This window comes from gamma proteobacterium symbiont of Lampromicra miyakona (assembly GCF_059730895.1).
This window is the reverse complement of the sequence record NZ_AP035933.1, coordinates 625184-679074: the sequence shown is the minus strand read 5'-3', so window position 1 is coordinate 679074 and position 53891 is coordinate 625184. Positions and strand designations below refer to the sequence as shown.

The window sequence follows — 53891 nt, the reverse complement described above, 5'->3', positions numbered from 1 at the left end:
GTTCGAATCCGTTGCCCGGCACCTCAGCATGACCCTTGCAGGCCGGGAGTTGCACGTCACGCCCGGCGCGATCAGCCTGCACATCAGGGAACTGGAACGGCAGCTGGGCCTGCCCCTGTTTCAGCGAAATGGACGCAAGCTGGCGCTGACGGCATCCGGTCAGGGCTATTACTACTCGATTGCTTCGGCTTTCAGCCTGATACGTGAAGCCACTGAAACGCTGGTGCAGGAGACACAAAAAAATACCATCACGCTGGCCTGCACCACCGGATTTGCGACTCACTGGTTACTGCCGCGGCTGGCTGATTTTGAACGTGCCTGTCCGAAGATCGACCTGCGCATCAGTGCCACTTCCCGCATTCAGTCTTTCGCCACGGATGGTATCGACCTGGCCGTACGGCATGGTAATGGTTTCTGTGAGGGTTGCGTGAGTGAGAAGCTGATCGACGACGACTACCTTGCAGTCTGCATTCCTGCTGTGGCGCAGCAGCTGGGGGAACCGCCGGCACTTGCCGCACTCGGTCGCGTCACGTTACTGCATGATATGCACCGGGAAGACTGGCAGCGCTGGCTCGCTGAAGCCGGCGTCGGGCACATTGATTCCGGTAAAGGGCCCTTGTATAGCGATGGCAGCGGGGCGTGGCTGGCGATGCTTGCTGGCATGGGCGTAGCGCTGATGCGCAGGCGATTTGTTCAGGCGAATCTGGCATCCGGTGAAGTGGTGGCACCGTTTCCAAATACGCTGAATACCGGACACGCGTACTGGCTTATTACGCCCCACGAAGCGCTGCTGCGTTCTGCCGTGGTAAAAGTAAGAGCCTGGCTCATGCAGCAGTCCACAGAATAGAACAGCGTCCGGCATTTCTTCATATCAACAAGACATAGTAAATTCCTGAGCAAGCCGATATAACAGGGTCAGGACATTTCACCTGCAGAGGATTTCATGGCGCTTTCACACGAATTAATGCTGATTTACACCACTTATTTTGTGGCAACGGCCAGCCCTGGTCCGAGTAATATGGCGATTATGGGAACGGCGATGAATAAAGGGCGCGGTGCCGCCTTAGCGCTTGCGGGCGGGGTAATTGGCGGCTCAATGCTGTGGGCGCTGCTGGCGGCCTGCGGGGTATTAACCGTTTTGGCGACGTTTGCCCAATTGCTGCTGGTGTTGAAAATCGGCGGCGGGTTATATCTGTTGTGGCTGTCGTACAAAGCCGGTAAATCTGCGTTAACCCGCACCGCTGCCGATAAAACCGTTATCAGCGATCACCGCGTTGCATATGGCGCGTTATTTCGGCAGGGAATTTTGATGCACGTCGGTAATCCTAAAGCCATTTTAACCTGGGTCGCAATCATGTCCGTCGCGCTCAAACCGGACGCCGCAGCCTCGACCTTACCGCTGATTATTCTCGGCTGTGCGGCAATTTGCGTCGCGGTATTTTGCGGCTATGCGCTGATATTTTCCACCGCAGCAATGAACGCGTTTTACCGTCGTATCCGCCGGGGATTAGATGCGCTATTAGCCTGCTGTTTTGCCATTGCCGGACTGAAACTGGTGTTGAGTCGTCAATAAAGCAAATTTTTAACCTCAGGTTCGCCCTCCATAGCAATAGGCCGCTCAGTTAAGTAAACCACCATGAGCAGCCTGATTGTCGCGGCGCGACGCATCGCGCCCTGCTTCAGGCCGTCACTCCGGTGTGATATCCGCGCCTAGAGTCTTGATCTCAAATGTGTTTAGATACCTGAACGTCAAAGCCTGTGAATCGTTGCCATGAATCTAAAGGAAACTATCGTCCGCGAGTTCAGTGAATTATCGCCAGAACTACAGCGAGCTGCCGAATTCTCACTGCAGAATGCCAATCAACTGGTGGTGCAATCCATGCGCACCTTTGCGCAGCAGGCCGGGGTGAAACCGGCAACGCTGCTGCGCCTGGCGAAACGGCTGGGCTATAACGGCTGGAGTGAACTCAAAGACGCATTTATTGATGACATCGGCCTGCGCAATGATACCTATGTCTCGAAAGCGGAAAAGCTGGTGGCTGCCGGCACGCAGCCGCAGCTGTATGATGCGATGTTTCAGGCCCACCAGACCAACCTGGCCTTTACGCAGGAGGAAAACCGCCAGGCAATGGAACAGGCCGTGACCTTACTCGATGCGGCTGACAATGTTTACATCTGCGGTTTCCGCGCCAGCTTTCCGATCGCCTGGTCATTATTTTATGTGTATCGGTTGTTCAATCGTCAGGTGTCACTGGTGGATGGTCTGGCGAGCAATATCGAAGTTTTCACACGTGAACTGACCGCCGCGGATTGCCTGTTGCTTACCAGCTTTGCCCCTTATTCACGCGAATCACTTGATGTACTGCGCGCAGCGCAGCAGGCGGGTGCAAAGATCATCGCCATCACCGACTCACCGGTCTCGCCGCTGGCGCAGGCCGCTGATTGCTCGCTCCGGTTTTCACTGGACAGCCCATCGTTCTTCCCGTCTGTCGTCTCTGGCATGGGCCTGGCAGAGTGCCTGCTGGCGATGCTGGTGGCCCGTCATGGACGTGATGCGGTCAGTAAAATTGAAAACGCCGAACGCTATTTAATCGATTCCGGCGCTTACGTGCATGCCGGCAAATCCTGACAGATGATTCATTTGTATCTGTCATAAGAATATTGAATGCGATTGAATCATTATTGCATTGACGTGATTCAAATGGATCCTGCAAGATACGTTTCAACAACGAAGCGTATTCAGGAGCAGGACCAGCATGAGCCGTATCATTCACCGCAGTCTGCGCAGCGTGCCCGCCGTGGCCACGCGCGCACACGGGGCCTACATTTTTGATGCACAGGGAAAGCAGTATCTTGATGCCTGCGGTGGTGCCGCCGTTTCCTGCCTGGGCCACGCCCATCCTGACGTCCTCGCAGCCATGCATCGTCAAATCGATCAACTGGCTTATGCGCATACCAGTTTCTTCACCAGCGATACCGTTGAACAGCTCGCCGAACAGTTAACGCGCACCGCACCGGGCGATCTTAACTATGCCTATTTCGTGTCGGGCGGTTCGGAGGCGGTGGAAACCGCGCTGAAACTGGCCCGGCAATACTTTGTTGAGATCGGACAGCCTGCGCGCACCCGTTTCATCGCCCGCAAACAGAGCTACCACGGCAATACGCTGGGCGCGCTGGCGGTGGGTGGCAACGAATGGCGCCGGCGTCAGTTCGCACCCCTGTTAATCGACGTGATTCGCGTTTCAGCCTGCAATGAGTATCGCGATCGCCGTGCCGATGAAACCCAGCAGCAGTATACCCAGCGGCTGTTGAGCGAGCTGGAGCAGGCGATTATCGATGCGGGCCCGGAAACGATTATTGGCTTCTGCGCGGAGACGGTGGTCGGTGCGACCAGCGGTGCCACGCCGCCGACGCCGGGCTATCTGCAGGGTGTACGTCGCCTGTGCGACAAGTATGGCATTTTGTTTATCGCCGATGAGGTGATGTGCGGAATGGGGCGTACCGGCACACTGCACGCGTTCGAACAGGATGGCGTGGTACCTGATTTGGTCACCATCGCCAAAGGACTGGGTGGCGGTTATCAACCCATCGGCGCGGTGCTGGCCAGTGAGAAGATCGTGTCTGCGCTGCAGGCTGGCAGCGGTCTGTTCCAGCATGGACACACTTATATTTGTCATGCGACAGCCGCTGCGGCGGCGTTAGCAGTACAGCAGGTGATTGAGCGCGACCATCTGCTGGAGGCGGTTCAGCAGCAGGGCGCTTATCTGCACAAGGCGCTTCGCGACGTGCTGGGGGAGTTACCGCACGTGGGTGATACGCGCGGCCGCGGCCTGTTTGCCGGTGTGGAGCTGGTGCGTGATAAAGCCACAAAAACCCCGTTCGATCCGGCGATGAAACTTCACGCAGCCATCAAGGCCAACTGTATGGCGCGCGGTTTGCTGGTCTATCCGATGGGCGGCACGCTGGACGGGCAATATGGCGACCATATTTTAATTGCCCCACCGTTTATCGTCACCCCGCAACAACTGGATTTTGTCGTGGATACGCTGAACACCGTGATACGTGAAGAGACCGGCAAATTATGATTAACCGATTACCGCCGCTGGCGGAGCAGGACTGGGATGAGCAGCAACGTCCGCTCGCGGAAGAGATTATCAACGGGCCGCGCGGTGCGCTGCTACCTCCGTTTGAGCCGCTGCTGCGCAGCCCAGGGTTAATGGCACATGCACAGCGTATGGGGGAATATCTGCGCTATCGCAGTGCGCTGGGCCAGCGGTTATCGGAACTGGCGATTTTAATGACGGCAAGGCACTGGTCACAGCCGGTAGAGTGGGCAATCCATGCGCCGATAGCGCGCGAAAAGGGGATTTCTGCTGCAGCAGTGCAGGCCATCAATGAAAAACGTCAGCCCGCGGATTTGCAGCCTGATGAGTGGGTGATTTATCAGTTTTGCCAGCAGTTACATCAGCAACAGAAAATCAGTGATGCCACCTGGCAGCAAGCCATCGAATTATGGGGCGAGAAGGGCGTGGTGGATTTGATAGGCATTAACGGCTATTACAGTTTTCTCTCGATGATCATGAACGGCGCACAGACGCCGGTACCCTTTACGCAGGATCACTTGCTTCCTGCATAAGTTGTCGCATTACTCCGGGCGTACCTGATACGCCCATTATATTAACCACCTTCTTTGACCATGTCCGCCGGGTTATTTCGCTGGATGACAATCATTGCACGCTACATTACTGACGCTGAGGGTTATTATGTCTGCATTTTTAAATAAATTAAAAGTTACACTGGCATTGGTTGCCTGTTCCGCCAGTTTTACCGCTGCGGCGCAGGAGAAATTAACCGTCGGGGTTGATACGGCTTTTGTTCCTTTTGAATTTAAGCAAGGTGATAAATACGTCGGCTTTGACATTGATTTATGGGATACCATCGCGAAGAAAATGCATATCAGCTATGAATTACACCCAATGGACTTTGGTGGCCTGATTCCGGGGCTGCAATCGCGGAATCTGGATGTCGCGATGGCAGGCATTACCATTACCGATGCGCGTAAGCAGGTGGTGGATTTCAGCAACGGTTATTATGATGCCGACTTATTAATGGCTGTCAAAAGCGATGATAACAGCATTAAGAAATTCAGCGATTTAACCGGCAAGAAAGTGGGTCTGAAACAGGGCACGGCCGCAGCCAGCTTTATGAAAAGTAAATACAAGGCAAATTATGTTGAGTTTCCTAATATCGACAACGCCTATCTGGATTTGCAGGCCGGCAACCTTGATGCGGTGGTCCATGACTCGCCCAATGTGCTGTACTACGTGAAAACGGCGGGCGATGGCAAAGTCAAAGCCAGCGGTGAAAACGACACGATTCTGCCGCAGCAGTATGGCTTTGCCATGCAGAAAAACAGCAGCCTGACACCTAAGATCAACGCCGCGCTGCAGGCCCTGCGCGCGGATGGGACTTACAGCAAAATCTACGTGAAATGGTTTGCTAAGCAGCCGAAATAATCCTGCCAGGCCGGAGCCCTCCGGCCTTATTTAGCGTTTACAGGTTAAATTATGAATTTTGACAGTAAATATATTTGGGAATCTCTGCCGCTACTGCTGCAGGGGCTGCAGCTGACCTTGATTATTTCGCTGTCAGGTCTGCTGGGCGGTTTTATTATTGGCTTACTGGCGGGAACCTGCCGTGCTCTGGGCGGAAAAATCGCCAAAACGCTGTCACTTATTTTTGTCGAGCTTATTCGCGGTACGCCCATCATGGTGCAGGTAATGTTTATCTATTTTGCACTACCGATGGTGTTGCCGATAAGAATTGATCCCGTCACCGCCGCGATCGTGACCATTGTGATTAACTCCGGTGCCTACATTGCTGAAATTACCCGGGGCGCGATCCTCTCAATCAATAAAGGCTTTAAAGAAGCGAGTCTGGCGATGGGCTTATCGCAGCGCAGTACGTTGTGGTATGTCATTATGCCTTTAGCGTTACGCCGCATGATTCCGGCTTTGGGTAACCAGTGGATTATCAGTATTAAAGATACCTCACTGTTTATTGTTATTGGCGTGGCAGAACTGACGCGTCAGGGGCAGGAGATCATTGCGGGTAATTTCCGTGCGCTGGAAGTGTGGACGGCGGTAGCCATGATTTATCTGCTGGTGACGTTATGCCTGAGCTTTTTACTGAAGCAGCTGGAAAAAAGGATCCATATTTTATGAGCATGGTTGAATTTAACGCAGTGTCGAAAAATTTCGGTGCCACGCAGGTCCTGCACAATATCAATTTAAAAATTGAGTCCGGCAAGGTGGTGGTGATTATCGGCCCTTCAGGTTCAGGCAAATCAACGCTGCTACGCTGCATCAACAAACTGGAAGAGATCTCATCCGGGACGCTGCTGGTCGCCGGAATGCACATCACCGATCCGCATGCGAATGAATGTGATATCCGCCGTGAAGCCGGCATGGTGTTTCAGCAGTTTCACCTGTTCCCGCATCTGACCGCGCTGGAAAACGTGATGTTCGGCCCGATCCGCGTGCGTCATCAAACGAAAGCCGCGGCGCGCAAGCAGGCGCTGGCGCTGCTGGAGCGCGTCGGCTTGCGCGATCGCGCCAGCCATTATCCGTCTGAACTTTCCGGGGGCCAGCAGCAGCGCGTGGCGATTGCCCGGGCACTGGCCGTCAGGCCGAAAATGATGCTGTTCGATGAGCCGACCTCCGCGCTGGATCCGGAGTTACGTCATGAAGTGTTGAAAGTGATGCGCTCGCTGGCTGAAGAGGGCATGACCATGGTGATTGTGACGCATGAGATTGGCTTTGCCCGCGATGTGGCTTCGCGGCTGATCTTTATTGATGGCGGTACCATTGCCGAAGATGGGCCACCTGATATGCTGCTGACTGCCAGCCGTAATCCGCGTCTGAAAGAATTTCTGCAACATGTATCCTGAAATGAAGTGAAATAACGCTATGAAAAAACTCGACTTCCGTGGTTCGGCTTTTGTTATTGGTCAGCAACTCGGTGACTTTGGCCGTGATGGCTGGCATAACAAACTCACGCATACCCGTCTCTGGCAAACGGTCACCGCCATGAAAGATACTCAGCAAATCCGCAATATGCGCGCGCGGGTCCAGCGCCAGTTTCCGCTGATCTGGCAGGAGCTGGAAGGGCTGGCTGAAGGATTACAGGCACCGATTGACGAGGTGTTTGCGTGGAACTGCCGGGGCGATCTGGTGCGTTCAACTTCGGATGGTTGCACCACGGTGGCGGGGAAAAGTGCCAGCGGGGAGTTGATCATTGCGCACAACGAAGATGGCTTTCCCCAGCTGCGTGACGACTGTGCGCTGGTCACCGTGACCCCCGATGACGGGCTCGCGTTCACCAGCTTCGCCTATCCGGCATCACTTTGCGGTCACACTTTTGCCGTTAATGAAAAGGGCATCGTTAACACCGTCAATAACATTCGCGCTCAACATCGTCCGGATGGCATGCCGCGCCAGATCATCGCCCGCGCGTCGCTGAACGCGACCACGCTGGATGAAGCGATCGCCATACTCAGCGCCACGCCGCGCGCCGGCGCGTTTCACCATACGCTGGGGCAGCAGGGCGATAGCCGCCTGATCAGTATTGAAGCGACAGGCTCAGGCTGTTCAGTGATCGCACTGACTGCGCCTTTCGGGCACGCTAACCATCTTATTCACCCGCAGCTTGCCGCCGTCGAACAGGTGGTCACCGCCAGTTCCGGCTCGCGCCAGCAGCGTCTGGATACATGGCTGACGACGCAAACAGCGGTAGATGGCGCGGCGGCCAGGGCGATTTTATCGGATCAGCAGGATGCAGCGTTGCCGATTTACCGGCTGTCGCCGCAGGATCCGGATGAGGAAAATACCCTCGCCACGGCTATTTTTACCCTGAGTGATGACGCGGTGACGTGGCAGATCTTCACGCGCGACCGCCAGCGCGCCGCTTTGCAATCTGCTGGTCGTCAATGAGGTGGTATTTTTAATCTCCACAGCCCATCACTGAAGCCGTACAGTGATTGCTGGCAGCGCGCTAACCTGCGCTGCCAGCAATACTGACTATGTTACTCGTGTAAACGCGCTTCTTCGGACATCAGACATCCGTCGCTGAAACTCCAGTCATCGACGGTGTTAAACTGAATAATCACCATCACATCCTGCGGATCGATATCCAGCGATTGCGAGAGTTGCTGACACAATCTGCGACACAGCTTGTGCTTCTGTTCGCGGCTGCGCGGCTTGCCCGCAGTAATCATGAACTGAACAAAATTCTCTGAACGCCCGCGACTTTTATAGTGGCGATCAAACACCCTTAGCCGCGCCGGCAGTTCTTCAAATACCTGAAAGCGGTCGCCGGGTGGAACGGCAAATTCGTCCTCCAGACTCTGTTGCAGGATGTCGGAAATCTGCGTTAATTGCGCGTCGCTGTAACCCTGACGCAGTATGATGCGGGTAAAAGGCATGAGGGTTACGCCTCTTCCAGACAGCTTAGCGCTGACACCGCCGCCGGCCAGCCGGCATAAAAGGCCAGATGGGTGAACACTTCGACGATCTCTTCTCGTGCCAGGCCATTTTGTTGCGCGAATTCGATATGCCACGCTAGCTGTTGCACTCGCCCCAGCGCCGTCAGTGCGGCCAGCGTAATCAGGCTGCGTTCGCGCGGCGTAAGCGCGTCACGTTGCCAGATGTCATCGAAAAGAACCTGCTGACTGAGTTCGGCCAGCTTTGGCGCGATGCGCGCCAGCGTTTTACTATCAAGTGTTTTTGCCATGATGTTTCTCCGTATTGACTCAGCCGCGATTGTGGCGAAACATAACCATCCTGAAAATCAAATAAAACACCGTCATTCATCCCATAAATCAGGACGATTATGCAAAAGTTAGCTCAGACGCTGGATCTGGATGCGCTACGCAGTTTTGTCACCGGCATGGAGTGTGGCAGTTTTGCGCAGGCCGCCGTGCGGCTCTGTCGATCCACTTCGGCGGTCAGCGCCCAGCTAAAAAAGCTGGAGCAGCAATGTGGCAGCAAGCTGGTGGTGAAAAGCGGGCGTCATCTGGCGTTAACCCGTGAGGGGGAAGTGATGATGGGTTATGCCCGCCGTCTGCTGGCATTGAACGACGAAGCACTGTGCACCTTCAGCGGTGCAGGGCTGCAGGGGGAAGTGCGCCTGGGCATGCAGGAAGATTTTGGCGACACCCTGATGCCCGGTATTCTGGGCGAATTTACACGCCATCATCCCGGGCTGCAGATTATCGCCCGCGTGGCACGTAATCAGGAGCTGCTTGCAGCGCTGGACAGCGATGCTCTTGATATGGCGCTGCTGTGGCAGGCACAACCGCTGCAGCGTAAAGGCGTGTTGATCGGCCAGTTCCCGCTGGAGTGGATCGCCCACCCCGACTGCGACGTCAGCGCGATGATAAGCCAGGGCGAACCGCTGCCGCTGGTGATGTTTGATAATCCCTGCCTGATGCGCTCGCGCGCCATCGACAGTCTGGACCGGGCGGGCATTGCATGGCGAATCGTGTTTGTCAGCCATAGCCTGAGCGGCATCTGGGCGGCGGTGCGGGCCGGTCTGGGGATCACCGTGCGCACGCGGGTCGGCATGCCCGCTAACCTGGTGAGCGCCGGCAATGTTTTGCCGCCGCTGGGCGCGCTGGGCGTTACGCTGGAACAAAAAAGTGGCAGCCAGACTGAACCGAATGCGCAAAACCTGCTGGCCAGACTGATGGAAAATGCGCTGCGCAGCATAGAGCCGTTACCGGGTCTGAGGCCCGCCTGAATTGCTGCGCTAATCCCTGCGACAGTTACTTCGCAATCAGCAGCGCATCGGCGATATCCAGCATGGCGCGCAGGCGATCCATGTGCCGCAGATCCTGATGATAGCCTACCCAGATATCGCGCGAAGGCGGTGGCTGCGGGGTGGCAATCCGCTGCAGTCCGGCGGTGGCATCGCCCAGCGGCTGGGGTAACACCGCCACGCCCATGCCGCGCCGGCACATCTGCGCCTGCACCGCCCGGCTGGTGCTGGTAAAAGCCCGCCGTGACTGTGGAAATTGATCGAGCAGCCAGACGACGTCCGGAAAATGCGCTTGCGCGGTATTCATCAGGATCAGCCCCACTGAGGCGGGGTCGTGTTGCAATGCGCGGGCATTTTCAGGCGTGCCGTATAACGCATAGGGCATGCTCATCAGGCGCCGCTGGACAATATCCGGCTCGGTAAAAGGCACAATGCGAAAAGCCACGTCGGCGTCGCGCCGCGACAGATTGAGCAAACGGTAGCTGGCGATAATTTCCGGCACGATAGCGGGATGGCGCTGTGTCAGCTCGCTCAGTACCGGCGCCAGCACGGCGGTGGCAAACCACTCGGCACAGGAGATGCGTAAAATACCTTCCAGCCGCGGGTGATTGCCCGCAAGCCGTCTCTCCATCGCCAGCGCAGCATTTTCCATACTTTCCGCCAGGCCCAGCACGGCGTCACCGGCATCGGTTAACACCAGGCCATCCGGCGTGCGGCGAAACAGCGCCTGATGGGCCTGCGCTTCCAGCACCTTAATGCGACGACCCACGGTCGGATGGCTGACGCCGAGCCGGCGCGCGGCCTCGCCATAGGATCCGCTGCGCATCACCGCCAGAAAGATCCGTACATCGCTCCATTCCATTGCGCTCGCCCCCGTTCAAAAATGAACGTCGAATATACAAAAATGGCAGTTCTCAAACAACTTTGCAGATATCACCATAACGGCATCATCCAGACTGAACTGATTGAGGATTGCAGAACATGAAGAAGCTTCAGGACAAAGTCGCCCTCGTGACCGGCGCATCTAAAGGCATTGGTGCGGCGATTGCCCGCCAGCTGGCCGCCGACGGCGCAAAGATCGTCGTCAACTATGCCGCCGATAAAAACGGGGCGGATAAGGTGGTCGCCGCTATTGAGGCTGCCGGTGGCACGGCGGTGGCGCTGGCAGCGGATGTCACCGATCAGCCGCAGGTTGAGGCACTCATTCAATCTACCCTCGCGCAGTTTGGCCGGCTGGACATCGTGGTGAACAATGCCGGTGTGTATCAGTTTGCGAAGATTGAAGAGAGCAGCGAAGCGCTGTATCGCAAGCAGTTTGACATCAATGTGCTCGGGCCGCTGCTGGTGACAGGCGCCGCCGTGCCACATCTGGGCAAGGGCAGCAGCATTATCAATATCAGCTCATTTGTGACGCGGGTATTTCTGGCGGAGAGCGCTATCTACAGCGGCAGCAAAGGCGCGATTGATGCCATTACCGGCGTGCTGGCGCGCGAACTCGGCCCGCGCGGCATCCGCGTCAACGCGGTCAATCCGGGGTTAATCGAAACCGAAGGCACGCACAGCACCGGCGCGATGGGATCGGAGTTTCAGCGCTGGAACGAAAGCCAGACGCCGCTTGGCCGTATTGGCCAGGTGCAGGATATTGCGCCGATTGTGGCTTATCTCGCTTCCGACGATGCCGGATGGGTGACGGGCGAGGTGATGATGGCGTCTGGCGGCATGCGTTAACGGGAGAAAAGGATGCATCAGATGATGGTGGTATGTGTCGGCGATGAAACCCATCGTTTTGACCGCGACTATTATACCCACACGCACCTGCCGCTGGCGCTGGCGTGCTGGCAGGATTATGGGCTCATTTCGGCGGAAGCGTTCTATCCCGCTTCAGACCGCAGCGGCTGGCTCTCCATCGGTGTTTACACGTTTGCCTGTCAGCAGGATGTCAACCGGGCGCTGGAGTCCGAACAAACTAAAAGGGTCATGGCCGATGTGGTGCATTTTACCGACGCCACCACGGTGATCCGCAGCCATTTTATTCCCTTCTGAACGGCAGCGACGCCGCCGCGCGCTTATGCCCTCCGTTCACCGGTTTAATAGCCTGCTTAATGAACGCATTGTGCGTTAAGCAGGCATCCCGGCAGCAACAACGGGACGCGCTGGTGCCAAATCAGGACAAACCAATCCCTGAATCTGGTACGTGGCGCTGCCTTTTGCTATTTCATGTGTGAGCTATCACCGCAGCAGCACACAGGATGCAAACATGAATTTTTACAGCAGCAGAGAATTTACGGGTTCCAAAGCCTGGGAGTCTCAGCATATTGCCAGCTTCGATAACATCAGCGTTAAACTGCACTGGACCGATCAACCCTACAAATGGCATATCAATGACGGACAAGAGGTGTTTGCCGTTATGGATGGTTGCGTTGACATGTTCTACAAACAAGCGGGCGAAGTGAGAACCCAACGATTAACCACCGGCGATATTTTTTATGCCAGCGAAGGCACTGAACACGTCGCACATCCGCAGGGCGTAGCCCGGGTGCTGGTGATTGAACAAGCGGGATCGATTTGATGCAATGCCTTAACCCCGGTTATTTCACGATCGACGAAGCCTGATCAACGCGATTACCGGCTATGACGCGCCGGCGATGACAGTCGGCGGGATCGAGCCGTTCTCCCCGGGCAGAATACACGGCCAGTTCAGGTAACGGTTCGCCGTTGGCGTTATCCAGCAATACCGAGTGAGTCTCTCCTTTTTCAAACAGATAACGCTCTCCCCACTGGCGCATCGCCACGACGATTGGGAAGACGGCTCGTCCCCGTTCGGTCAGCAGATATTCCTTATAGGCGCTGCCATCTGACGCCGGACAACTCTCAAGCACACCGATCTCAACCAGCAGTTTCAGCCGTGACGCCAGGATATTTTTTGCCAGCCCAAGGTTTTTCTGGAAATCACTGAAGCGGCGCACATCATCAAACGCTTCACGGATGATCATCAGACACCAGCGTTCGCCAATCACCTCCACGGTCCGGGCGACCGGACATTCGCTGGTTCTCAGCGCTTCCTGTTTGGCCATCTTGTCTCTCACTCTGCTGATTTACTGACGGCAGCTTAGCCTCCAGCAAAACAAGTTGCAAAAAAAAACCTCCGCTGCTACTTATAGAATAAATCGGTTTCAAATAAAAACCACATAAGGATGCAACATGACTTGCACCAGTGATACCCCTGCAACCTCTGAGGCGCCTCTTTCGCCGGCGACGATCTCAGTGCTGTCGCCTCACATCATTTTTCTGTTCTCACTGACCTGCGCGCTGGCTGTCGGCAATGTCTATTCTGCCCAGCCATTGCTGGAATCCATCTCCGCAACGCTGCAGGTTTCGCCCGGCACCATAGGCCTGGTCATCACGGCAACGCAGGCGGGTTATGCCATAGGATTGTTCTTGCTGGTGCCGCTCGGCGATCGCGTTGATCGCAAAAAGCTGGTGGTCACGCACCTGCTGCTGTCGGTGCTGGCCCTGATCGCGGCGGCGTTAGCAGAGAGTTTTCTGCCGCTGCTGGTGGCGATGCTGCTGGTGGGTTTGATGGCGGTGGTGACGCAAACCGTGGTGGCGTGGGCCGCTATCCTGTCGGCACCGGCTCAGCGTGGCAAGGTGGTAGGCAGCGTCACCAGTGGCATCGTCATGGGAATACTGCTGGCGCGGCTGGTCTCTGGCATCATCGCCGATATCGCCGGCTGGCGGGCGGTGTATATGACCTCATCGGCGCTGATGCTGCTGATTACCGTGCTGCTGATGAAAGTGATACCTTCTGCCGGTCCGCAGAACACAGCCACTTCCGTGGCCGGGTTGCTGGGGTCTGTCCCGCGTCTTTTTGTCACCGAGCCTTTGTTGCGTCAGCGTGGCGCGCTGGCTCTGCTGATTTTTGCCGCGTTCAGCATGTTGTGGAGTTCCATGGTTTTGCCGCTCACGGCCATGTCGCTTTCCCATACGCAAACAGGGCTGTTTGGTCTGGCTGGAATAGCCGGAGCGCTGGCGGCTTCCAGAAGTGGCGCCTGGGCTGACCGGGGAACCGGGCAGCGCGCCAGCGGATGCGCACTGGCTTTATTAACGCTCTCGTGGCTCCCCATCGCCTTCGCGCAGGCCTCTTTATTCTTGCTGGTTATTGGCGTGATCATGCTGGATTTCGCCGTGCAGACGGTGCATGTCATCAACCAGAGCATGCTGATTGCCGGCAAACCCGCTATCACCAGCCGGCTTATCGGTGCCTATATGTGTTTTTATGCGGCAGGCAGCGCGCTGGGCGCTATTGCTGCCACCCAACTCTATGCGCACTGGGGATGGTATGCCGTGTGCGGCGGCGGGGCACTGGTCAGTGCCTGCGCACTTATTCTCTGGTATGGAACACGTCAATCATGAAATTATCACACCTGCTGCTGGCCATCGGTATTACCGCCATCTGGGGCATTAATTTTTCGGTGATTAAATTAGGGCTGCACGCCATCGATCCGTTTATTCTGGCAGGGCTGCGTTTTACGTTGTGTGCCATCCCGGCGCTCTTCTTTATTAAAAAACCTGACGTCCCGTGGCGCTACCTTATTGGTTACGGCTTGGTATTCGGCATTGGCTTGTGGGGCCTGGTGAATCTGGGGATAAAAACCGGGCTGTCGGCGGGGATCGCCTCGCTGGTGCTGCAGTTCAGTGCCTTTTTCACTCTGCTGCTCGGCAGTTATGTGTTCAAAGAACAGCTCAGCCGCTATCAGATCGCTGGCTTTGTGCTGGCGTGCAGCGGATTGATGAGCATTGTGTTTATTACCGACGGCTCGGTGACGTTTGCCGGGTTGCTGCTGGTGCTGGCAGGCGCCATAGCCTGGAGTATTGCCAATATCATCATGAAAAAAGCCGGCACGAAGCAGGTATTCGCGTTTCTGGTCTGGTCGAGCGCCTTTTCGCCGCTTCCGCTTTTTCTGCTGGACGGATTAATTAATGGCAGTGCGGGCTACAGCACATTAATCAGCCATATGGATACCCGTGCGATATTGTCCATTCTGTTTCAGGTCTACCCCAATACCTTATTAGGCTACTGGATCTGGAATTCATTGCTTAAGCAGTATCCTGTCTCTACCGTCGCGCCATTATCGCTGCTGGTGCCGGTATTCGGCATTCTCGGTTCAATGATGATATTTGGTGAAGTTATTTCTCCGATGAAAATCGTGGCGCTGGTACTGATTATTACCGGGCTGGCGGTTGGGTTATATGGACAACGCATCAAACGTTATTTCATTCCGCAGTCGGATTCGCTGTGATCGGCAGCCCGCTGACGAGCCGTGATCCGACAAGAGCGGGCATCCCGCCCGCTCTCTCTGTCAGTGAAAATCCGCTTACTGCACCACGAAACGCGCGACTGAGCCTTCCAGTGTCGACGCCTGATCGCGCAATGCGCTGGCGGCGGCCGATGATTCCTGCACCAGCGCGGCGTTCTGCTGCGTCACGCTGTCCATCTGAACGATAGCGACGCCGACCTGCGAAATGCCGCGATTCTGTTCATCGGATGCCTGCGCGATTTCGGCGAGGATGCTGGTTACGTTGCCAACGGAATGCACAATTTCATCCATGGTTTTACCGGCCTGACCCACCAGCTGTGAACCACTGCTGATACGCGCCACCGATTCGCCAATCAGGGTTTCGATCTCTTTGGCCGCCTGAGCGCTGCGCTGCGCCAGACTGCGCACCTCGCTGGCGACCACGGCAAAGCCGCGTCCCTGCTCACCGGCGCGCGCTGCTTCAACTGCTGCGTTTAACGCCAGGATATTGGTCTGGAAAGCAATGCTGTTAATGACGGTGGTGATTTCAGCGATTTTGCCGGAGCTGGCGCTGATCTGGTCCATGGTTTCAACCACGCCTTTGACCAGCGAGCCGCCCTGATTGGCCTTCTCCGAAGTGGCGCGCGCCAGTTCGCTGGAGTGATGAATGTTTTCAACGTTCTGCTTCACGGTAGCGGTTAACTGCTCCATGCTGGCTGCCGTCTGCTCCAGCGCGGCCGCCTGCTCCTCGGTGCGGGCGGAAAGATCGTTATTGCCTGCAGCAATTTCTGCGGAAGCGTGGCTGACCTGCATCACGCCGCTGCGAATGTTACCAATGATGCCGCGCAGATCGTTGCTCATCTCACCGACCGCCTGCATCAGCTCGCCCAGTTCGTCCTTACGTGAAGTTTGCAGCTGTACGCTCAAATCTCCCTGCGCAATCTGCCGCGCGACGTTCAGTGTTACCGCTAAAGGACGGGTAATCTGCCGGGTGATAAACACCGCAATCAGAATGCTGATTACCACAGCCGCTGCCAGGATCAGCGACATCCACAGGATTGCCCGGGCGATATCCTGGTGCGTGGCGGCCAGCTGCTGGGTAAATAATTGATTACTGGTATTGGTCAGATGCAGGCCCGCGATGGCAAGCTGGCGGGTCGCTTCCACTTCTTCTTCCGCGGAGGCGTTGTAGTCCTGCACGCTGTCGCGTCTGGCCGCCAGCGTTACGGCAATTTTATCCAGCGCGTTGCTGTCATCAGCGCTCAGGCGTGGTCGAGCCTGGTCAATGAGTTGAATCGTTTCAGCTATAAAGCCTGACAAAGCCAGACGGTTTTCCTCAGTGTTGTCCAGCGCCATCAGCTTTACGCGAATACTAATACCGTTCAGATATTTAGCGATTTCAGTGAGCGTAGCTGCCGTATCCTGCTGTGTGCTGACGTAGTTTCTGGCCAGCGCGGCAATCGCCGTGGTTTCGTCACTGAAGCGCAGCGCCTGCAGAATGCTCTGGCGCTTATGCACTTCGTTCACCGTTTCTGCACGATGCTGACGATAAAGGTTCATCGCAGCCGGCAGAGAGGCAATCAGCGCGGTCTGCGCGCTATCCCATCGCCAGGTTTTCAGCTGATTGATACTGCCCTCAATCGCCTGCAGTCGCGATTCGTTGTCGGCAATGAATTTTTCATCGTGGGTTTTTACGTATTGCAGGCGGGCATCTTTAGCCTGCGCAAACTGATCGTTAATGCCTTTCAACTGGCTGAGTTTTTCCGCACGTTCCGCGATGTCGTGCAGGTTTTTGATGCCACAGGAAGCTACAGCAATGCTGAGGATAAGCAGCACACCAAACCCGAGCATGAGTTTTCTGCTGACTCTGATATCTTCCAAAAAAACACGTATTTTTTTCATTAAGGTGAATCTCCCTGGTTGTTGTTGTCCACGCTTTTGCCTGATGGCAATGGCGTTATCGGCAGGGAGATGATTAATTTCAATTAAAATAATTAAAAAACATATAATCACCTAAATTTATTAGATGAGCTATGCTTGGGGAAGGGCTGCAACGGTAGGGCAGGCGTGGAGCTCGGGTTTTCTGTTTTGACTGGTACTGATTTTGGCGGATAGCGGTGCGGGGGAAAGTATTGACGCAACCTGCCGGTTTGTCAAAGCGCCGGGATTTCAGGCGAAGGGCCCGATAGCCCTCAGGCCAGGCGTTGCGCCTGAGGACATTCCGCTACGCCTGAAATCCTCAGGACTCCGCTGGCTGGTTCGTCAGCCACTGAGCGGCGCTGGTGGTGGCAATGTGTTCGCGGTAATTAAACGTTTCCTGTTTAGGCCATGCCACACCGTCCGGACGGGCAAAGGCCAGCCGGTAGGCCGCGCCAGTGTCACGGGGATGACGCTCTGCATCTTCCCTTAGCCTTTCCCGGCTAAGTAATACTCGCCTGACCGCGCTTTGCCAGTGAGATTGCATCAGGTCAGCCAGCTCTGCGTAAGTCAGCGTATCGCCAGCGATATAAACAATGTCGTTCTGAAAAGCGGGCTGATGAAAGAAGATATCGGCTGTCAGCTGCCCGATATCGTCTGGCGTGGTGAGTGTCAGGGCATAGTTCCAGTCGCCGAGGGCATAAACCGTTTTATTCCCGGCATCGATCACGCCAAAATCGGGTTCAAACAGATAGCTGGTAAAAATACCGGTCGAAACAATTACCCAGTCAGTGTTGCTTTGGGCGCGCAGCAGATGGCGCACTTCAAGCTGCTCATCCCATACCGGTTGCCCACTCTCTTTGCCGATAACGTCATAATCCACGCCAAACTGCCAGGGAAAATAGCGGGCGACACCCGCCTTCAGCACGGCCTGAGTGATTCTGAGCTGCGTTCCCGGCCCGCCGACAAAACCACTGCAATTAATGATGGCATCATAAGAGCGAAATAATGCTGAGAGTTCGCTCAGGCTATTTTTCTGCAGGTCGCCTTCCACCACCGTGATATTTAGCTTTTGCAGCACATCCAGCCGGGTTTTAAGTGGGCCGGACGTGGCATGTGCAGCCTCGTTTCTGAGTAATACACTTATTTTGATCAGTGGATGCTGCTGCACTTTTTTAGCCATGGCGTTTAACACCGCCATGCCTAATTCTCCTGCGCCGAGGATAAGAATATTTTCGACATGTTGATCAACGGGTAGCATGCTTGTCTCCTTAGGTTATATCCGTCATCCTGACAGCGGACAAACCCTGATTCAATCAGGTACACCCGTGATACCGGAGGAGAGATGGAACCTAATCGCGAAGCCCTGCTGCAGTTTTCCAGACAATTTTGTGAGGCGTTGAGTCACGATGATGAAACATTAAAGCGTGAAATTCTTTCACACGCCGGCAATCGCTGGTCGCTGGGTATATTGCATATTCTGGTCACCCATGGACCGTTGCGCCATGCAGAAATGGGTCGTTTACTACAGGGTGTCACACAACGAATGCTGACGCGCACACTGCGTACGCTTGAGCGTGACGGCCTTATATCCCGTTGTGATTATCAGGAAAAAGTACCGCGTGTCGTCTATACGGCCACGGACGCGGGCGAAGAAATGATGATGAAAATGATGCCGCTCTGGGCGTGGATTATTTCGTCGGCCGACTATTTTAAGCAAAGCAGGATCACGTTTGATACTCCTCATCAGTAATGGCATTAAATTGCATGATGACGACCTTGCTGAGAATGCGTGATTATTTCCCTGCTGCCAATAGTGCAATTTTTTTTGCACTATTAATCCTGTCCCGGTTTTGGCAGGTTGTCTCGTGAGAATTCACGCATTGAGAGCAGCACGGGCATCAGATTATGGCCTATATGCGTGAGTGCGTATTCAACACGCGGGGGCTGTTCACCAAAATCAGTGCGGGTTATCAGCCCATCACGTTCAAGCTTGCGCAGATGTTGAGTCAGAACTTTATGCGATATCTCAGGCATACTCTTCATGAATTGCGAGTGACGCATCACAGGCTCAGCAAATAATCTGAATAAAATCTGCAGTGTCCATCTGCCGGAAATAATAGTTAAACATTGCGTGACATAAGCGACCGAACCTTCTGGTCCGAGACAACGTGTTTTCTCCTCATCGCCTACAGGCACTTTCAGGTGCGTAATTGATTCATTCATCAGTTTATTTTCCAATAGATTTTTCACGTATTCTGGAGAACAGTAATGGATCTGAAACTCGACGGCAAAATTGCTCTGATAACGGGTAGCACCAAAGGTATTGGAGAAGCGGTAGCCAGAGGGCTTGCCGCTGAAGGCACCCGCGTTATTATACATGGCCGGGATCCAGCTAAAGCTGAAAATATCGCCAGCGATATCATAAAGCAAGGTGGACAAGCATACGCAGTAACGGGAGATTTAACCCGTGAGGCAGATATTCAACTGCTTTATCAGCAAGTGTGTTCGCTTGTACAATCCGTTGATATTGTTGTTAATAATGCGGGTGGCTCCGGCCCCACAGAGGACTGGACGTCTTCTTTGCCAGAAACCTGGGCGGCTGGGTATGATAAAAATGTCCTTTCAGCCTTACGTGTCATTAATCTTTTTCTTCCTGGGATGCGTGAACAAAAATGGGGCAGAATCATTAATATTTCGAGCCTGGCAGCGTTGATGCCTCCCGCCAGGCGTCCGGATTATGCTGCTGCTAAAGCAGGGATTATTGCCATGACCTCATCGCTGGCAAAAGCGGTCGCACACGATGGCGTAACCGTAAATACTCTCTCACCGGGTACTATTCATAGTGCAAGCCTGGAAAAAGCGTTTCGTCAAACGGCCAAAGATGCAGGGCTTTCAGCTGACGCGCCCTGGGAAGATATTGAACAGGCCGTATTGCCCCTGTATGCCAATGTGCCCATGGCGCGCGTTGGTACGCTCAAAGAAATAGCGGACGCCATCACCTTTCTGGCCAGCCCGTTGTCGGGTTACATAACGGGTTCTAATTTAAGGCTTGATGGCGGTATGTGGCCCGGACTTTAAAGCCAGCCGCACAATATCCTGAATAAAATCTCTGTTTCAGCTACTACTTCATTCGATGACATCATCACAGCCGATTTAATTATCAGAACTGGGCGGGCTGCTGTTGCAGCCCTGCTTATACCCTAACGTCATCCTCTTCATGATGCGCGCAGTCCCGGTCGGTATGCCCAATCCTGATTATTGACAGTCCACGCCTGGTCATGCATATTGTTATGTTATAACGTAACAATGAAAGTACCATGATGAAAAACTCGCTCTCCCTGCTTATTGCGGCGCTGCTGTCGCTTCCTGTATTCGATGCTAATGCCAGTAACTATCCGCTCACCGTTGATAACTGCGGTGTCAAAGAGACCTTCGCTCATCCGCCTGCGCGCGTCGTCACCGTTGGCCAGCATGAAACGGAACTGCTGCTGGCGCTCGGTCTGGCAGATAAAATTGCCGCAACCTCGGTGTGGTTTGGCGCGCTGCCCGCCGATTTGCAAGGGCAGGGCAGCCAGCTTAAACGGCTGGCCGATAACGCCCCAGGCTTTGAAGCGGTGGTGGCGCAGCGCCCTGAACTGGTGCTGGCGCAGTACAGCTGGCACGTCGGGCCGCAGGGTGAAGTCGCCACGCGTGAACAGTTTGAACAGCTCGGCATCCGAACCTGGATTTCGCCTGCCGACTGCATCGGCAAAGCCGTCACCACCACGTCCAATAGCGACGGTGCACGCACCACACCGTATGGGATCGAGGTGATCTTTGCGGAAATCAGCGCGCTGGCGCGCATTTTTGATGTGCCGGCGCGTGGCGAAGCGCTCAAACAGCAGCTGGCCGCTCGTATAGCACAGGTTCAGCAACAGCTGCACAAATCGCCGTCAGCACCGCTAAAGGTGGTTTACTGGTTTTCCAGCCCGCGCCTGAAAGGCGATCCCTGGGTCGCCGGCAATAAAGGGGCGCCGGGCTGGATCAGCCAGACGCTCGGTCTGACTAACATTATCGATTCAGACGAAGAGTGGCCGGCGGTCACGTGGGAGCACATTGTCTCCGCGCAGCCGGACATCATCGTTATTGCCAGCATGGCGCGGCGGCTCTATCCCGCCGATGACGTCGCGGTTAAAAAACATTTTCTGCAAAGTGATCCGGTGACGCGTGAAATGCCTGCGGTGAAGAACGGCCACATTGTGGTGGTACCGGCCATGTCACTGAATCCCTCGTTGCGCAATGTGGAAGCTGTAGAGCTGATCGGTCAGCAGATCGCTGCTTTCGCACCTGCCCGATGAGCGCTCATACTGTCTGTTACTGGCGCACCGGCCTGCTGATTGCTGCGGGCGCGCTCAGCCTACCGGTGATGATGACGCTGGCCGCGGCGACCGGCGATTTATCGGTGAGCTTTACCCTGACCGCGCAGGCCATCACCAATGGGCTTGGCATCACGCATTACGACCTGCCGGCGCTGGAAGCCGGCATCGTCTGGCAATACCGCATGAGCCGCGCGCTGATGGCGGCGAGCAGCGGCGGCGGGCTGGCACTGTGTGGGCTGGTGTTGCAGTCGTTGCTGCGCAATTCGCTGGCCGACCCTTATCTGCTGGGTATTTCCGCCGGTGCATCAACCGGCGCGGTGTGCGTGATGCTGCTTGGCATCGGCGGCGGCGCCATCACCACCGGTGCCGGCGCGTTTGGCGGTGCCTGTCTTGCATTTATGCTGATTGTTCTGCTCTCCGGCGGCATGCGGGAAAACACCGCGCGCATCATTCTGGCCGGTATTGCCGGGACGCAATTATTTAATGCGCTGACCGCCTACATTGTCAGCACGGCGGCCAATGCTGAGCAGTCGCGCGGCGTGATGTTCTGGCTGCTCGGCAGCCTGAGCGGTGTGCGCTGGGCGGATGCTTTATTGTGTTTTGCCGTAACCCTCGCCGGTCTGCTGACTGTGCTCTACCATGCGCGCGCGCTGGATACCTTCTCGTTTGGCGCGGAAGTCTCCGCGACGCTGGGCACGCAGGTTTCAGCGGTGCGCATCGTATTACTGCTGACCACTGCGTTAGTGACGGCGGTGATCGTCAGCGCGATCGGTGCGGTCGGTTTTGTCGGGCTGGTGATCCCGCATATTACCCGCATGATTGCCGGGCCGCGTCATCTGGTGACGATCCCGCTCGCATTCCTGGGCGGCTGCCATTTCATGGTGATTGCCGACCTGGTATCACGCACGTTAATCACCCATCAGGTGCTGCCGATAGGCGTAGTGACGGCGTTAGTCGGCGCCCCGGTGTTCGCCCTGATTCTGTATCGCAACCGGGAGAAATCATGAAGTATGTCGCGGTGGATAACCTCAGCGTGACGCTACAGGCGCGCAGCGTGTTATCCGACATCAGTTTTGCGGCGCAGCGGGGACAAACGGTCGGGTTGCTCGGCCCCAATGGCTCGGGCAAATCGACGCTCATCCGTGCGCTGGCGGGCGTTCAGCCCTGTGCTTATAACGGGCTGGAGATGGGCGGCACGCGGCTGAACCAACTCAGCCGGCGGCAGCGTGCCCGTACGCTGGCCTTCGTACCGCAGCATGCCGAAATGGAAGCTGAGATGTGCGTCAGCGACATCGTGCGTCTGGGACGGGCGCCGCATCGCAATGCGTTCAGCTCGTGGCGGACGGCAGATGAAACGGCGGTGCAGCACGCGCTGTCGCTGATGAAACTGGATGCGCTGGCCGGGCGGTCATGGCAGCGGCTTTCCGGTGGCGAACGCCAGCGCTGCCAGATCGCACGTGCGCTTGCGCAGCAGCCGGATATCCTGTTGCTGGATGAGCCGATTAACCATCTGGATATTCAGTTTCAGCTCGAGCTGATGCGGCTGATTGCCGCACTGCCGGTCACGGTGATTGTGGCCCTGCACGACCTGAATCTGGCGGCCAAATTTTGCCAGCATCTGGTGGTGCTGCAGCACGGGCAAGTGGTGGCGAGCGGTGAGCCCGCCGCCGTGCTGACGCCTGCTCTGATTCAGCGGACGTGGCAGGTCGAGGCCATCGTCAACCGCAGCGAGCGCGGCACCATGAATATTCAGTACGCCTGAACCGGGCCGATCTTAACGTTCGTCGAACGGCACGCCGCCCTTAGATTTATGATGCTTCGGCGTTTCGATAATCGACACGGTGACCACATCAGCATCGATCTCAAACGAATCCACCACCGCCTGGGTGATGGCTTTGAGTAATTTTTTCTTCTGCTCAACGCTACGGCCTTCCGCAGCATAAACGACAATCTCTGGCATAACGGCGTTTCCTCACGGGTTAGAGTTCTTCTCAAGCATACCTCAGCCACGCTGCTGCGCGCAGCGTTAACCTGTCGCGACGGTTAAAAGGCAACAAGCGGCTAACGAATTCCCTGCAAACGCCGTGTGTTAAAGTGTGAATTGTTATGTTATAACGTAATTTATTCGATGATAGTGTAACGGTTTATTCGGAAAATTTAATGAAATCAATGCAAAATTTGCTGATCGCTGCGGCGCTCGGCCTGGCTTCCTGCGCCGTTATGGCGGCGAGCACACCCGAAAAACCGGTGCGGATTGCCGCACCGTTTGAAATTAAAGGCAGCGATCCGGCGCTCTCCGGTGACATTCTGTTGCGCATGGATGTGGTTGAAACGCTGGTAGAAGTGAACGAACGCGGTGAGCCGGTGGCGGCGCTGGCGCAGCGCTGGCAGGTCTCTGACGATGGGCTGCGCTGGCAGTTCCAGCTGCGCGACGGCGTGCATTTTCACGATGGCTCGCTGCTGGATGCGGTTGCCGTGGTGAAATCACTCAACACCGCACGCGGCAAAGCGGGCTTACTGGACAAAACGCCAATCGCCGACATCAGCGGGGCAGGGCAGCTTGTCACCATCACGCTGCGTGAACCCTTCACGCCGCTGCTGTCGGTCCTGGCGGAAAGCCGCTCGCAAATCCTCGCACTGGCCAGCTGGGATGCGCAGGGCAACATCACGCGCATTATTGGCAGCGGACCGTTTACGCTCACTTCCTTCCAGCCGCCGCAGTCGCTGACGGTGGCGCGCTTCGCGGATTACTGGGGCGAGAAACCGGCGATTGCCGCCGCCAGCTATCTGGCGACCGGCCGCGCGGAAACCCGTGCGCTGCTGGCAGAAAGCGGCGATGCAGATTACGTGTTTAACCTTGATGCCGCCAGCCGGCAGCGGCTGGCACGCAAAGCGTCGCTGCACATCCCGGCGATTCCGGTGCCGCGCACGTTGATGCTGAAGCTTAATCTGGCCGATCCGCTGCTGGCGGAACTGCCGGTGCGTGAGGCGATCAGCATGGCGATCGATCGCAACGCGCTGGCGCAGGCGGTGCTGCGTTATCCGGGCGCAGCCAGCCAGCTGTTTCCCCCTAACATGGCAGAGTGGCACAACCCGGCACTCACGCCGCTGCACTATCAGCCGCAGCAGGCTGCTCAGTTATTACAGTCGGCCGGCTGGCAACGCGGCGCGGATGGCGTACTGACGCGCAACGGCCAGCGCTTCAGCCTGACGCTGCTGACCTATCCCGATCGCCCTGAGCTGCCGCTGATGGCGATGGTGATTCAGCAGCAGCTGCGTCAGGTTGGCATAGACGTGCGAATCAACGCGACCAACGCCAGCGAGATCCCGGCGCAGCACCACAATAACCGTCTGCAGCTGGCGCTGTTTGCGCGCAACTTTGCCCTGACGCCCGATCCGACCGGAACGCTGCTGCAGGATTATGGCACCCACGGCGGTGACTGGGGGGCGATGAACTGGCATGCGGCAGGCTTCGACGCGGCGCTCCACACGCTGACGCAATCCACCGATGGCGCAGCCCGCGCCGGGGCGCGCAGCGTCATCACCCGTGCGCTGCAACAGGATCTGCCGGTGATTCCGCTGGCCTGGTATCAGCAGTCGGCGGCGGTTAACAGCCAGCTGCAGGGCGTCAAACTCGATCCGTTTGAACGCCACTTCGGCCTGCGCCAGATGCACTGGGGGAGCCATGATTAAACAACTCAGCTGGCGCATGGCGCAGGCGCTGTTCGTGGTGCTGGCGGTAGGATTACTGACCTGGCTGCTGGTGCAGGCGCTGCCGGGCGACATGGCGTGGCGTATCGCCTCGGGGCGCTATGGTTACGATCGCGTCGATGCCGACGCGGTGGCGCGGGTACAGCAGGAGCTGAACGGCGCGCTTAACGGCGGCAGTGCGTTGATGCACTGGCTCTTCGATCTGCTGCAGTTTAACTTTGGCCGCTCGCTGGTTTCCGGTGAGCCGGTGATGGATGAGCTGCGCTGGCAGCTGGGCCAGACGCTGGCGCTGGCGGGCGTCTCGCTGCTGCTGGCGTTACTACTGACGCTGCCGCTCGGCATCTGGGCCGGTTGCCATGCCAACGGCCGGCTTGACCGTGCGCTGTTCTGGCTGACCGCCTTGCTGAAATCGGTGCCGCATTTTGCACTCGGCATGCTGCTGATCCTGCTGTTCGCGCTGCAACTCGACTGGCTGCCGAGCGCCGGTCACGGCGAGCTGCGCCATTTCCTGTTGCCGGCACTGACGCTGGCATTGTCGCTGACGGCTGTCGGCGTGCGCGTGGTGCGCGAAGCCACCTGGCAGGTGGTGTCGTCCGGCTACTATCGCTGGGGAGCGCAAAAGGGACTGTCACCCGCGCGCCTGCTGCTGCGTCACGGCCTGCGTAATCTGAGCGCGCCGGTGCTGACGTGGTTTGGCATGCAGTTTGTCTGGCTGGTGGAAGGCGTGGTGGTGGTGGAAACCCTGTTTGCGTGGCCGGGGATCGGTCACGCTCTGGTGCACGCCATTTTTGCGCGTGACGTGCCGGTAATTCAGGCCAGTGCCATGACGCTCGGCCTGCTGTTTGTCCTGCTGAACATGCTGGTGGATGCCGGTTGTCATCTGCTCGATCCCCGGGGGGCGCGCGCATGAAGATGACGCTTTCACGCTGGGTGGGTCTGGTACTGCTGGCGGCGCTGCTGGCTTACGCGTTTTTGCTGCCGCTGATTCAGCACGGCGATCCGCTACAGCAGGATTTGCTGCAGATGCTGCAGACGCCGAACCGCAGCCATTTGCTCGGTTTCGACCATCTCGGTCGCGATATGTTAACGCGCCTCAGCGCCGCGCTGCGTCTGTCACTCGGGCTGGCAGCCCTGTGCGTGATCAGTGCGCTGATAGCGGGCGTGTTCACCGGTGTGCTCAGTGCGCTGTACGGTGGCTGGCCGGAGCGATTACTGAGCATCGTCGGCGATATGTGCCTCGCGCTGCCGGGATTGCTGCTGGTACTGCTGCTGGCCGCCATTGCGCCAGACGCGCCGCAGATGCTGTGGCTGGGCATTTCGCTGGTGCTGTGGGTGGAATTTTTCCGCGTCACGCGTGCCACGCTGCGGCCAATTGTGCAGGCGCCCGGTATGCAGGCCAGCAAACTGCTCGGGTTCTCTGCCTGGTATCGTTTTCGTCATCATCTGTGGCCTGCGCTGGCACCGGTGCTGCTGACGCTAACCTTGTTCTCTTTCAGCAGCGCCATCATGGCGGTGTCGGCGCTCGGGTTTATCAGCGTTGGCGTGCGTCCGCCCACGCCGGAGCTGGGCCTGATGATGACCGAACTGCTGCCGTTTGCGTGGGAAGCGCCGTGGCTGCTGATGCAGCCGGTAGCCGCACTGTTTTTACTATTGATCAGCCTCAATCTGCTGATGAAAAAGGATCGATGATGAAGGGATTACAGATCACCGGGCTGAGCGTTGCCACAGCGACTGAAACACTGGTTGAGCCGGTGGATGTGCGGCTACAACCCGGTCAGCCGCTGACGCTGCTCGGCGAAACCGGATCGGGGAAAAGTCTGCTGGCGCAGGCGATCATGGGGATATTGCCGCCATCGCTGCAGGCCAGCGGTGAGTTGATGATCAACGGCAGACGCTTTCAGCTGCCGCAGGATACGGCGCAGCTGCGTCGGCTGTGGGGCAATACGCTGGCTTCGCTGCCGCAGGAGCCGTGGTTGTCGCTCGATCCGACCATGGCGATTCAGCAACAGGTGGCGGAAGGGCATCGCTTCGTGCGCGGTTTGCCGCCCGCCGCCAGTGCTGCAGCGGCGCAGCAGGATCTGCAGCAGCTTGGTCTGGCCGCGGCGGCACGGCGTTATCCGTGGCAGCTTTCCGGCGGCATGGCACAGCGCGCCGCGTTTGCGGCAGCCCGTGCCGGTGGCGCGCAGGTTCTGATTGCCGATGAGCCAACCAAAGGGCTGGATGTGGCGCGCCGCGATGAAGTCAGCCAGCTGTTACAGCGTGAAGTGGCCGACGGCGGCATGCTGTTGACCATCACCCATGACATCACCCTGGCACGCCAGCTGGGCGGCGACGTGCTGGTAATACATAAAGGCAGCGTGATTGAACAGGGCCCGGCGCAGCAGGTGTTGCAGTCACCGCAGCAGCCTTACACGCGCGCGCTGCTGGCTGCCGATCCGGCCGTCTGGCCCACCCGACAACAAACGGTGATCGGTGCCAGGCCGGTGATCAGCGCCCAGGACATTGTGCTGGCGCGCGGGGGCAAAAGGCTGGGTGTGCCACGCGATTTCACGCTGCACGCCGGTGAAATCGTTGGCCTGCACGGTGCCAGCGGCAGCGGCAAAAGCAGCTTCGGCGACGTGCTGTTGGGGTTGCTCGCGCCGCAGCAGGGCCGCGTGACGCACCACGCTGATGCGGATGCGCTGAAATATCAGAAAATCTATCAGGATCCTTCCGCGCTGTTTCCGCCGCAGCGCACGCTGGGACAAAGCATCAACGATGTGCTGCGGCGTCACGCTCTCTCGCCGGCACAGCGCGATGCGCTCATGGCGCGGCTGGCTTTGCATCCCGCGCTGCTGACGCGGCGACCAGAGGCGCTCTCCGGTGGCGAACTGCAGCGCTTCGCGCTGCTGCGGGTGATGCTGCTGCGGCCGGTATTTCTGTTTGCAGATGAGCCGACGTCACGCCTTGATCCGCTGGTGCAGCAGCAAACATGGCAGTTGATCGCGGAACTGGCGCGTGAGCAGCAGTGCGCGGTGCTGCTGGTGAGTCATGACCGCGATCTGCTGGAGAAAGGCACGCATCGGGTGATCGCTATGGAAGCGGCTTAGCGATCGGGCGGCTGGCTGTCACCGGGCCCGAGACTCCGCTGCATTACCACGGTGTCCAGCCAGCGGCCATGTTTGTAACCCACCGATTTCATCACGCCGGTGTGCTCAAAACCGAGCGCCCGGTGTACTCCCAGCGAGCCCTGGTTGGCGCTGTCACCGATAATCGCGATGATCTGGCGAAAGCCAGCGGCTTCGGCCTGCGCCACCGCTTTTTGCAGCAGCGCCTTACCGATGCCACGTCCGGTTTGCTGCGGGTCGAGATAGATAGAGTCTTCCAGCGTGAAGCGGTAGGCGTAACGCGGACGATACGGCGCGAGATAGCAGTAACCCAGCACCTGATCCTGCTCCTCAGCCACCAGCCAGTAACCGCCGCGCTCATGCACGTCATTGATACGCCGCAGCATTTCACTCTCCGCCGGCGGTTCCGTTTCGAAGGTTGCGGTGCCGTGCAGCACGTGCCAGGCGTAAATCTTCTGTATCGCCGCCGCGTGATGCGGCTGCGCGGGAATAATGTCCATATGTTCCTGCTGTTCTGCCAATGATGCTGACAGCATGCCACCGCGCCGCAGCGCAATCATCCGAATTAGTCATAGGAAATTGTGATAGTCAGGCGCAGCGAAATTTCTTTAATTCTGCTCTGACAACTGTACCGCCATGGTGTTTGCTTCGAGCGCCTCAAAGATGTGCGGTTCATCGGCGGGATAACAAATATAATCGCCCGGGAACAGTTCGACCGGCGCTTCCATCAGGCCAACCCGCGCGCGGCCGCGTGCCAGGATGATGTGTTCGACGGAACCCGGTGGATGCGGTTTTGAGGCGCGCGGTGCGCCGGGCTGGCTGGTGATCAGATACAGGTCGCGGCGGCCGCCCGGCGGGCAGCTGGCCAGTAGCGCGGCCTGAAAGTCCGCTAACTCTGCTGACACCACCATGCCTTCGCCACGCCGAATCACCTGCATCTTTTTCACTTCCGGCTCCATCAGCCGTGCAAATGGAATATTCAGCGCCACACACAGTGACCATAACGTCTCAATGCTGGGGTTACCGTTGCCTGCCTCCAGCTGCGACAGCGTTGACTTGGCGATGCCAGCGCGGCGCGCCACTTCCGTCAGCGAAAGTCCGGCACGCTGGCGTTCGCGCACCAGTCCGGCGGCAATGATAGCAATGGGCGGGGTCACAATTACTCCTGTTCTTTATATCGAACGATTTGTTCATCTTGTAAAACACGTACGGCGCGTTCATTATAACGGCTTTCTTGTTCGTTATGAGATCAAATTGTGATGCGTCTGGGTGCCGTACCGCTTGATCGCGGCGTATTGAAAGCGATCTTCCTTGTTTGTCTGGCCGACGGCATCGTTGGCCTCTCTTATGGTTCTCTTGCCGCTGCCGACGGTTTTCCGCTCTGGGTGCCGATTGCGCTCTCGACGCTGGTGCTGGCGGGGGCGTCCGAGTTTTTATTTATCGGCATCGTGGCAGGCGGCGGCAGTCCGTTAACCGCTGCCGCTGCAGGTTTACTGGTCAACGCGCGTCATTTGCCGTTTGGCATTGCGGTGAAAGACCTGGTCGGGCAGGGAGGACGCAGTCTACTGGGCTGCCATATTATGAATGACGAGAGCGTGGTGTTCGGTATTTCACAGCCGAAGCTGGCGCAGCGTCGGGCGGCTTACTGGGTTTGCGGACTGGGTATTTTTGCCATCTGGCCGCTCACGGTGATTGCCGGTGCGGTGATTGGACGCTTTATTCCCGATGTGTCGGCGATTGGCCTGGATGCGGTGTTTCCGGCCATCCTGATCGCGCTGATTTTCCCGGCGCTGCGCCAGCGTCGCACGCGCATTCCGGCCACCCTCGGGGCACTGCTGTCCGTGCTGGCGACGCCTTTTGTGCCTGCCGGTATGCCGGTGCTGTTTTCTTTACTCGGTTTGCTGAGCTGGCGGGAGCGAAAAGATGCAAAATAGTTTAGTGATTGCCGGCATCGCGCTGCTGGCTGCAGGGACGTATGCGATTCGCTTTGCCGGTTACCGGCTGGGCAGCCGGATGCACATGTCGGAACGTATGCGCAACATGCTGTCCGACGCGGCAACGGTGCTGCTGCTGGCTGTCGCTGTCACCACCGCGCTGTTTGAGGGCACCGATTTCGCCGGCGTCGCACGGCTCACCGGCGTGTTGTTCGCGGTGTTTCTCGCCTGGCGTCGCGCGCCATTGATACTGGTAATCATCGGTGCGGCGGTGATGACGGCGCTGCTGCGCTATTTTGGCGTGCCGTAAGCGGCGGCGAGACGTCCGGCGCAAAGATGACGGCGCACTGGCACCTGCTTTGCAGCTATGATTAGGGATAGTGAGTACAACAAGGACAACGCGAAAATGGTGATTAACTGCGTGGTGTATCGCCACGGCAAACGCGAAGAGCATGTCGAAGTCGATCAAATCAGCGAAGTGCTGAAAGAGGAAAAATCGTTCGTCTGGCTTGGCCTGTATCAACCCGATCCGGCGTTCATGCAAACGCTGCAGGAGGAGTTTAGCCTGCATGAGCTGGCGATTGAGGATGCGCTGGTGGCGCATCAGCGGCCCAAGATTGAGCAGTACGGCGAGTCGGTATTTATCGTGGTGAAAACCGCACACATGGAAGATCGCCAGCGCATCAGCTTTGGCGAAACCCACTTTTTCCTCGGTAAAAATTTTCTGATTACCGTGCGCCACGGTTCGGTTGAGGGCTATAAAGCGATTCGCGCCAAAGCCGAGAAAAACCATGCCATGCTGTGCCAGGGACCCGGCTATGCGCTCTACTGCATCCTCGATTTTATCGTCGACAACTACAGCAAAATCACCGAATCGCTGAGTGAACGTATTGCTGACCTGGAAGACGGCATGTTCACCACCCGCTTTGACAGCGTCACGCTGGAGAATGTTTACCATTTGCGGCGTCAGCTGCTGTCGTTGCGCAATGCGGCGATGCCGGTGACAGAGATCTGCCCGCAGCTGGTGCGCTTCCATGAAGATATCATCCCGAAAAATCTGCGCGCCTATCTGCGCGACGTGCAGGATCACGCGCACCACGTCATGATTGATGCCGAAGATATGCGCGAAACGCTGGCCAGCGCCATGCAGGTGAATCTGGCGCTGGTCTCGGTACAGCAGAGTGAGGTGAATAAAAAGCTGGCCGGCTGGGGGGCAATCCTGATTGTGCCGACCATCATCTTTAGTATGTACGGCATGAACTTCTCAGACATGCCAGAGCTGCACAGCCACTTTGGCTATCCAGCGGCGCTGGTGGTCACGCTGGTGATTTGTTTCGTTATGTGGTGGCGGCTGAAAAAAGCGGGCTGGTTGTAAGCGTGATGGCCTGCGCGCTGTCACCAGACGCGCAGGCCAGGGCGATTTCAGCCTGAAATCGCCACGCTCCATTAGCCTCAATGCGCGCTGGCAGTAGGGCGCACCGTGATCTCATTGACATCAACTTCGCCAGGCTGATTAATGGCCCAGCTCACCGCCTGCGCAATGGCTTCGGGTTTTAACGCAATCTGACGATAGCTCTGCATGGCCACGCGTGCGGTCTCGTCAGTGATGGTGTCCGCCAGTTCCGATTCCACCACGCCGGGATTAATGACCGTCACACGCAGCTGGCGCGATTCCTGACGCAGGCCATCCGAGATGGCGCGAACCGCGAATTTTGTGGCGCAGTACACCGCTGCCGTCGGCGATACCGCCAGCGCACCAATCGAGGCGATATTGATGATATGGCCGCTTTGCTGCGATTCCATGAGCGGCAGCACGGCAGCGATGCCGTACAGTACGCCACGCACGTTGACGTCGAGCATACGGTCCCATTCATCCACCTTCAGCGAACTGAGCGGCGACAGCGGCATAACGCCGGCATTGTTGATCATTACATCAACCCGACCATATTTATCGCGGGCAAAATCGGCCAGCTGCTGCGTATCGGCACGCTGCGTCACGTCGGTGGCGAGATAATCCAGTTGCGCGCCGCTGGCACGCAGTTCATCACACAGTATTGCCAGTCGATCGGTACGGCGCGCACCCAGCACCAGTTTATGCCCCTGACTGGCCAGCAGACGCGCTATCGCTTCGCCGATGCCGCTGCTGGCGCCGGTCAGAATAATCACTTTCGCATTGGAATGAGCCATGATGGTTTCCTCGTGTTGGTTGACGAGGCTATTGTGGAAAACGCCGGCTAAAGCGAACAGACCGGATTGTGGCGCATCATTGCCTGATTCTCTCGTCACGGTTGTGAGCAGGGAAGAAACCTGGCTATGCTTTGCCTGAACCTCTCACCGGAAACCCGTTATGTCGCAAACCGTACAACAGCAGACCTGCGCGCTGCTGCGCCAGCTGGCACCGCAGGAAGGTTACACCGCTTCACTGCTCGACGGCGTGCGCTTTATGCGTGCCGACCGGCAGTGGGCGCGCACGCCAGTTCTTTATGAGCCGAGCATCATCATTATCTGTCAGGGCTCGAAGCGGGCGTTTCTTGCCGACAAAATGTATCGCTACGACGCACAGCACTATCTGGTGTTGTCGGTGCCGCTGCCGTTCTCCGCTGAGACTGAAGCAACCTCGGCTGAACCGTTGCTGGGGCTGGCTATCCGTCTGGATGCGGCCACGCTGGCGCGACTGGTGACGCAGGTCGCAGCGGCAGACATTCCGCTGGCGGAGACACCAGCCAGCATTATTTCGACGCCGGTAAATGAGACGCTGGCGGACAGCACGCTGCGCCTGTTGCAGGCGCTGAGCGATCCGCTGGAAGCGCAGGTTTTAGGCCCGGCACGGGTAGAAGAGATTTGCTTTCGTGTGTTGCTGGGTGAGCAGGGCGGTGCGGTGCGCGCAGCGCTGACCTATCAGGGGCATTTTGGCCGCATCGCGCGGGCGTTGCAGCGCATTCATGCTGACTGGCAGCAGCCGCTGGATGTGCCGCATCTGGCCAGCGAAGCGGGCATGAGCGTTCCGCGCTTCCATCTGCATTTCAAAAGCGTGACACAGACCTCGCCGATTCAGTATCTCAAGTCGCTGCGGCTGCATCAGGCGCGTTTGATGATGATTCGCGATAATCTCACTGCCGCCGGTGCCGCCGCACGCGTCGGTTACGAAAGTGATTCACAGTTCAACCGGGAGTTTAAGCGGATGTTTGGTCGCACCCCGGCTGACGAGGCGCGGGTGATGAAACGCGCATTTGCGCTGCTGCCGCCGGAACAGTTATCCGCGCGGCTGCAGGCACATTAGGTCAGTACGCGATAACGATTGCCACCACCACGCCAATCCAGAACAGCAGGCTGGCAGCCAGTGCCAGCTGGCACAGTAACCGGCGGGAAAAACTCAGCAGCGCACTGAGGCGCGGCGATAACATTAATACCATAATCATCCCTCACAACAGCCAGCAACCGATCAGCGCAGCCCCATCACGGCAACCACCAGCAGAATCCAGAAAAAAGCACAACCTGTTAGCAGGAAACGCCAGACAAGATGGCGTTCGGGAGTCAGCAGCGTGTGCAGACGCATACGAAAAAGCAGTGGCATAGCGACCTCAAATCAGAAAGTTTTACCGGGAATATCTGGCAGCTGAGAACAGAAAATTCTGTCAGCGAATAAGAACATTCTGACGTGTTATAAGGCCGCGAAACGACAAGACCAGTCTTGAAAACAGGCTGAGAAATTCATCATGAGGCAGGCGGTAGCCACAGCGGACATCAGATGCCGCTGTGGCCATCAGTCACAGCAAAGCCGGTTACACGCTGCGCGTGACGCCGCCGTCCACGCGAATATTTTGCCCGGTGATATAAGCCGCGCCGGGCGAAGCAAGAAACGCAATGGTAGCCGCCACTTCTGCAGCCGTGCCGTAGCGCTGCATGGGCACGCTGTCGCGCCGTTCATCCGTTTTCGGCAGGCTATCAATCCAGCCTGGCAGGACGTTATTGATACGAATATTCTCAGCTGCGTAGGTGTCGGCAAAGATTTTACTGAAAGAAGCCAGACCGGCACGGAACACGGCCGAGGTCGGGAACATGTCGGTGGGTTCAAACGTCCATGCCGATGAGATATTAATGATACTGCCGCCACCCTGCTGCTGCATGATCGGCGTGACCAGACGTACAGCGCGCACTACGTTGAGGAAGTAGGTTTCCATTCCCTGCTGCCACGCATCATCGCTTAATTCAAGGATCGGCGCGCGCGGACCGTGACCGGCACTGTTAACCAGCACGTCGATACGTCCCCAGCGCGCCAGAGTGGCATCAATCAGTTGCTGCAAATCGTCTACTGACTGATTCGAACCGGTAATGCCGAGCCCGCCCAGACGATTTGCCAGCGCCTCGCCTTTGCCGGAGGAGGAAAGAATCGCAACCCTAAAACCCTCGCTGGCCAGCTTCTCCGCTGCCGCTGCGCCCATACCGCTGCCACCTGCGACAATCACCGCAACTTTTTCTACTGTCATGTGAGTAACCTCATCAATTAAATATCCTGTCATGCCAGTATAATGACCGGGAGATGCCGCAGAGAGTCAGCTCAGCTGGCAATTGACGATAGGAAAACTACAGGATGAATCAGGGCTTTCAGGCATTACCTTCGCTGAATGCGCTACGGGTATTTGAAGCGGTGACGCGGCACCTTAATTTTCGCCTCGCCGCTGAAGAGCTCGGCGTGACGCAGGGTGCGGTTGCGCAGCATATTCGCGGTCTGGAGGCCAGCCTGGGCCTGAAACTGTTCGATCGGCTGCCGCGTTCGCTGGCGCTGACCGCTGCCGGTGCAGGCTATGCGGTGCACATTCGACAGGCGTTCGAGCTGATTGATGAGGCGACGCGCACGCTGCGCCCGGAGCCGGATCGCCTGACGCTGAGCGTAACGCCGACCTTTGCCAGCCGCTGGATGCTGCCGCGTTTACCGGCATTTACCGCGGCCTGGCCGGATATCGACCTGCGCGTGCTGGCCTCTGAACGGCTGGTGCAGTTTCACCATGAAGGCGTCGATCTGGCGGTGCGCTATGGCCGACCGCCGTTTGGTAGCGGGCTGGAGGCCACGCTGCTGTTTAGCCAGACGGTGCTGGCGGTGGTCAGCCCGGCGCTGCTGGCACAACACGGCGATGCGGCGCAGCCAGAAAATTGCCTGCGCTATCCGCTGCTGCACGATGGCCATCACCTGTGGCCAGCGTTCCTGGCGTTTATGTTCCCCGGCCAGTCGCTGCAGCATCAGCATCATCTGCGCTTCAACCAGACCGCGCTGGCGCTGGAAGCGGCGCTGAGTGGTCAGGGTATCGCACTGACCAGCCCGCATTTTGTGCAGAACGATCTGGCCAGCGGTCGGCTGGTTCCCGCCTGGCAGCGTGAGATGCCCGTTGATGCCGGCTGGTATCTGGTGGCTCCGCGTCGTCCGCGTGAGCAGGCAACGGTGAGTGCGGTTCGTGCGTGGCTACTCAGTCAGGCGGAGCAGAGCAAAGATTGATGGCTGAGCAACGCGATGCTTTTATGTTCAATAACGAAATCAGTAAAACTGATGATCAGCGCCGGATCATGAATGTTATGACTGACTGAGCATGCATTTTACAGGGTTTATCCTGCCCGGGCAGGGTTTTAGAAAAATATCGCGCAAATTCAGCAGTTAAGGAAAGGAATTGTGCGTTGCAATATGACTGGTGCTGTGAATAAATAAAACGCTGAACTTCATAAAAATGCCATAACGGCCAGGCGACAGCCTGCATAACCGTATTACCACCATGACCGATCATAAAATTCTTTTAGCCAGGGATATCAGCGCCAGAAGTGAAAGCATGCAGGCGCACCTCATCGCCATCCGGCGCGATATTCACGCACATCCGGAACTTGGTTTCGATACCGTCCGCACCGCAGCCATTGTAGAGCAGGAGTTGCTGCGCCTCGGGCTGACGCCGCAAACCGGCGTGGGCCGCACCGGCGTGATGGTGGACATTACCGGCGCGCAGCCGGGCAAAACCGTGCTGCTGCGCGCCGATATGGATGCGCTGCCGATTCATGAGCAAACCGGTCTGCCGTTTAGCAGCATCTGGCCGGGTAAAATGCACGCCTGCGGCCACGATATCCACACGGCTACGCTGCTCGGCGTTGCGGCGACCCTCGCGGACCTGCGCAGCCAGCTGCGCGGCACGGTGCGGCTGATTTTTCAGCCGGCGGAAGAGACGCCAGAGAGCGGCGCGCAAGCCATGATTGCTGCCGGCGCAGCGGACGGCATTGATGTGGCGATCACGCTGCACAATAAGCCAGAGCTGGCCGCAGGAGAAATCGCCCTGACGCGCGGTGCCAGCACCGCCTCCAGCGATGAATTCGACGTAGTGATTCACGGCAAATCCACCCACGCCGCCCGTCCGCACATGGGTACCGATCCGATCATTGCCGCCGCCAGCCTGGTAACGCAGTTGCAGACCATTGTGTCGCGCGAGCTCGATCCGGCGAACTCTGCTGTGCTGACGATTGGCCATATCCACGGTGGCACCACTCATAACATCATCTCCGACAGCTGCCTGATTCAGGGCACTATCCGCGCTAAATCACCGCAGGCGCGCGCTCACATGGAAGACGCTTTCCGCCGCATCTGTGCCGGTGTGGCGCTGTCACTCAATACGCGGATTGAGGTCAATTATCAGCGAGGCGTGCCGCCGCTGATGAATGATGATGCGCTGATTGATGCACTGGAGCCGATCCTCTCGCACCAGTTCGGCAAGCCGGTGGTGGCAAAACCCAGCAGCAGTTTTGGCGCGGAAGATTTCTCGCTGTTTACTGAGCGTGTGCCGGGCTGTCAGATCCATATCGGCTCTGGCGCGCCGGGGCGCGACGACCATCTGCACAACTCCGACTATCAGCCGGACGAACGCAGCATTCACGCTGGCACACAGGCTCTGGCCCGTATAGCGATCGACTTACTCTCCTGATAATAATGAGGTTTTATGATGATGCGTAAAGGGCTGTTCTCCGCCTCCGCGGGCCTGTTGCTGCTGGCTTCTGCCGTGGTTCAGGCAAAAGATTTTGGCACATTAAAATTTGCCACCGAAGCGGCCTATCCGCCGTTTAACCAGTCCACGCCGAGCGGCAAAATTGTCGGCTACGAGCCCGATATGGTGGCCGAACTGGCGAAACGCGCGGGATTCAAATATGAAATCGTCGCGCAAAAGTGGTCCGGACTGATCCCCGGCCTCGCTGATGGCAAATATGATGCAGTGGTCGATGCCGTCACCGTGACGCTAAAACGTCAAGAAGTGGTGGATTTTACCCATCAGTACACCGTGAGCGTATCGGGCTTCGTCACGCTGAAGGGTAGCGCAGTGGATACCCTGCCGGGCAACGGTGAAGTGGTACAGGCGACCGATGAAGCCGGTATGAACAAAGCCATCGACGCGCTGAAGGCTAAGTTCAAAGGCAAAACCATTGCGGTGCAGGTCGCTACCATTCAGGCCGATTTTCTCAACAAATACCTCGGTGATGTCGCGACTATCCGTACCTATCAGGCCGGCCCGGAAACCTTCGCCGATCTGCTCAATGGCCGGGTTGATGCGGTCATGGCATCGCGCACCAACCTCAATGCTTATGTGAAAAAACACGCGGATACGGTAAACAGCACCGGTTACGGCTTTGTTGGCGGTGTGCTGGGCCAGGGCTCGGCGATTGCCATTCGTAAAAACAATCCGGAGCTGAAAGCCGCGCTGGATCAGGCGCTGGTGTCGATGATCAAAGACGGCACGCTAAAGCAACTGTCAGAGAAATGGTTCGGCGAGAACGTCGCGCCTGCGGAATAATGCTGAGCGCTTATGACTATTGACTGGCAACTGTTAGGTTTTGGTGACGAAGGCTGGGGCGGCGTGCTGCTGGACGCCGCCACCGTTACGGTAACGGTCTCGCTGTGTGCGTGGCTGCTGGGCGCGGTGCTCGGCAGCCTGCTGTGCTGGATGCAGATTGGTGGCGGCCGCTGGCAGCAGCGTCTTGCCAGCGGCTATATCACGCTGTTTCGCGGCGTGCCGGAGCTGCTGGTGATCTACCTGTTCTACTTTGGTGGCCGACAGGTGGTCGGGTTTATCGGTGAAGCTATCGGCCTGCAGGGACCGTTTGACGTTAACGGCTTCGTTGCCGGCGCGATAGCCATCGGGCTGATTTCCGGCGCTTATCAGAGCAGCGTATTTCGCGGCGCGTTTTACGCGATTCCCGCCGGCACGCTGGAAGCCGCTACGGTCACCGGTATGGGCCGTTTTATGCTGTTCCGCCGCATGATTGTGCCGCAGGCGCTGCGCACCGCGCTGCCGGGCATGGGTAATCAGTGGCAATCGGTGATTAAGGAGTCGGCGCTGGTATCGGTGACCGGGCTGGTGGAAACCATGAACCAGATTTCCACCGCGTCGAATTCCACCCAGATGCCGTTTTTCTTCTACAGCGTAGGCGCGGTGATTTACCTGATTATCACCACCTGTTCAGATTTCTTCTTCCGCTATGTGGAAAAAGTGGCCATGCGCGGGCAACAACGCGCGCGGTTGTAAGGAGCCACGATGGATTTCACCTTTTTACAGCACACGCTGGCGGCGCTGCTGCGCGGACTGCCGCTGACGCTCAACCTGGCGGTATTATCCCTGCTGGGCGGCGGGATACTGGCGCTGCTGCTGAATTTGCTGCGTCAGCATCGCCTTGGCAGCTACGTGACGCGTTTTTATGTCTGGCTGTTCCGCGGTACGCCGCTGCTGATTCAAATCTTCATGATTTACTATGGCCTCGGCAGCCTGCCGGCGGTGCGCGAAAGCGTGCTGTGGCCGCTGCTGCGTGAGCCCTACTGGTGCGGGTTAATTGCGCTGATTCTCAACGACGCGGCTTACACCGCCGAGATCCTGCGCGGCGGACTGAATGCGGTTAGCGTGCAGTCACTGGAAGCGGCGAAAGTGTGCGGCATGTCGCGCTTCACTACGCTGCGACGCATCACGCTGCCGCTGGCGGTGCGACAGGCGCTGCCGGCCTACAGCAATGAGATCATCTCGATGATCAAATCCACATCGCTGGTGAGCACCATCAGCCTGATGGAGATGACCGGCATCGCCGACTCCATCGTGTCAGAAACCTTCCGCGCGCTGGAGGTGTTTATCAGCGCGGCGATTATCTATCTGCTGCTGACCGTGCTGGTGAGCAAAGCGGTGGCGCTGCTGGAGCGCCGTTTGTCCCCTTATCACGCTGGAGCACGTTAATGAATAAACCCACTATTGCCCTGAGCCATCTCAGAAAAAGTTATAGCGGGCATGAAGTGCTGCATGACATCAGCCTGACGGCGCAGGATGGCGACGTCATTTCGCTGATCGGCGCCAGTGGTTCCGGTAAAAGTACGCTGCTGCGCTGCATCCCGTTTCTTGAAGTGCCACAGGCCGGTGAGATTGCCGTGGGCGATGAAGTGGTCACCCTCGATAACGCGGACGAAAAGCTGAGCCGTGAACAGCGCCGCCGCATTAAGCTGATGCGCATGCAACTCGGCTTTGTGTTTCAGGGCTTCAATCTGTGGCCGCACAAAACCGTGCTGCAGAACATCATTGAGGCGCCGATCCATGTGCAAAAGCGCAGTCATCAGGAGGCCGTTGCCGAGGCCGAAGCGCTGCTGCAAAAAGTCGGGTTATACGAAAAGCGCAACGCATGGCCGTCACAGCTTTCCGGTGGACAGCAGCAGCGCGTGGCGATTGCCCGGGCGCTGGCGCAGCAGCCGAAAGCGATACTGTTTGATGAACCCACTTCCGCGCTCGACCCGGAGCTGGTGGGCGAAGTGCTGCGCGTCATCCGCAGCCTGGCGGAAGAGGGGCGCACCATGATTATCGTCACCCATGAAATGGGGTTTGCGCGCGATGTATCCAACAAAGCGGTGTTTCTGCATCAGGGCAAAATCGAAGAGTCAGGATCGCCGCAGCAGGTGTTCAGTGAACCGATCTCGGCGCGCTGTCGCGCTTTTGTCAGCAGCCACCTGCAGCGCAACAGCTAACCAGATTTGTGCCAATGGTGTTCTAAGCCAAATTATGGAAAAATCGCCCTCCCTCAACGGAGGGCTTTTTTATCGGCGCAGGGAAGGTGCACGCTGTCGCGCACTTCACGTCCATCGATAACCAGCTACCGTCAGGTCTGGCTGCTGTTGCGTCATCGCGCGACAGAGAGGGCCGAAATTTTCCTCATTTTTCTACAGGCGGAGTACGTAATGGGCGCGAAGGTGTGGTTAGTGGATGATGATGTATCCGTGCGTGAGTCGCTGGGATTTCTGCTGCGAACCGTGGACTACGAGGTCGCCGACTTTGCCGACCTGGCATCGTTCGAAACCGCCGCCGCTGGTCAGCAAGCCGTATGCGGCTGTCTGCTGCTTGACGTGCGACAGCCAGAGAGTAGCGGCCTGAGCTGGCTGGCACGGCAGGGTGCACGCCATCCGCTGCTGCCGGTGATCATCATGACCGGGCACGACACGCTGGAGGCCTGCCGGCGCTTGTTTGCTCAGGGCGCCTTTGCCTTTTTCACCCGGCCGCTGGAGATTGAATCGTTACTGGAGACGGTCCGGCTGGCGATGCGTGAGAGTGAGCAGCGCGCCAGCCTCTAATGATGCCGCGCCGTGTTGCCGCAGAGCGCGCGCCGGGAAGCCAGCGCGCACAGCAGCGGCACCGGCAGGGTAAACAGCAGTAACAGCCACAACAGCACATACACCGCATCCACGCCGTCGTTTTGCAGATTGTTGTACAGCTGCGCCGGCATTCCGTGGGGAAACCAGGCGAAAATCATCACAATGCCGAATTCGCCCATCGCCCGCACCCACGCCAGCGCCGTAGCCGACGTCAGGCCCGGTGCGGCCAGGGGCAGCGCCAGCCGCCAGAAGCGCGGCCATGGCGCGGCACCCAGCGTTCGGCCCGCTTCAAGGATCTCCTGCGGCACCGCGATAAACGCCGAGCGTGCGCTGGTGACAAAGTAGGGCAGCGCGCCATACCACTGCGCCAAAATAAAGGCGGCGGGATTGTTCACCAGCGTCCAGCCCAGCTTGCTCAGCAGCTGGCCGGGCAAACTGTACGGACCGTACGCGCTGACCAGCAGGATTCCCATCGCCAGCGGCGGCGTTAGCAGCGGGATCATCACCAGCGTTTCCACCAGCCAGCGTATTTTTCCCCGCGCCTGCGACAGCCACCAGGCCAGCGGTAAGCCGGTCAGAAAAATCAGCACCAGCGCGATCGCTCCCAGACTGAGCGAAGTGGTAATCGCCGCGCCGTCACCCCACGCCAGCCGCAGGTGTTGCCAGTGTGTAACGCCCGTCAGGGTGATAAACGGTACGGCCAGCAGCACCAGGGCGGGCAGCGACAGCCACAGCGCGCCAGCATGGCGGATTTTCATGGCGTATAAAGCCCATCGCCCTTCGGTGCGGCATAGCCTTGCTGTTTAAACAGCGCCTGTCCTGACGGACTCAGCATGAAATCTACAAAGGCTTTGCCAGCGGCCGTACCGTGCGGCGCATTCCTGAGCACCGCCGCGTAGTAGACCAGTGGCTGGGTGTGCAGCACTTTATCTTTACCCTGGCTGTCTTTGACGCTAAAGCTGACCGTGTTGTACCACTTAGTCGCCATCGCCGGATTGCTGAGGTTGATTTCATCGGGCAGCGCGATGTAAGGCATATGGGCAGAGATCACTTCGCTTTCATAGCCCGCAGCTGCATCCACCTGACCGCTCTCGAGCCGCGTCAGCAAGCCACCTTCCAGATGGGTTTGTGCGGGATTCTGGTAACCGCCGAGAATGTGGTCAGCGATGCCGGGCTGCCGGTAATACTTCTGCGCCAGTAGCAGGGTGAAAATGATGTTCTGGCCTTTAGGATCGTTTACCGGATCGGTCCGACCAAATTTCAGTCCCGGCGCTGCCAGCAGCTGAAGCCAGCGGCCATCATTGCCTTTGGCTGCGGCAAACTGCGGCGCAAACGGCCCCTTCGGGTTATAGGCGATCACCATGCTGGTGCTGGCTACCGGTACTGCGTTGTCGATCAGTCCGGCGTCTTTCAGGATCTGCATCGGACCGGGAGTAATAGACACGAACACGTCAGCAGTGATTTTTTTGCTCGCCAGCAGGCGCGCCATGCCGTAAGCCCCCTGGCCCTGACCTTCATACTTACCGTCATGCTGTTGTGCAAATGCCGGGCCCAGTGCCTGATCCATCACTTTTCCCATCGAGCCGGCATACGTCACGCGGATATCCATAGCGGCCTGCGCCGGTAAACTCAATCCGCCGGCGGCAGTCATTAACAGTAGGGTAAGCGTCTTCACGCGGAGATTCCTATTCGCTATATAAATGAGTAGATAGCGATTATCGGAATTCTCCGTTTTAGCGCAAGGTAAAATCTGTTGCGAAATCCTGCGGTCGCGCGCCAGCGCCGGGTTTTAGTGCCAGTTCATCACGCGCTGAGAGAAAAAAATTCATTTACCGATCCGCGAGCTACCGCGAACACAGGCGGCCAGCCGTCTGCTGGTTAAATAAGCGACTATAGTTATCCCAGTTGGATTATTTTGCATGCCGCTGGGCGTGCACCTTTTCCTCATTTGCCTGGAGCCCGTTACTACGTCACGAGGTTTAACGTGTTTGCCGATCTTTCCTGGAAAATTATTCATCAGGTCATCAACCAAACCATCGCTGAGATGGTGGATGAACAGCAAACGCTGGACGTGCTGAGCCTGCGCAGGCGCTTAAGGGAAATGGCGGAGAACGAAACTAACGAGGAGATGGTGCTGTGTTACTGGCAGGCCAGCAAAGTGCTGACGCGTTTGCCGCCCACCGTCACCGCCAGCCAGCTGATAGAAGAGGCGCGCCATGCGTTCCGCAGTCCGCCCAGTCACGATTCGCTTTAACGCGAAATGCTTTTCTTTCCCCGTTGCGCTTAACAGACTCTAATTGGCTGAAATTTAATCATAATCATGCAATACGCTCTGCTAGACTTCCTGGGTTAATAACGCTGAAAACAGAGGACAGTAATGAAAATCAAAAGTTATGCCGCACACAACGCCGGTGATGCGCTGGTACCGTACGAGTACGAAACCGGTCCGCTGGCGGCGGAAGAGGTGCTGGTTGAGGTCGATTACTGCGGTGTGTGCCATTCTGATTTGTCGATGATTGATAACGAGTGGGGCATTTCCTCTTATCCGGTCATTGCCGGTCACGAAGTGATTGGTCGCATCAGCGCACTCGGCGATGCGGCGCAGGACAAAGGATTGAAGGTCGGTCAGCGCGTGGGTATCGGCTGGACCGCGAAAAGCTGCCAGCACTGTGATGCCTGCATCAACGGCGAGCAGGTCAACTGTGAGAACGGTTCAGTGCCCACCATCATGAACAAAGGCGGTTTCGCCAGCCATCTGCGCGCCGACTGGCAGTGGGTGATTCCGCTGCCGGAATCCATGGACATCACCTCTGCCGGTCCGCTGCTGTGCGGCGGGATTACCGTGTTTAAACCGCTGCTGATGCACCATGTAACGGCCACCAGCCGCGTCGGCGTCATCGGTATTGGCGGCCTCGGCCATATGGCGATCAAACTGCTGCGCGCCATGGGTGCAGAAGTCACGGCGTTCAGTTCGAATGCCAGCAAAACCGAATCCATCAAAGCCATGGGCGCCGATCGCGTGGTCAACAGCCGCGATCCGCAGGCACTGAATGCGCTGGCCGGGCAATTTGATTTGATTATCAGCACCGTAGCCGTCGATCTGGACTGGCAGCCGTACTTCCAGGCGCTGGCTCCACACGGTAAGTTCCACACCGTGGGCGCGGTGATGAAGCCATTTGAAGTGCCAGCGTTCAGTCTGATTCTGGGCGATCGTGCGGTAACGGGTTCGTCTACCGGTTCACCGGGCCAGCTGCGTAAGCTGATGCGTCTGGCGTCACGCGCCGATGTGGCACCGCAGGTGGAAGAGTTCCCGATGTCAAAAATCAATGAAGCGCTGGATCACGTACGCGCCGGTAAAGCTAATTACCGCGTGGTGCTGAAGGCCGATTTCTGAGTCGGAATCTGAGGCGGATAACACGCTGACATTTGTCAGACAAAACGGCGGATGGGGGATCATCCGCCGTTTTTTATGCCTTATCCCTGCGAATCATCCTTTTCGCCGAGGAAGAAATACCACAGCGGAATCGACATCAGCGCGGTGAACACCGTGGTGTAAAGCGCGATCATAAAGCCCTGCGTCAGATACATGGTCAGCGTCCAGTGGCTGAACGGAATGCCGTACTGATCGATCACGCCGCCGATAATCGCATTGCTCATCACCGTACCGACGATCAACGCCAGAATAAACAGCCCACGCAGGTAGTAACGCATCTCCTTGCGTTTCACCGTGAAACGCGCCCGCACGATACCGAGCGGCGACTGCTGCGCGGCGAGAATTTCCGCTTCGCTCATCGGCGCACGCTGTTGTCTGCGCCAGCGCAGTACGTCCACCAGCACGAAGGCCAGCAGGCTGACGCCCATCACCGGCAGGGCATAGCCGAGCGCCAGCGCCAGCATCAGGCAGACCCCTTTGGCATAGTGCGGCAGCGCCAGCCAGCTTGCGCTCAGGGTTTGCGCCGGGCTGGCCTGATCCAGAGCCGGGCGGCGCAGCCACCACATGCGATAACCCAGCACAATCATGCTGCATAAACCCAGGCCAAACAGCGTCAGCAGCAGCTGATTAGGCCAGCCAAACAGCACGCCCATGTGCGCATCGACACCCCAGCGCGTCAGTTTTGCCACCAGCGGGAAGCGATCAAACCAGACGTGATCGACAATCGCGAAGCTGTGCGGATTCACGGACACCGCATCCACCTGGGTGGGCCAGCTGCGATCAATCTCGCTGACAGTCCAGGCTTTGCCCTCGCTTTTCGGCTGGCGCAGCTCCACTTTGGCCGCGCGGATGCCATCCTGACGCGCCGCCGCCAGCACGCGATCCCAGTCAGCGTCGGCGGCATTTGCCGGCAGTGACTTCACTGGCTGCGTCGCCGGTTTCGCCATCGACGACATCGGCATGCTGGTCATGTCCATGTCCGGCATACTGCGGTGATCGGCGTGAGGATCCGCCGGCGTGGCGGGCGCATCACCGCTGAGCGCCGTATTCACCTGTGGCGTCAGCCAGTTAAGCTCGGTGCGCATCTTATCGATATTGCTACCTGCCCATTGTGACCAGGTGAGGCCGGTAACGGAGAAGAACAGCAGCCCGAGCAGCAGCGTCAGCCCCAGCGTGATGTGCCAGTGCCGGGTGAAGGCAAACCCCTTTCGCACGGTTTTCAGCCGGCGTTTTGGTCGCGTGCCCAGCCACAGCAGCACGCCGCCGAGCGCGGCCACCCACAGCCAGCTCGCCGCCAGTTCGCTGTAGTTGCGACCAAAGTCACCGAGTAACAGGCTGCTGTGCAGCAGATCGAGCATGGTGCGCAGCGGCAACACGCCACTGGTGCCGTACACCGTCATGTCGCCGGTTACTTTGAGGCTGTAGGGATCGATAAACACCGCGCGCGACTGCGACGGACCGAGTGTGGCATCGCTGAACTGTACGCGCGTGGTATCGCGCGCGGCGGGGGCAGGTCGAACCGCATAAATGTGCTGATTTTCGCCCGCATAGGCGCGTGCCGCGGCGATCTGCGCCGAGAGCGGTTGCGCATTGCCCTGCGGCTGTGCGGTGAGCGCATCGGCGTAGATCAGATTTTCCAGCTGCGGCGTCAGCACATACAGCGTGCCGCTGAGCGCCGCCACGAAGATGAACGGCGCGACAAACAGGCCAATGTAAAAATGTAAGCGGCGTAGCAGATTAAGCACCGCGCCGCGCGGTGCTGCAGAGTGAACAGCAGACAAAGCCGTCTTCCTTCCGATAAGAGAATGTCAGGGCACAGCGCAGGCGTTGTACCGATTAATGAGATTCAGCAGGAAAGAAAAACCGGTGGCGCGCGCGGACGATGGGTACCGCTGAAGCGGCGCGGCCGGGGTGCCACCAGCGGCGGCAGCGGTGGGGCGCGCGAGATCACCAGCATCAGCCAGATGCACGGGATAAACACCCACATCATCAGCGGAACATGCACCAGCAAATCACAATAGCCACAGGCAAATTCGCCGTCGTCCATGTTGTGATGCATCATGCCCGGCATCGCCATCTCCATCGGCATATCGTGATGGTGCATTGGCATGGCAGATGAAGGGCTGTGCGACGCCACGGGGTCAATGCGCGTTTGCCGCTCCAGCAGCGTTTTCGACACAATCGGCGCGACGAACAGCAGCAGCACCGCCACAATGGCGACGCAGGCGGTCAGGCGCTGGCGAAAGTGATAGGAAAACGTCATGGCAAATACTGAGTGCTTCAACAAATGAGGCCGAAGTGTAACGCGATTGCCGCACAAGGGTTAATAAAAGTGAGGCTGGGAGCGACAAAATTCGCACCTTTTGAAAAGGGTCACTTAACGTGGTGCGTTTGTTAACTTAATTGCAACCTGATGAGTACATTAGAGAAACACTATTTCTCATTGCTGAAGGATGAGTGGAGTCTGATGGCAAGAACTGTCATTGCTCAGAATTTGTGGTCGCCATTAATGGCGACCCTACAAGGTATTTGCACAATTTGCACAGGGTGCGCATTGATCCGCACCGATATAAAACAGGTCACTTGCAACTTTATTGCAAGGCGTCACGTCATTTATTGCGGCCTGTAGGCAGTTGCACGATTTTCACATGACGGCGCATTGATAAGCACCGTTGTAATCAGGTCACTTTCAACTTAATTGCAAGGCATAACGGCATCGATCGCAATCAGCAAGAAATTACACGATTTCCGTAGGGAGCGCATTTATGCGCACCGATATAAACGGGCGGCTCATTGTTTAACTCTTTTCATTTACAGGGAAGACTCTCAGTATGAGCCGGGCCTTAAAATATCGATCTCCCCAGCCGCTCCGTGAGTTTCTCCAGCATGGCGGTGCCGGCCAGCGAGTTACCGGAATGATCCAGCGCCGGTGACCAGACGGCAATACTCATCTCACCGGGAATCACTGCGACAATCCCGCCGCCGACGCCGGATTTAGCCGGCATGCCCACGCGCCAGGCAAACTCTCCGGCGCCGTCGTACATGCCGCTGGTCATCATCAATGCGTTCACCTGCCGCGCCTGGCGTGCAGAGATGACCGTCCACTCATCATCCAGCGTGCGACCGTGATTGGCAAGATAGAGAAACGTGCGCGCCAGTTCGCTGCAGCTCATCGCTAGCGAGCAGTAGTGAAAGTAGGTTTCCATTACTTTACTGACGTCATTATGAAAGTTGCCAAACGACTTCATCAGCCAGGCAATGGCGGCGTTACGCGCCGAGTGCTCATATTCAGAGCGCGCGACCGCACGGTCATACTGAATGTCCGGCTGCTGTGCCAGACGACGCACAAACTCCAGCATGCGCTGGCGCGGCGCGGTGAGCCGGCTTTCCAGCAAATCGCACATTACCAGCGCGCCGGCGTTAATGAATGGATTGCGCGGCTTTCCCTGTTCCAGTTCAAGCTGCACCAGAGAATTGAATGCCTGGCCGGATGGCTCTTTGCCCACGCGCTGCCAGATCTCGGCGTCCTCGTACAGCGTCAGCGCGACGGTAAGCGACAGGACTTTGGAGATGGACTGGATCGAGAAGCGCGTGCCTGCATCGCCGGCCTGGTAGCTGCGTCCATCGGCGGTGGCAATGGCGATGCCCAGTTGATCGGCATCCACGCCGGCCAGCGCCGGGATATAATCTGCCACTTTGCCCTGACGGGTGAGGGGGCGTACGTCCGTGATAATCTCTTCAAGCAATGCATTACTGAGTTCCGACACCTTGTGGCTCCGGGGTGACTAATCCTGGCGCGATCATGGTGATTTGCCGTCGGCGCGTCAATCCACCGCGCAAAATTCTGTGAGCACGCTGCAGCAAGCCTGCACCGTGTTGTGGATTTTCTGCCCGGTTTGTTGCGCCCGATCGCAACCCAGCCTGCCGCCTACGCCACATTGCGCGGCCTGAGGTAAAATTATGTTGCGAATGATTGAGTTACCGATCAGGCAATTTTGGTTATGCTAAGCCCAAACTCTTTCCGGCGCTGCCAATGCGCTCAACTGTTGTAATTGAGGATGACGATGTCTGCCTTACCTGATGCCTCCGAACCTGCCAATACGATGCGCGCCGGGCGCTTTATGCTGCTGCAAAAACTGCTGCGACGCGATAAAACCCCGCTGGCATTGCTGCTGCTGGCCGCGCTGGTCGGTATCCTCACCGGGCTGGTGGGTGTGGCTTTCGATCGCGCGGTCAATTTTATTCTCCACCTGCGGATCGGCTGGCTGACAGAGCGTGCGGATAACCTGGCCATGGCGTTGCTGAGCGCGTTTTTTATCTCGGCGCTGCTGGGCGGCATCGGCTATTTTCTGGTGCGCCGCTTAGCGCCGGAGGCAGGAGGCTCGGGCATTCCGGAAATCGAGGGCGCGCTGGAAGAGCTGCGCCCGGTGCGCTGGTGGCGCGTGCTGCCGGTTAAATTTATCGGCGGCATGGGCGCGCTGGGTTCTGGCATGGTGCTGGGGCGCGAAGGACCCACGGTACAGATTGGCGGCAACATCGGCGGTATGTGCCTCGATCTGTTTCGCGTGCGCGATTCCGAATCGCGTCATACGCTGCTGGCGACCGGTGCCGCGGCGGGGCTTTCGGCGGCGTTCAACGCGCCGCTGGCCGGCATTTTGTTCATTATCGAAGAGATGCGCCCGCAGTTTCGCTATAGCCTGATATCGATAAAAGCGGTGTTTGTTGGCGTGATCATGTCGAGCATTGTCTTTCGCGTGCTCAACGGTAATGAAGCCATCATTAATATCGGTCAGCTGCGTGACGCGCCCACCGAGACGCTGTGGCTCTATCTGGTGCTGGGTGTGCTGTTTGGTGGCTGCGGCGTGGCGTTCAACCGGCTGATATTTCTCGCACAGGACCAGTTTCAGCGCCTGCATCTCGGACGTACCGGGCGCTGGGTGCTGTTCGGTAGTCTGCTGGCCGGACTGTGCGGCGTGCTGGGTTTACTGCTGCCGCAGGCGGTGAGCGGCGGAACGACGCTGATTCCGGAGTTCGCTACCGGACACTATGGCGCGCTGGCGCTGTTTGCTCTCTTCGCGCTGCGCACGCTGGTCACCATTTGCTGCTTCTCTTCAGGCGCGCCGGGCGGCATTTTTGCGCCCATGCTGACGCTGGGCACGCTGCTGGGCACCTGCTTTGGTCAGTTGAGCGCCGACTGGTTCCCGCATTATCAGCTGGAAGCCGCCACCTTTGCCGTCGCCGGGATGGGCGCGCTGTTCGCCGCCTCGGTGCGCGCGCCGCTTACCGGTATCGTGCTGGTGCTGGAAATGACCAATAACTATCAACTGATTCTGCCGATGATCATCACCTGCCTGGGCGCAACGCTGGCAGCGCAGTTCTTTGGTGGCAAACCGCTCTATTCTTCAATCCTGGCACGCACCCTGGCCAAAGCACAGCTCACTAACCGCGCCAGCGCCCGAACGGAATAGGGATTATCCTGGCTTATCGAAGCGCGATTCAAGCCGGGTGGAAAGATATCACCTCACGCCCGGCTTTTAACCCATCGGATGCGCTGGCTGAGGCTCCAGAGCATCAGTGCGGCGAGGGCGATGCTGCCGAGCACGGCGAAAGCGACCTGATAAGACCAGGCGGCGGCGATGCTGCCGGTCAGTGCCGGGCTGCATGCCGCGCCCACGCCCTGCATCAGCATGACGAAACTCTGGCCGGCATTGGTGTGTCCGCTGCCATCAAGCACACTGACGATGTAGCCCGGTACTGCCACGCCCAGCAGCCCGGCGGCCAGACCATCAAGAATCTGTACCGGTACCATCGCATAGGTGCCATCGAACAGGGAGGCGATGCCGGCACGCACCGGCAGCACCACCAGCGCGAGGGTGATCAGCAGCGGAAAACCGAGGCGGCTGGCGTTTCGGGCGGCGAATAACGCCACGGGAATCATCACGCATTGCGAAATCACCACGGTTGCAGCGGTATAAACACCGGGGCTGAGCTGTCCGCTGTGCGTTGCCGCCGCGCGAATGCCCAGCATTGGCAACAGCGCGGCGTTGCCGAGGTGAAACAGCAGCAGCGTCAGGCCGGTAATCAGCAGCACCGGATTGCGCAGCAGGGCAGAGAAACCAGGAAGCTCTGCGGCCTGCTGTCGGGCACCGCCGCGCGCCGCGCGGTCATCGATCGCGTTACGCTGAATGGCGGCCACGGCAAAACATGCGCACAGTGCCATCGCGGTCATCAGGATAAAAACCGCATCGGTGCCCCACAGCCAGACGGCAAACCCGGCAAACAGCGCGGCAGTCATATTGCCGCCATGATTGAACGCCTCGTTTCTCCCCATCTGCTGGCTGAACCCCTGAGAGCCGGTCAGGCCGAGGGTCACGCCGGTCAGTAATGGGGCAATAAGCGCGGCCGCGAGGCCGGTAACCACCTGCGAGCCCACTACCACTCCACCGTATGGAAACCACCACAGCATCAGGGTGGCCAGCGTAATGAGCAGTGAGGCCAGAATCAGCAGCCCTTTTTTATGGTGCGTGGCATCGGTTGCCAGACCCGCCGGCAGCGTAGCCAGCAGACCGGCTAAACCGCCGGCAGTCATCGCCCAGCCAATATCATCCGCTCTCCAGCCATGCTCAGTAAGAAAGATCCCCAGGAAAGGGCCGAGTCCATCCCGCACGTCGGCCATGAAAAAATTGACCAGACACAACGCCTGGAGGGACCGCAAAGTAGCGGGATGCGCTATCGGATTTGCATTCATGTTGTGATGAAGAAAGAGTGGAAGATGGTGACAAGCATAGAGCAGCAATGTGACATCGTAAATTAGCGCAGCGCGATTGGCGCACCGCTCGTACTGCGCTATACATCGCCCGCCGACTCACGGATAATTTGCTGTCTTACGCCCTTACAGAGATAAGCAATGCTGGAAAATCATCCGTCGCGTGACGCCATCAGGCTGGAGAATGTGCTGACCGCGTTGGGCAATCCGATGCGCATGGCGGTCGTCGCGCTGCTGGCACAGGGGGAGGCGCGCAGCTGCGGTTCGCTGCTGCAAGGCGTGTCCAAATCAACCTTAACCCACCACTGGCGGGTACTGCGTGACAGCGGCGTAATCTGGCAAAAACCCTCTGGCCGCGAGAATCTGCTGTCACTGCGGCGCGACGATCTGGACGCGCGCTTTCCCGGTCTGCTTGATGCGTTGCTCAGCGCCGCCGTTGACGATGCCGCCACCCGAAGCGCGCTGCAGGCTTTTCAGCACGCGGAGTAGCGCCCTTTTCGCCGGAGCGGCTGCAATTGCAACAGCCTGGCGACAGCGGCTGCTGCATCCGCAACAGACATTCCTCATCCTCTCATTCAGTTAGCCCGCAAATCAGGCGTTTAATCTCTGCCAGGAACTGGCACGCTCACTGCATAGCCTCTTATAGCCAAAAGCATTAATGAAGATAATTTTCCGTTAATCCAGCTATAAGAAGTCTCAGGAGAAACCTATGTCACAGGTAAAACCGCTGCAGTTTGCTTACTGGGTACCTAATGTTTCAGGTGGTTTAGTTATCAGTCAGATCGAGCAGCGCACGCGCTGGGACGCGGAGTACAACCGTGAACTGGCGAAAATCGCTGAACGCGCTGGCTTCGATTATGCCCTGACGCAGATTCGCTTCACCGCTGGCTATGGCGCGGATAATCAGCACGAATCAGTCACCTTCTCTCAGGATCTGCTGAGCCACACCATAAAACTCAAAGTGATTGCCGCGCTGCTGCCGGGGCCGTGGAACCCGACGCTGGCGGCGAAGCAGATCGCTACCATCAGCCATCTGTACGGTCCGCGCATCGCGGTGAACATTGTCAGCGGCTGGTTTCGCGGCGAGTTCAAAGCGATTGGTGAACCCTGGCTCGATCACGAAGAGCGCTATCTGCGTTCGGAAGAGTTTATTCGCTGCCTGCGCGGCATCTGGCGTGAAAGCAGCTTCAGCTTCGCCGGAGATTTTTATCGCTTCCGCGACTACGCGCTCAAGCCTAAACCGCTCGATCCGCTGCCGGAAATTTTTCAGGGCGGCAGCTCGCGCGCCGCGCGCGACATGGCGTCACGGGTGTCTGACTGGTACTTCACCAACGGCAACACGCCTCAGGGCGTACGGCAGCAGGTAGACGATATCCGCGCCAAAGCCGCCGTCAATCAGCACGCCGTTAAAATCGGCCTGAATGGTTTTGTCATCGCCCGCGAGAGCGAACAGGAAGCCCAGGCGGTGCTGCAGGAGATCATCGCCAAAGCCAATCCGGATGCAGTGAAAGGCTTCCAGCATGAGGTGAAAAATGCCGGCAGCGCGTCGCCGGAAGGCGAGGGCAACTGGGCCAAATCCTCCTTCGAGGATCTGGTGCAATACAACGACGGTTTCAAAACCAATCTGATTGGCACGCCGCAGCAAATTGCTGAGCGCATCATGGAGCAGAAACGCGCTGGCGTGGATTTACTGCTGCTGGCGTTTCTGCATTTCCATGAAGAGGTGGAGTTCTTTGGGCGTGAAGTGATCCCACGCGTGCGCGAACTGGAACGGCAGGAGGCGCTTAACGCCGTCACGGTCTGAGGTCAGATAGCGCGGTCGCGTCCGGCCAGCAGCGCCATCGCCATTTGCAGCGCGCTTACCGCCAACAGCATCAGCAGCGGGAGCTGCCAGCTACCGCTGACATCATGCAGCATGCCGAAGCACAGCGGTCCCAGCGCCGCCAGCCCGTACCCCACGCACTGCGCCATGCCGGAGAGTTTCGAGGCCTGGCGATGGTCCCGGGTGCGTAAATTAAACAGTGACAGGCTGATCAGCAGCGAGGCGCCCGCACCGAGGCCTGCCAGAATCAGCCACAATAGCGACCATGCGGGTGCCAGCAGCAGGCCGGTCACCGCGATGAAGATCGACAGCGAAGCCAGCAGCCCGATCAGACGCTGATCGCGCAGCTGCTTCAGCGCCCGCATACAAGCCAGATTGGAGGCGATCGCCACAATTTGATAGACGAACAACATGCCGCCCGCCTGAAGCTGACTGATGCCATTATCCTGTGCGAACGGGGTAAACCAGCCAATCAGGGTATAAAACAGCAGCGATTGGCTGGCCATGAACAGCGAAACCTGCCAGCCGATCGCGGAACGCCACGGCGAACGCGTTACGGTGACCTCTGTCGCGCGCTGCTCACGCGTCGCGGGATTTTTCAGCTGCGGCAGCCACGCCAGCAGCGCGACCAGAGCCGGAATCAGCCAGACCGCCAGAGACAGACGCCAGCCGGCGCTGCTGAGTTCGGCCAGCGGCACGGCCACGCCGGAAGCGATGCTGGCGGTGATGCCCATGGTCATGGCATACAGCCCGATATAACGCGCGGTGTGCGCGGTGTAATCACGCTTAATCAGCGGCGGCAGCAGGACGTTGGCCGCCGCGATCCCGCTGCTGAGAATCAGCGTACCCAGCCACAGTGCCGTTTCGCTGCCGCTGATTCGCAGCAGTGAACCCAGGACGATCAGGAGTAACGCCCCCCACAGACTGCGCTCCAGGCCAAAGCGATTGCCAAACCAGGCGGCTGGCGGTGCCAGCGTGGCGAACATCAGCAGCGGTAAAAAGTTAATCACGCCGGCAGCGCTGGCGCTCAGGCCAAATGTCAGGCGAATATTTTCCAGTACCGGCCCGGTGGCGGTGATGGGCGTGCGTAAGTT

General features: G+C 57.9%; 61 protein-coding genes (2 of these 61 running past the window's edge). 40 read left to right on the top strand and 21 right to left on the bottom strand.

The genetic code is table 11. The features are described from left to right. From gcvA to AC6I8P_RS22685, 9 genes are all read left to right on the top strand, one after another. Positions 1 to 847, top strand: partial view of a transcriptional regulator GcvA gene (gcvA, locus tag AC6I8P_RS22725; protein ID WP_498031258.1) — the 3' portion only. The gene continues 38 nt to the left of window position 1, outside the view; the window shows 847 of its 885 coding nt (coding positions 39-885); the start codon falls outside the window, past its left edge; it ends in the stop codon at positions 845 to 847. A 96-nt stretch (positions 848 to 943) separates the two neighbouring features. After that, positions 944 to 1573 carry a LysE family translocator gene (locus tag AC6I8P_RS22720; protein ID WP_058776142.1) on the top strand — a complete coding sequence of 210 codons (630 nt, stop codon included), beginning with the start codon at positions 944 to 946 and terminating at the stop codon, positions 1571 to 1573. Between the two features lie 198 nt (positions 1574 to 1771). Continuing rightward, the gene (locus AC6I8P_RS22715; RefSeq protein WP_021508824.1) at positions 1772 to 2629 is read left to right on the top strand and encodes a MurR/RpiR family transcriptional regulator; all 858 of its coding nucleotides are present in this window, start codon (positions 1772 to 1774) and stop codon (positions 2627 to 2629) included. A 127-nt stretch (positions 2630 to 2756) separates the two neighbouring features. After that, positions 2757 to 4085, top strand: coding sequence for an aspartate aminotransferase family protein (locus AC6I8P_RS22710; RefSeq protein WP_058781012.1), 1329 nt, complete (start codon positions 2757 to 2759; stop codon positions 4083 to 4085). Further along, positions 4082 to 4636 carry a carboxymuconolactone decarboxylase family protein gene (locus AC6I8P_RS22705; RefSeq protein ID WP_238562186.1) on the top strand — a complete coding sequence of 185 codons (555 nt, stop codon included), beginning with the start codon at positions 4082 to 4084 and terminating at the stop codon, positions 4634 to 4636. The genes AC6I8P_RS22710 and AC6I8P_RS22705 overlap by 4 nt, the downstream gene beginning before the upstream one ends. 127 nt (positions 4637 to 4763) lie before the next feature. After that, positions 4764 to 5516 (top strand): glutamine ABC transporter substrate-binding protein GlnH, encoded by a 753-nt coding sequence (gene glnH / locus AC6I8P_RS22700; protein WP_238562185.1) that lies wholly within the window; start codon positions 4764 to 4766, stop codon positions 5514 to 5516. 51 nt (positions 5517 to 5567) lie between these two features. Further along, positions 5568 to 6224 (top strand): glutamine ABC transporter permease GlnP, encoded by a 657-nt coding sequence (gene glnP, locus AC6I8P_RS22695; RefSeq protein ID WP_021508828.1) that lies wholly within the window; start codon positions 5568 to 5570, stop codon positions 6222 to 6224. A 2-nt stretch (positions 6225 to 6226) separates the two neighbouring features. Then, complete coding sequence (gene glnQ / locus AC6I8P_RS22690; RefSeq protein WP_498031356.1) at positions 6227 to 6949, top strand: glutamine ABC transporter ATP-binding protein GlnQ; 723 nt, start codon at positions 6227 to 6229, stop codon at positions 6947 to 6949. A gap of 19 nt (positions 6950 to 6968) precedes the next feature. After that, on the top strand, positions 6969 to 7991 hold the full coding sequence (locus AC6I8P_RS22685; protein WP_238562184.1) for a C45 family autoproteolytic acyltransferase/hydrolase: 1023 nt from the start codon (positions 6969 to 6971) through the stop codon (positions 7989 to 7991). A 92-nt stretch (positions 7992 to 8083) separates the two neighbouring features. On the opposite strand, the gene AC6I8P_RS22680 is transcribed toward AC6I8P_RS22685, so the two are convergent. Both AC6I8P_RS22680 and AC6I8P_RS22675 read right to left on the bottom strand, forming a co-directional pair. Then, the gene (locus AC6I8P_RS22680) at positions 8084 to 8482 is read right to left on the bottom strand and encodes a tautomerase family protein (RefSeq protein ID WP_238562183.1); all 399 of its coding nucleotides are present in this window, start codon (positions 8480 to 8482) and stop codon (positions 8084 to 8086) included. A 5-nt stretch (positions 8483 to 8487) separates the two neighbouring features. Then, entirely contained in the window at positions 8488 to 8790 is a 303-nt protein-coding gene (locus AC6I8P_RS22675; RefSeq protein WP_498031257.1) for a carboxymuconolactone decarboxylase family protein, read from the bottom strand. 87 nt (positions 8791 to 8877) lie between these two features. On the opposite strand from AC6I8P_RS22675, the gene AC6I8P_RS22670 reads away from it, so the two are divergent. Continuing rightward, a complete protein-coding gene (locus AC6I8P_RS22670; RefSeq protein WP_371221481.1) occupies positions 8878 to 9798 on the top strand; it encodes a LysR substrate-binding domain-containing protein in 921 nt (306 codons plus the stop codon). A gap of 25 nt (positions 9799 to 9823) precedes the next feature. Here the strand turns inward: AC6I8P_RS22670 and AC6I8P_RS22665 are convergent, their stop codons facing one another. Beyond that, a complete protein-coding gene (locus AC6I8P_RS22665; protein ID WP_136547469.1) occupies positions 9824 to 10678 on the bottom strand; it encodes a LysR family transcriptional regulator in 855 nt (284 codons plus the stop codon). A gap of 119 nt (positions 10679 to 10797) precedes the next feature. Between AC6I8P_RS22665 and AC6I8P_RS22660 the strand changes: the two genes are divergently transcribed. From AC6I8P_RS22660 to AC6I8P_RS22650, 3 genes are all read left to right on the top strand, one after another. Continuing rightward, complete coding sequence (locus AC6I8P_RS22660) at positions 10798 to 11544, top strand: SDR family NAD(P)-dependent oxidoreductase (RefSeq protein ID WP_136547467.1); 747 nt, start codon at positions 10798 to 10800, stop codon at positions 11542 to 11544. A gap of 21 nt (positions 11545 to 11565) precedes the next feature. Further along, on the top strand, positions 11566 to 11859 hold the full coding sequence (locus AC6I8P_RS22655) for an EthD family reductase (protein WP_166710828.1): 294 nt from the start codon (positions 11566 to 11568) through the stop codon (positions 11857 to 11859). A gap of 214 nt (positions 11860 to 12073) precedes the next feature. Beyond that, complete coding sequence (locus AC6I8P_RS22650; protein ID WP_498031256.1) at positions 12074 to 12385, top strand: cupin; 312 nt, start codon at positions 12074 to 12076, stop codon at positions 12383 to 12385. 19 nt (positions 12386 to 12404) lie between these two features. Here the strand turns inward: AC6I8P_RS22650 and AC6I8P_RS22645 are convergent, their stop codons facing one another. Beyond that, positions 12405 to 12890 (bottom strand): winged helix-turn-helix transcriptional regulator, encoded by a 486-nt coding sequence (locus AC6I8P_RS22645; protein ID WP_498031255.1) that lies wholly within the window; start codon positions 12888 to 12890, stop codon positions 12405 to 12407. 127 nt (positions 12891 to 13017) lie between these two features. Here AC6I8P_RS22645 and AC6I8P_RS22640 point away from each other — a divergent pair, with 127 nt between their 5' ends. Together AC6I8P_RS22640 and AC6I8P_RS22635 are read left to right on the top strand one after the other, a co-directional pair. Continuing rightward, positions 13018 to 14229, top strand: a complete 1212-nt coding sequence (locus AC6I8P_RS22640) for an MFS transporter (RefSeq protein WP_498031254.1) — start codon at positions 13018 to 13020, stop codon at positions 14227 to 14229. Further along, positions 14226 to 15116: an EamA family transporter gene (locus AC6I8P_RS22635; RefSeq protein ID WP_498031253.1), complete on the top strand. Its 891-nt coding sequence runs from the start codon at positions 14226 to 14228 to the stop codon at positions 15114 to 15116. The genes AC6I8P_RS22640 and AC6I8P_RS22635 overlap by 4 nt, the downstream gene beginning before the upstream one ends. Before the next feature lie 75 nt (positions 15117 to 15191). On the opposite strand, the gene AC6I8P_RS22630 is transcribed toward AC6I8P_RS22635, so the two are convergent. Together AC6I8P_RS22630 and AC6I8P_RS22625 are read right to left on the bottom strand one after the other, a co-directional pair. After that, positions 15192 to 16964: a methyl-accepting chemotaxis protein gene (locus tag AC6I8P_RS22630; RefSeq protein WP_262258356.1), complete on the bottom strand. Its 1773-nt coding sequence runs from the start codon at positions 16962 to 16964 to the stop codon at positions 15192 to 15194. Positions 16965 to 17352: 388 nt separating this feature from the next. Beyond that, positions 17353 to 18291, bottom strand: a complete 939-nt coding sequence (locus tag AC6I8P_RS22625; RefSeq protein WP_498031252.1) for an aromatic alcohol reductase — start codon at positions 18289 to 18291, stop codon at positions 17353 to 17355. An 84-nt stretch (positions 18292 to 18375) separates the two neighbouring features. Between AC6I8P_RS22625 and AC6I8P_RS22620 the strand changes: the two genes are divergently transcribed. Next, a complete protein-coding gene (locus AC6I8P_RS22620; RefSeq protein ID WP_159377589.1) occupies positions 18376 to 18783 on the top strand; it encodes a winged helix-turn-helix transcriptional regulator in 408 nt (135 codons plus the stop codon). A gap of 83 nt (positions 18784 to 18866) precedes the next feature. On the opposite strand, the gene AC6I8P_RS22615 is transcribed toward AC6I8P_RS22620, so the two are convergent. After that, the gene (locus tag AC6I8P_RS22615; RefSeq protein ID WP_498031355.1) at positions 18867 to 19256 is read right to left on the bottom strand and encodes a winged helix-turn-helix transcriptional regulator; all 390 of its coding nucleotides are present in this window, start codon (positions 19254 to 19256) and stop codon (positions 18867 to 18869) included. Positions 19257 to 19301: 45 nt separating this feature from the next. On the opposite strand from AC6I8P_RS22615, the gene AC6I8P_RS22610 reads away from it, so the two are divergent. The 4 genes from AC6I8P_RS22610 (at position 19302) to AC6I8P_RS22595 (ending at position 23153) form a co-directional block, all read left to right on the top strand. After that, on the top strand, positions 19302 to 20111 hold the full coding sequence (locus AC6I8P_RS22610) for an SDR family NAD(P)-dependent oxidoreductase (protein ID WP_058758964.1): 810 nt from the start codon (positions 19302 to 19304) through the stop codon (positions 20109 to 20111). A gap of 239 nt (positions 20112 to 20350) precedes the next feature. Further along, the gene (locus tag AC6I8P_RS22605) at positions 20351 to 21370 is read left to right on the top strand and encodes an ABC transporter substrate-binding protein (RefSeq protein ID WP_498031251.1); all 1020 of its coding nucleotides are present in this window, start codon (positions 20351 to 20353) and stop codon (positions 21368 to 21370) included. After that, positions 21367 to 22398, top strand: a complete 1032-nt coding sequence (locus AC6I8P_RS22600) for a FecCD family ABC transporter permease (protein ID WP_058781025.1) — start codon at positions 21367 to 21369, stop codon at positions 22396 to 22398. The genes AC6I8P_RS22605 and AC6I8P_RS22600 overlap by 4 nt, the downstream gene beginning before the upstream one ends. After that, a complete protein-coding gene (locus AC6I8P_RS22595) occupies positions 22395 to 23153 on the top strand; it encodes an ABC transporter ATP-binding protein (RefSeq protein ID WP_238562178.1) in 759 nt (252 codons plus the stop codon). The genes AC6I8P_RS22600 and AC6I8P_RS22595 overlap by 4 nt, the downstream gene beginning before the upstream one ends. Positions 23154 to 23165: 12 nt before the next feature. Here AC6I8P_RS22595 and AC6I8P_RS22590 read toward each other — a convergent pair whose 3' ends face one another. Next, entirely contained in the window at positions 23166 to 23351 is a 186-nt protein-coding gene (locus tag AC6I8P_RS22590) for a tautomerase family protein (RefSeq protein ID WP_021508848.1), read from the bottom strand. A 200-nt stretch (positions 23352 to 23551) separates the two neighbouring features. Here AC6I8P_RS22590 and AC6I8P_RS22585 point away from each other — a divergent pair, with 200 nt between their 5' ends. From AC6I8P_RS22585 to AC6I8P_RS22570, 4 genes are read left to right on the top strand one after another with little or no spacing between them, the layout of a single operon-like run. Continuing rightward, on the top strand, positions 23552 to 25084 hold the full coding sequence (locus AC6I8P_RS22585) for an ABC transporter substrate-binding protein (RefSeq protein WP_498031250.1): 1533 nt from the start codon (positions 23552 to 23554) through the stop codon (positions 25082 to 25084). Continuing rightward, on the top strand, positions 25077 to 26012 hold the full coding sequence (locus tag AC6I8P_RS22580; protein WP_346303522.1) for an ABC transporter permease: 936 nt from the start codon (positions 25077 to 25079) through the stop codon (positions 26010 to 26012). Before AC6I8P_RS22585 ends, AC6I8P_RS22580 begins: the two co-directional genes overlap by 8 nt. Before the next feature lie 2 nt (positions 26013 to 26014). Beyond that, complete coding sequence (locus AC6I8P_RS22575; protein ID WP_498031354.1) at positions 26015 to 26791, top strand: ABC transporter permease; 777 nt, start codon at positions 26015 to 26017, stop codon at positions 26789 to 26791. Next, the gene (locus AC6I8P_RS22570; protein WP_238562362.1) at positions 26791 to 28191 is read left to right on the top strand and encodes an ABC transporter ATP-binding protein; all 1401 of its coding nucleotides are present in this window, start codon (positions 26791 to 26793) and stop codon (positions 28189 to 28191) included. Before AC6I8P_RS22575 ends, AC6I8P_RS22570 begins: the two co-directional genes overlap by 1 nt. Here the strand turns inward: AC6I8P_RS22570 and AC6I8P_RS22565 are convergent. Both AC6I8P_RS22565 and AC6I8P_RS22560 read right to left on the bottom strand, forming a co-directional pair. Then, a complete protein-coding gene (locus tag AC6I8P_RS22565) occupies positions 28188 to 28709 on the bottom strand; it encodes a GNAT family N-acetyltransferase (RefSeq protein WP_211726805.1) in 522 nt (173 codons plus the stop codon). The genes AC6I8P_RS22570 and AC6I8P_RS22565 overlap by 4 nt on opposite strands. Positions 28710 to 28817: 108 nt before the next feature. After that, positions 28818 to 29366: a helix-turn-helix domain-containing protein gene (locus AC6I8P_RS22560; protein ID WP_058770363.1), complete on the bottom strand. Its 549-nt coding sequence runs from the start codon at positions 29364 to 29366 to the stop codon at positions 28818 to 28820. A 102-nt stretch (positions 29367 to 29468) separates the two neighbouring features. Between AC6I8P_RS22560 and AC6I8P_RS22555 the strand changes: the two genes are divergently transcribed. From AC6I8P_RS22555 to corA, 3 genes are all read left to right on the top strand, one after another. Next, complete coding sequence (locus tag AC6I8P_RS22555; RefSeq protein ID WP_058758973.1) at positions 29469 to 30143, top strand: AzlC family ABC transporter permease; 675 nt, start codon at positions 29469 to 29471, stop codon at positions 30141 to 30143. Next, positions 30133 to 30453: an AzlD domain-containing protein gene (locus AC6I8P_RS22550; RefSeq protein WP_058781029.1), complete on the top strand. Its 321-nt coding sequence runs from the start codon at positions 30133 to 30135 to the stop codon at positions 30451 to 30453. The genes AC6I8P_RS22555 and AC6I8P_RS22550 overlap by 11 nt, the downstream gene beginning before the upstream one ends. A 96-nt stretch (positions 30454 to 30549) precedes the next feature. Next, the gene (corA, locus tag AC6I8P_RS22545; protein ID WP_262258342.1) at positions 30550 to 31518 is read left to right on the top strand and encodes a magnesium/cobalt transporter CorA; all 969 of its coding nucleotides are present in this window, start codon (positions 30550 to 30552) and stop codon (positions 31516 to 31518) included. Between the two features lie 77 nt (positions 31519 to 31595). Here corA and AC6I8P_RS22540 read toward each other — a convergent pair whose 3' ends face one another. Then, complete coding sequence (locus tag AC6I8P_RS22540; protein WP_058781030.1) at positions 31596 to 32330, bottom strand: SDR family oxidoreductase; 735 nt, start codon at positions 32328 to 32330, stop codon at positions 31596 to 31598. 160 nt (positions 32331 to 32490) lie between these two features. Between AC6I8P_RS22540 and AC6I8P_RS22535 the strand changes: the two genes are divergently transcribed. Then, positions 32491 to 33423, top strand: coding sequence for an AraC family transcriptional regulator (locus AC6I8P_RS22535; RefSeq protein ID WP_125311235.1), 933 nt, complete (start codon positions 32491 to 32493; stop codon positions 33421 to 33423). Position 33424: 1 nt separating this feature from the next. Here AC6I8P_RS22535 and AC6I8P_RS22530 read toward each other — a convergent pair whose 3' ends face one another. From AC6I8P_RS22530 to AC6I8P_RS22520, 3 genes are all read right to left on the bottom strand, one after another. Beyond that, on the bottom strand, positions 33425 to 33556 hold the full coding sequence (locus tag AC6I8P_RS22530) for a hypothetical protein (protein WP_255412114.1): 132 nt from the start codon (positions 33554 to 33556) through the stop codon (positions 33425 to 33427). 29 nt (positions 33557 to 33585) lie between these two features. Beyond that, complete coding sequence (locus AC6I8P_RS22525) at positions 33586 to 33717, bottom strand: hypothetical protein (protein ID WP_260467672.1); 132 nt, start codon at positions 33715 to 33717, stop codon at positions 33586 to 33588. 208 nt (positions 33718 to 33925) lie between these two features. After that, positions 33926 to 34630 carry an SDR family oxidoreductase gene (locus AC6I8P_RS22520; RefSeq protein WP_059009326.1) on the bottom strand — a complete coding sequence of 235 codons (705 nt, stop codon included), beginning with the start codon at positions 34628 to 34630 and terminating at the stop codon, positions 33926 to 33928. 104 nt (positions 34631 to 34734) lie between these two features. Here AC6I8P_RS22520 and AC6I8P_RS22515 point away from each other — a divergent pair, with 104 nt between their 5' ends. From AC6I8P_RS22515 to AC6I8P_RS22485, 7 genes are all read left to right on the top strand, one after another. After that, complete coding sequence (locus AC6I8P_RS22515; RefSeq protein WP_021508864.1) at positions 34735 to 35634, top strand: LysR substrate-binding domain-containing protein; 900 nt, start codon at positions 34735 to 34737, stop codon at positions 35632 to 35634. 271 nt (positions 35635 to 35905) lie between these two features. Beyond that, entirely contained in the window at positions 35906 to 37093 is a 1188-nt protein-coding gene (locus AC6I8P_RS22510) for a M20 metallopeptidase family protein (protein WP_275029563.1), read from the top strand. A gap of 15 nt (positions 37094 to 37108) precedes the next feature. Next, positions 37109 to 37954, top strand: coding sequence for a transporter substrate-binding domain-containing protein (locus tag AC6I8P_RS22505; protein ID WP_498031249.1), 846 nt, complete (start codon positions 37109 to 37111; stop codon positions 37952 to 37954). A gap of 12 nt (positions 37955 to 37966) precedes the next feature. Further along, positions 37967 to 38686 carry an ABC transporter permease gene (locus tag AC6I8P_RS22500; protein ID WP_125311231.1) on the top strand — a complete coding sequence of 240 codons (720 nt, stop codon included), beginning with the start codon at positions 37967 to 37969 and terminating at the stop codon, positions 38684 to 38686. 9 nt (positions 38687 to 38695) lie between these two features. Beyond that, entirely contained in the window at positions 38696 to 39379 is a 684-nt protein-coding gene (locus AC6I8P_RS22495) for an ABC transporter permease (protein WP_058758980.1), read from the top strand. Further along, entirely contained in the window at positions 39379 to 40155 is a 777-nt protein-coding gene (locus AC6I8P_RS22490; RefSeq protein ID WP_058758981.1) for an ABC transporter ATP-binding protein, read from the top strand. The genes AC6I8P_RS22495 and AC6I8P_RS22490 overlap by 1 nt, the downstream gene beginning before the upstream one ends. A gap of 210 nt (positions 40156 to 40365) precedes the next feature. Next, positions 40366 to 40755, top strand: coding sequence for a response regulator transcription factor (locus AC6I8P_RS22485; protein WP_088517427.1), 390 nt, complete (start codon positions 40366 to 40368; stop codon positions 40753 to 40755). On the opposite strand, the gene AC6I8P_RS22480 is transcribed toward AC6I8P_RS22485, so the two are convergent. After that, complete coding sequence (locus AC6I8P_RS22480; RefSeq protein ID WP_125311227.1) at positions 40752 to 41534, bottom strand: molybdate ABC transporter permease subunit; 783 nt, start codon at positions 41532 to 41534, stop codon at positions 40752 to 40754. The genes AC6I8P_RS22485 and AC6I8P_RS22480 overlap by 4 nt on opposite strands. Next, positions 41531 to 42427 (bottom strand): extracellular solute-binding protein, encoded by an 897-nt coding sequence (locus AC6I8P_RS22475; protein ID WP_498031353.1) that lies wholly within the window; start codon positions 42425 to 42427, stop codon positions 41531 to 41533. The genes AC6I8P_RS22480 and AC6I8P_RS22475 overlap by 4 nt, the downstream gene beginning before the upstream one ends. 333 nt (positions 42428 to 42760) lie before the next feature. On the opposite strand from AC6I8P_RS22475, the gene AC6I8P_RS22470 reads away from it, so the two are divergent. Together AC6I8P_RS22470 and ahr are read left to right on the top strand one after the other, a co-directional pair. Further along, the gene (locus AC6I8P_RS22470) at positions 42761 to 43030 is read left to right on the top strand and encodes a hypothetical protein (protein WP_010616678.1); all 270 of its coding nucleotides are present in this window, start codon (positions 42761 to 42763) and stop codon (positions 43028 to 43030) included. A 123-nt stretch (positions 43031 to 43153) separates the two neighbouring features. Further along, complete coding sequence (ahr, locus tag AC6I8P_RS22465) at positions 43154 to 44170, top strand: NADPH-dependent aldehyde reductase Ahr (RefSeq protein WP_021508873.1); 1017 nt, start codon at positions 43154 to 43156, stop codon at positions 44168 to 44170. Positions 44171 to 44250: 80 nt separating this feature from the next. Here the strand turns inward: ahr and AC6I8P_RS22460 are convergent, their stop codons facing one another. The 3 genes from AC6I8P_RS22460 to glsB form a co-directional block, all read right to left on the bottom strand. Continuing rightward, on the bottom strand, positions 44251 to 45990 hold the full coding sequence (locus AC6I8P_RS22460; RefSeq protein WP_498031248.1) for a DUF2534 family protein: 1740 nt from the start codon (positions 45988 to 45990) through the stop codon (positions 44251 to 44253). 65 nt (positions 45991 to 46055) lie between these two features. Then, a complete protein-coding gene (locus tag AC6I8P_RS22455) occupies positions 46056 to 46472 on the bottom strand; it encodes a DUF2946 domain-containing protein (RefSeq protein WP_238562170.1) in 417 nt (138 codons plus the stop codon). 580 nt (positions 46473 to 47052) lie between these two features. Beyond that, positions 47053 to 47976: a glutaminase B gene (gene glsB, locus AC6I8P_RS22450; RefSeq protein ID WP_498031247.1), complete on the bottom strand. Its 924-nt coding sequence runs from the start codon at positions 47974 to 47976 to the stop codon at positions 47053 to 47055. A gap of 297 nt (positions 47977 to 48273) precedes the next feature. On the opposite strand from glsB, the gene clcA reads away from it, so the two are divergent. After that, positions 48274 to 49677 carry a H(+)/Cl(-) exchange transporter ClcA gene (gene clcA, locus AC6I8P_RS22445; protein WP_211724527.1) on the top strand — a complete coding sequence of 468 codons (1404 nt, stop codon included), beginning with the start codon at positions 48274 to 48276 and terminating at the stop codon, positions 49675 to 49677. A 53-nt stretch (positions 49678 to 49730) separates the two neighbouring features. On the opposite strand, the gene AC6I8P_RS22440 is transcribed toward clcA, so the two are convergent. Then, a complete protein-coding gene (locus AC6I8P_RS22440) occupies positions 49731 to 50957 on the bottom strand; it encodes an MFS transporter (RefSeq protein WP_127835015.1) in 1227 nt (408 codons plus the stop codon). A gap of 159 nt (positions 50958 to 51116) precedes the next feature. Between AC6I8P_RS22440 and AC6I8P_RS22435 the strand changes: the two genes are divergently transcribed. Both AC6I8P_RS22435 and sfnG read left to right on the top strand, forming a co-directional pair. After that, positions 51117 to 51464 (top strand): ArsR/SmtB family transcription factor, encoded by a 348-nt coding sequence (locus AC6I8P_RS22435; protein WP_498010406.1) that lies wholly within the window; start codon positions 51117 to 51119, stop codon positions 51462 to 51464. A gap of 220 nt (positions 51465 to 51684) precedes the next feature. After that, positions 51685 to 52779, top strand: a complete 1095-nt coding sequence (gene sfnG, locus AC6I8P_RS22430; RefSeq protein ID WP_477529857.1) for a dimethylsulfone monooxygenase SfnG — start codon at positions 51685 to 51687, stop codon at positions 52777 to 52779. A gap of 2 nt (positions 52780 to 52781) precedes the next feature. Here sfnG and AC6I8P_RS22425 read toward each other — a convergent pair whose 3' ends face one another. Continuing rightward, on the bottom strand, positions 52782 to 53891 hold the 3' portion of the coding sequence (locus tag AC6I8P_RS22425; RefSeq protein WP_498031246.1) for an MFS transporter. The gene runs 81 nt beyond the window's last position; 1110 of the gene's 1191 nt are visible here — the last part of the coding sequence; the start codon falls outside the window, past its right edge; its stop codon occupies positions 52782 to 52784.

Excerpts from the sequence above, each read along its gene's own strand:
- AC6I8P_RS22720 (WP_058776142.1), top strand. The coding sequence starts at position 944 with ATGGCGCTTTCACACGAATTAATGCTGATTTACACCACTTATTTTGTG.
- AC6I8P_RS22715 (WP_021508824.1), top strand. The coding sequence starts at position 1,772 with ATGAATCTAAAGGAAACTATCGTCCGCGAGTTCAGTGAATTATCGCCA.
- AC6I8P_RS22710 (WP_058781012.1), top strand. The coding sequence starts at position 2,757 with ATGAGCCGTATCATTCACCGCAGTCTGCGCAGCGTGCCCGCCGTGGCC.
- AC6I8P_RS22705 (WP_238562186.1), top strand. The coding sequence starts at position 4,082 with ATGATTAACCGATTACCGCCGCTGGCGGAGCAGGACTGGGATGAGCAG.
- glnH (WP_238562185.1), top strand. The coding sequence starts at position 4,764 with ATGTCTGCATTTTTAAATAAATTAAAAGTTACACTGGCATTGGTTGCC.
- glnP (WP_021508828.1), top strand. The coding sequence starts at position 5,568 with ATGAATTTTGACAGTAAATATATTTGGGAATCTCTGCCGCTACTGCTG.
- glnQ (WP_498031356.1), top strand. The coding sequence starts at position 6,227 with ATGGTTGAATTTAACGCAGTGTCGAAAAATTTCGGTGCCACGCAGGTC.
- AC6I8P_RS22685 (WP_238562184.1), top strand. The coding sequence starts at position 6,969 with ATGAAAAAACTCGACTTCCGTGGTTCGGCTTTTGTTATTGGTCAGCAA.
- AC6I8P_RS22680 (WP_238562183.1), bottom strand. The coding sequence starts at position 8,482 with ATGCCTTTTACCCGCATCATACTGCGTCAGGGTTACAGCGACGCGCAA.
- AC6I8P_RS22675 (WP_498031257.1), bottom strand. The coding sequence starts at position 8,790 with ATGGCAAAAACACTTGATAGTAAAACGCTGGCGCGCATCGCGCCAAAG.
- AC6I8P_RS22665 (WP_136547469.1), bottom strand. The coding sequence starts at position 10,678 with ATGGAATGGAGCGATGTACGGATCTTTCTGGCGGTGATGCGCAGCGGA.
- AC6I8P_RS22660 (WP_136547467.1), top strand. The coding sequence starts at position 10,798 with ATGAAGAAGCTTCAGGACAAAGTCGCCCTCGTGACCGGCGCATCTAAA.
- AC6I8P_RS22655 (WP_166710828.1), top strand. The coding sequence starts at position 11,566 with ATGATGGTGGTATGTGTCGGCGATGAAACCCATCGTTTTGACCGCGAC.
- AC6I8P_RS22650 (WP_498031256.1), top strand. The coding sequence starts at position 12,074 with ATGAATTTTTACAGCAGCAGAGAATTTACGGGTTCCAAAGCCTGGGAG.
- AC6I8P_RS22645 (WP_498031255.1), bottom strand. The coding sequence starts at position 12,890 with ATGGCCAAACAGGAAGCGCTGAGAACCAGCGAATGTCCGGTCGCCCGG.
- AC6I8P_RS22640 (WP_498031254.1), top strand. The coding sequence starts at position 13,018 with ATGACTTGCACCAGTGATACCCCTGCAACCTCTGAGGCGCCTCTTTCG.
- AC6I8P_RS22635 (WP_498031253.1), top strand. The coding sequence starts at position 14,226 with ATGAAATTATCACACCTGCTGCTGGCCATCGGTATTACCGCCATCTGG.
- AC6I8P_RS22630 (WP_262258356.1), bottom strand. The coding sequence starts at position 16,964 with ATGCTCGGGTTTGGTGTGCTGCTTATCCTCAGCATTGCTGTAGCTTCC.
- AC6I8P_RS22625 (WP_498031252.1), bottom strand. The coding sequence starts at position 18,291 with ATGCTACCCGTTGATCAACATGTCGAAAATATTCTTATCCTCGGCGCA.
- AC6I8P_RS22620 (WP_159377589.1), top strand. The coding sequence starts at position 18,376 with ATGGAACCTAATCGCGAAGCCCTGCTGCAGTTTTCCAGACAATTTTGT.
- AC6I8P_RS22615 (WP_498031355.1), bottom strand. The coding sequence starts at position 19,256 with ATGAATGAATCAATTACGCACCTGAAAGTGCCTGTAGGCGATGAGGAG.
- AC6I8P_RS22610 (WP_058758964.1), top strand. The coding sequence starts at position 19,302 with ATGGATCTGAAACTCGACGGCAAAATTGCTCTGATAACGGGTAGCACC.
- AC6I8P_RS22605 (WP_498031251.1), top strand. The coding sequence starts at position 20,351 with ATGATGAAAAACTCGCTCTCCCTGCTTATTGCGGCGCTGCTGTCGCTT.
- AC6I8P_RS22600 (WP_058781025.1), top strand. The coding sequence starts at position 21,367 with ATGAGCGCTCATACTGTCTGTTACTGGCGCACCGGCCTGCTGATTGCT.
- AC6I8P_RS22595 (WP_238562178.1), top strand. The coding sequence starts at position 22,395 with ATGAAGTATGTCGCGGTGGATAACCTCAGCGTGACGCTACAGGCGCGC.
- AC6I8P_RS22590 (WP_021508848.1), bottom strand. The coding sequence starts at position 23,351 with ATGCCAGAGATTGTCGTTTATGCTGCGGAAGGCCGTAGCGTTGAGCAG.
- AC6I8P_RS22585 (WP_498031250.1), top strand. The coding sequence starts at position 23,552 with ATGAAATCAATGCAAAATTTGCTGATCGCTGCGGCGCTCGGCCTGGCT.
- AC6I8P_RS22580 (WP_346303522.1), top strand. The coding sequence starts at position 25,077 with ATGATTAAACAACTCAGCTGGCGCATGGCGCAGGCGCTGTTCGTGGTG.
- AC6I8P_RS22575 (WP_498031354.1), top strand. The coding sequence starts at position 26,015 with ATGACGCTTTCACGCTGGGTGGGTCTGGTACTGCTGGCGGCGCTGCTG.
- AC6I8P_RS22570 (WP_238562362.1), top strand. The coding sequence starts at position 26,791 with ATGAAGGGATTACAGATCACCGGGCTGAGCGTTGCCACAGCGACTGAA.
- AC6I8P_RS22565 (WP_211726805.1), bottom strand. The coding sequence starts at position 28,709 with ATGGACATTATTCCCGCGCAGCCGCATCACGCGGCGGCGATACAGAAG.
- AC6I8P_RS22555 (WP_058758973.1), top strand. The coding sequence starts at position 29,469 with ATGCGTCTGGGTGCCGTACCGCTTGATCGCGGCGTATTGAAAGCGATC.
- AC6I8P_RS22550 (WP_058781029.1), top strand. The coding sequence starts at position 30,133 with ATGCAAAATAGTTTAGTGATTGCCGGCATCGCGCTGCTGGCTGCAGGG.
- corA (WP_262258342.1), top strand. The coding sequence starts at position 30,550 with ATGGTGATTAACTGCGTGGTGTATCGCCACGGCAAACGCGAAGAGCAT.
- AC6I8P_RS22540 (WP_058781030.1), bottom strand. The coding sequence starts at position 32,330 with ATGGCTCATTCCAATGCGAAAGTGATTATTCTGACCGGCGCCAGCAGC.
- AC6I8P_RS22535 (WP_125311235.1), top strand. The coding sequence starts at position 32,491 with ATGTCGCAAACCGTACAACAGCAGACCTGCGCGCTGCTGCGCCAGCTG.
- AC6I8P_RS22530 (WP_255412114.1), bottom strand. The coding sequence starts at position 33,556 with ATGGTATTAATGTTATCGCCGCGCCTCAGTGCGCTGCTGAGTTTTTCC.
- AC6I8P_RS22525 (WP_260467672.1), bottom strand. The coding sequence starts at position 33,717 with ATGCCACTGCTTTTTCGTATGCGTCTGCACACGCTGCTGACTCCCGAA.
- AC6I8P_RS22520 (WP_059009326.1), bottom strand. The coding sequence starts at position 34,630 with ATGACAGTAGAAAAAGTTGCGGTGATTGTCGCAGGTGGCAGCGGTATG.
- AC6I8P_RS22515 (WP_021508864.1), top strand. The coding sequence starts at position 34,735 with ATGAATCAGGGCTTTCAGGCATTACCTTCGCTGAATGCGCTACGGGTA.
- AC6I8P_RS22510 (WP_275029563.1), top strand. The coding sequence starts at position 35,906 with ATGACCGATCATAAAATTCTTTTAGCCAGGGATATCAGCGCCAGAAGT.
- AC6I8P_RS22505 (WP_498031249.1), top strand. The coding sequence starts at position 37,109 with ATGATGATGCGTAAAGGGCTGTTCTCCGCCTCCGCGGGCCTGTTGCTG.
- AC6I8P_RS22500 (WP_125311231.1), top strand. The coding sequence starts at position 37,967 with ATGACTATTGACTGGCAACTGTTAGGTTTTGGTGACGAAGGCTGGGGC.
- AC6I8P_RS22495 (WP_058758980.1), top strand. The coding sequence starts at position 38,696 with ATGGATTTCACCTTTTTACAGCACACGCTGGCGGCGCTGCTGCGCGGA.
- AC6I8P_RS22490 (WP_058758981.1), top strand. The coding sequence starts at position 39,379 with ATGAATAAACCCACTATTGCCCTGAGCCATCTCAGAAAAAGTTATAGC.
- AC6I8P_RS22485 (WP_088517427.1), top strand. The coding sequence starts at position 40,366 with ATGGGCGCGAAGGTGTGGTTAGTGGATGATGATGTATCCGTGCGTGAG.
- AC6I8P_RS22480 (WP_125311227.1), bottom strand. The coding sequence starts at position 41,534 with ATGAAAATCCGCCATGCTGGCGCGCTGTGGCTGTCGCTGCCCGCCCTG.
- AC6I8P_RS22475 (WP_498031353.1), bottom strand. The coding sequence starts at position 42,427 with ATGACTGCCGCCGGCGGATTGAGTTTACCGGCGCAGGCCGCTATGGAT.
- ahr (WP_021508873.1), top strand. The coding sequence starts at position 43,154 with ATGAAAATCAAAAGTTATGCCGCACACAACGCCGGTGATGCGCTGGTA.
- AC6I8P_RS22455 (WP_238562170.1), bottom strand. The coding sequence starts at position 46,472 with ATGACGTTTTCCTATCACTTTCGCCAGCGCCTGACCGCCTGCGTCGCC.
- clcA (WP_211724527.1), top strand. The coding sequence starts at position 48,274 with ATGTCTGCCTTACCTGATGCCTCCGAACCTGCCAATACGATGCGCGCC.
- AC6I8P_RS22440 (WP_127835015.1), bottom strand. The coding sequence starts at position 50,957 with ATGAATGCAAATCCGATAGCGCATCCCGCTACTTTGCGGTCCCTCCAG.
- AC6I8P_RS22435 (WP_498010406.1), top strand. The coding sequence starts at position 51,117 with ATGCTGGAAAATCATCCGTCGCGTGACGCCATCAGGCTGGAGAATGTG.
- sfnG (WP_477529857.1), top strand. The coding sequence starts at position 51,685 with ATGTCACAGGTAAAACCGCTGCAGTTTGCTTACTGGGTACCTAATGTT.